65 protein-coding genes, 5 tRNA genes and 1 pseudogene (1 of these 71 running past the window's edge) are annotated in these 56,552 nt (G+C 45.2%); 5 read left to right on the top strand and 66 right to left on the bottom strand.

Annotated features, from left to right (window positions below; genetic code table 11):
• Nucleotides 1-401, top strand: partial view of a hypothetical protein gene (locus tag C510_RS16565; protein ID WP_018711806.1) — the 3' portion only. Its footprint begins 115 nt before the window's first position; the window shows 401 of its 516 coding nt (coding positions 116-516); its start codon lies off the left edge, out of view; it ends in the stop codon at nucleotides 399-401.
• A gap of 25 nt (nucleotides 402-426) precedes the next feature.
• Nucleotides 427-1,782, top strand: coding sequence for an NAD(P)/FAD-dependent oxidoreductase (locus tag C510_RS0113430; protein WP_018711805.1), 1,356 nt, complete (start codon nucleotides 427-429; stop codon nucleotides 1,780-1,782).
• Nucleotides 1,783-1,846: 64 nt separating this feature from the next.
• Here the strand turns inward: C510_RS0113430 and C510_RS0113425 are convergent, their stop codons facing one another.
• From C510_RS0113425 to rpsU, 60 genes are all read right to left on the bottom strand, one after another.
• Nucleotides 1,847-3,043 (bottom strand): hypothetical protein, encoded by a 1,197-nt coding sequence (locus C510_RS0113425; protein ID WP_018711804.1) that lies wholly within the window; start codon nucleotides 3,041-3,043, stop codon nucleotides 1,847-1,849.
• 246 nt (nucleotides 3,044-3,289) lie between these two features.
• Complete coding sequence (locus C510_RS0113420) at nucleotides 3,290-4,711, bottom strand: tetratricopeptide repeat protein (RefSeq protein ID WP_235300990.1); 1,422 nt, start codon at nucleotides 4,709-4,711, stop codon at nucleotides 3,290-3,292.
• A 20-nt stretch (nucleotides 4,712-4,731) separates the two neighbouring features.
• Nucleotides 4,732-5,676, bottom strand: coding sequence for a PstS family phosphate ABC transporter substrate-binding protein (locus C510_RS0113415; protein ID WP_025892819.1), 945 nt, complete (start codon nucleotides 5,674-5,676; stop codon nucleotides 4,732-4,734).
• 31 nt (nucleotides 5,677-5,707) lie between these two features.
• Nucleotides 5,708-6,526: an energy transducer TonB gene (locus C510_RS0113410; RefSeq protein WP_022340667.1), complete on the bottom strand. Its 819-nt coding sequence runs from the start codon at nucleotides 6,524-6,526 to the stop codon at nucleotides 5,708-5,710.
• Nucleotides 6,527-6,548: 22 nt separating this feature from the next.
• Nucleotides 6,549-7,190: an ExbD/TolR family protein gene (locus C510_RS0113405; RefSeq protein ID WP_018711800.1), complete on the bottom strand. Its 642-nt coding sequence runs from the start codon at nucleotides 7,188-7,190 to the stop codon at nucleotides 6,549-6,551.
• 14 nt (nucleotides 7,191-7,204) lie between these two features.
• Nucleotides 7,205-7,810: an ExbD/TolR family protein gene (locus C510_RS0113400; protein ID WP_018711799.1), complete on the bottom strand. Its 606-nt coding sequence runs from the start codon at nucleotides 7,808-7,810 to the stop codon at nucleotides 7,205-7,207.
• A gap of 56 nt (nucleotides 7,811-7,866) precedes the next feature.
• On the bottom strand, nucleotides 7,867-8,679 hold the full coding sequence (locus tag C510_RS0113395) for a MotA/TolQ/ExbB proton channel family protein (protein WP_018711798.1): 813 nt from the start codon (nucleotides 8,677-8,679) through the stop codon (nucleotides 7,867-7,869).
• Nucleotides 8,680-8,840: 161 nt separating this feature from the next.
• On the bottom strand, nucleotides 8,841-9,257 hold the full coding sequence (locus C510_RS16560) for a hypothetical protein (protein WP_018711797.1): 417 nt from the start codon (nucleotides 9,255-9,257) through the stop codon (nucleotides 8,841-8,843).
• A 217-nt stretch (nucleotides 9,258-9,474) separates the two neighbouring features.
• The gene (locus C510_RS0113385; protein WP_018711796.1) at nucleotides 9,475-9,930 is read right to left on the bottom strand and encodes a DoxX family protein; all 456 of its coding nucleotides are present in this window, start codon (nucleotides 9,928-9,930) and stop codon (nucleotides 9,475-9,477) included.
• A 314-nt stretch (nucleotides 9,931-10,244) separates the two neighbouring features.
• A complete protein-coding gene (gene rplQ / locus C510_RS0113380) occupies nucleotides 10,245-10,733 on the bottom strand; it encodes a 50S ribosomal protein L17 (protein ID WP_025892822.1) in 489 nt (162 codons plus the stop codon).
• Nucleotides 10,734-10,736: 3 nt separating this feature from the next.
• Complete coding sequence (locus C510_RS0113375; RefSeq protein ID WP_025892823.1) at nucleotides 10,737-11,729, bottom strand: DNA-directed RNA polymerase subunit alpha; 993 nt, start codon at nucleotides 11,727-11,729, stop codon at nucleotides 10,737-10,739.
• Between the two features lie 11 nt (nucleotides 11,730-11,740).
• Nucleotides 11,741-12,346: a 30S ribosomal protein S4 gene (gene rpsD / locus C510_RS0113370; protein WP_025892824.1), complete on the bottom strand. Its 606-nt coding sequence runs from the start codon at nucleotides 12,344-12,346 to the stop codon at nucleotides 11,741-11,743.
• A 117-nt stretch (nucleotides 12,347-12,463) separates the two neighbouring features.
• Nucleotides 12,464-12,853: a 30S ribosomal protein S11 gene (gene rpsK / locus C510_RS0113365; protein WP_007567382.1), complete on the bottom strand. Its 390-nt coding sequence runs from the start codon at nucleotides 12,851-12,853 to the stop codon at nucleotides 12,464-12,466.
• A gap of 11 nt (nucleotides 12,854-12,864) precedes the next feature.
• Nucleotides 12,865-13,245 (bottom strand): 30S ribosomal protein S13, encoded by a 381-nt coding sequence (rpsM, locus tag C510_RS0113360; protein WP_007559362.1) that lies wholly within the window; start codon nucleotides 13,243-13,245, stop codon nucleotides 12,865-12,867.
• 32 nt (nucleotides 13,246-13,277) lie between these two features.
• Nucleotides 13,278-13,394 carry a type B 50S ribosomal protein L36 gene (gene ykgO, locus C510_RS17230; RefSeq protein ID WP_013617983.1) on the bottom strand — a complete coding sequence of 39 codons (117 nt, stop codon included), beginning with the start codon at nucleotides 13,392-13,394 and terminating at the stop codon, nucleotides 13,278-13,280.
• A gap of 17 nt (nucleotides 13,395-13,411) precedes the next feature.
• Complete coding sequence (gene infA, locus C510_RS0113355) at nucleotides 13,412-13,630, bottom strand: translation initiation factor IF-1 (protein ID WP_002558052.1); 219 nt, start codon at nucleotides 13,628-13,630, stop codon at nucleotides 13,412-13,414.
• Nucleotide 13,631: 1 nt separating this feature from the next.
• Nucleotides 13,632-14,429, bottom strand: a complete 798-nt coding sequence (map, locus tag C510_RS0113350) for a type I methionyl aminopeptidase (protein WP_025892826.1) — start codon at nucleotides 14,427-14,429, stop codon at nucleotides 13,632-13,634.
• A gap of 10 nt (nucleotides 14,430-14,439) precedes the next feature.
• Nucleotides 14,440-15,786, bottom strand: coding sequence for a preprotein translocase subunit SecY (gene secY / locus C510_RS0113345; protein ID WP_018711791.1), 1,347 nt, complete (start codon nucleotides 15,784-15,786; stop codon nucleotides 14,440-14,442).
• Between the two features lie 4 nt (nucleotides 15,787-15,790).
• Nucleotides 15,791-16,237, bottom strand: coding sequence for a 50S ribosomal protein L15 (gene rplO / locus C510_RS0113340; protein ID WP_026320228.1), 447 nt, complete (start codon nucleotides 16,235-16,237; stop codon nucleotides 15,791-15,793).
• A 32-nt stretch (nucleotides 16,238-16,269) separates the two neighbouring features.
• Nucleotides 16,270-16,446, bottom strand: a complete 177-nt coding sequence (gene rpmD / locus C510_RS0113335; protein ID WP_018711789.1) for a 50S ribosomal protein L30 — start codon at nucleotides 16,444-16,446, stop codon at nucleotides 16,270-16,272.
• A 12-nt stretch (nucleotides 16,447-16,458) separates the two neighbouring features.
• Entirely contained in the window at nucleotides 16,459-16,974 is a 516-nt protein-coding gene (gene rpsE, locus C510_RS0113330; protein ID WP_018711788.1) for a 30S ribosomal protein S5, read from the bottom strand.
• 6 nt (nucleotides 16,975-16,980) lie between these two features.
• Complete coding sequence (gene rplR, locus C510_RS0113325) at nucleotides 16,981-17,322, bottom strand: 50S ribosomal protein L18 (protein ID WP_025892829.1); 342 nt, start codon at nucleotides 17,320-17,322, stop codon at nucleotides 16,981-16,983.
• A gap of 21 nt (nucleotides 17,323-17,343) precedes the next feature.
• Nucleotides 17,344-17,913 carry a 50S ribosomal protein L6 gene (gene rplF / locus C510_RS0113320; RefSeq protein WP_025892830.1) on the bottom strand — a complete coding sequence of 190 codons (570 nt, stop codon included), beginning with the start codon at nucleotides 17,911-17,913 and terminating at the stop codon, nucleotides 17,344-17,346.
• Nucleotides 17,914-17,929: 16 nt separating this feature from the next.
• Entirely contained in the window at nucleotides 17,930-18,325 is a 396-nt protein-coding gene (gene rpsH / locus C510_RS0113315; protein ID WP_025892832.1) for a 30S ribosomal protein S8, read from the bottom strand.
• A gap of 58 nt (nucleotides 18,326-18,383) precedes the next feature.
• Nucleotides 18,384-18,683: a 30S ribosomal protein S14 gene (rpsN, locus tag C510_RS0113310; RefSeq protein WP_018711784.1), complete on the bottom strand. Its 300-nt coding sequence runs from the start codon at nucleotides 18,681-18,683 to the stop codon at nucleotides 18,384-18,386.
• A gap of 6 nt (nucleotides 18,684-18,689) precedes the next feature.
• A complete protein-coding gene (gene rplE, locus C510_RS0113305) occupies nucleotides 18,690-19,247 on the bottom strand; it encodes a 50S ribosomal protein L5 (protein ID WP_018711783.1) in 558 nt (185 codons plus the stop codon).
• Complete coding sequence (gene rplX / locus C510_RS0113300; RefSeq protein ID WP_018711782.1) at nucleotides 19,247-19,570, bottom strand: 50S ribosomal protein L24; 324 nt, start codon at nucleotides 19,568-19,570, stop codon at nucleotides 19,247-19,249. Before rplX ends, rplE begins: the two co-directional genes overlap by 1 nt.
• Nucleotides 19,571-19,590: 20 nt before the next feature.
• A complete protein-coding gene (rplN, locus tag C510_RS0113295; protein ID WP_007559377.1) occupies nucleotides 19,591-19,956 on the bottom strand; it encodes a 50S ribosomal protein L14 in 366 nt (121 codons plus the stop codon).
• Nucleotides 19,957-19,958: 2 nt separating this feature from the next.
• Nucleotides 19,959-20,216, bottom strand: coding sequence for a 30S ribosomal protein S17 (rpsQ, locus tag C510_RS0113290; protein WP_025892833.1), 258 nt, complete (start codon nucleotides 20,214-20,216; stop codon nucleotides 19,959-19,961).
• Between the two features lie 11 nt (nucleotides 20,217-20,227).
• Nucleotides 20,228-20,422 (bottom strand): 50S ribosomal protein L29, encoded by a 195-nt coding sequence (rpmC, locus tag C510_RS0113285; protein WP_018711780.1) that lies wholly within the window; start codon nucleotides 20,420-20,422, stop codon nucleotides 20,228-20,230.
• A 7-nt stretch (nucleotides 20,423-20,429) separates the two neighbouring features.
• Nucleotides 20,430-20,861 carry a 50S ribosomal protein L16 gene (gene rplP, locus C510_RS0113280; protein ID WP_018711779.1) on the bottom strand — a complete coding sequence of 144 codons (432 nt, stop codon included), beginning with the start codon at nucleotides 20,859-20,861 and terminating at the stop codon, nucleotides 20,430-20,432.
• Between the two features lie 21 nt (nucleotides 20,862-20,882).
• Nucleotides 20,883-21,614 (bottom strand): 30S ribosomal protein S3, encoded by a 732-nt coding sequence (gene rpsC, locus C510_RS0113275; RefSeq protein ID WP_018711778.1) that lies wholly within the window; start codon nucleotides 21,612-21,614, stop codon nucleotides 20,883-20,885.
• A 6-nt stretch (nucleotides 21,615-21,620) separates the two neighbouring features.
• Nucleotides 21,621-22,028, bottom strand: a complete 408-nt coding sequence (rplV, locus tag C510_RS0113270) for a 50S ribosomal protein L22 (RefSeq protein WP_018711777.1) — start codon at nucleotides 22,026-22,028, stop codon at nucleotides 21,621-21,623.
• Nucleotides 22,029-22,066: 38 nt separating this feature from the next.
• Nucleotides 22,067-22,336, bottom strand: coding sequence for a 30S ribosomal protein S19 (gene rpsS / locus C510_RS0113265; protein ID WP_007559385.1), 270 nt, complete (start codon nucleotides 22,334-22,336; stop codon nucleotides 22,067-22,069).
• A 22-nt stretch (nucleotides 22,337-22,358) separates the two neighbouring features.
• Nucleotides 22,359-23,180, bottom strand: coding sequence for a 50S ribosomal protein L2 (rplB, locus tag C510_RS0113260; protein WP_018711776.1), 822 nt, complete (start codon nucleotides 23,178-23,180; stop codon nucleotides 22,359-22,361).
• Nucleotides 23,181-23,187: 7 nt separating this feature from the next.
• Nucleotides 23,188-23,478 carry a 50S ribosomal protein L23 gene (gene rplW, locus C510_RS0113255; RefSeq protein WP_018711775.1) on the bottom strand — a complete coding sequence of 97 codons (291 nt, stop codon included), beginning with the start codon at nucleotides 23,476-23,478 and terminating at the stop codon, nucleotides 23,188-23,190.
• 19 nt (nucleotides 23,479-23,497) lie between these two features.
• Nucleotides 23,498-24,127: a 50S ribosomal protein L4 gene (gene rplD, locus C510_RS0113250; protein ID WP_018711774.1), complete on the bottom strand. Its 630-nt coding sequence runs from the start codon at nucleotides 24,125-24,127 to the stop codon at nucleotides 23,498-23,500.
• Nucleotides 24,127-24,744 carry a 50S ribosomal protein L3 gene (gene rplC / locus C510_RS0113245; RefSeq protein ID WP_025892834.1) on the bottom strand — a complete coding sequence of 206 codons (618 nt, stop codon included), beginning with the start codon at nucleotides 24,742-24,744 and terminating at the stop codon, nucleotides 24,127-24,129. Before rplC ends, rplD begins: the two co-directional genes overlap by 1 nt.
• 21 nt (nucleotides 24,745-24,765) lie before the next feature.
• Nucleotides 24,766-25,071: a 30S ribosomal protein S10 gene (gene rpsJ, locus C510_RS0113240; protein ID WP_002558075.1), complete on the bottom strand. Its 306-nt coding sequence runs from the start codon at nucleotides 25,069-25,071 to the stop codon at nucleotides 24,766-24,768.
• A 110-nt stretch (nucleotides 25,072-25,181) separates the two neighbouring features.
• The gene (gene fusA / locus C510_RS0113235; protein ID WP_018711772.1) at nucleotides 25,182-27,299 is read right to left on the bottom strand and encodes an elongation factor G; all 2,118 of its coding nucleotides are present in this window, start codon (nucleotides 27,297-27,299) and stop codon (nucleotides 25,182-25,184) included.
• A 29-nt stretch (nucleotides 27,300-27,328) separates the two neighbouring features.
• Nucleotides 27,329-27,805: a 30S ribosomal protein S7 gene (gene rpsG, locus C510_RS0113230; protein WP_025892835.1), complete on the bottom strand. Its 477-nt coding sequence runs from the start codon at nucleotides 27,803-27,805 to the stop codon at nucleotides 27,329-27,331.
• 149 nt (nucleotides 27,806-27,954) lie between these two features.
• Nucleotides 27,955-28,368, bottom strand: a complete 414-nt coding sequence (rpsL, locus tag C510_RS0113225) for a 30S ribosomal protein S12 (RefSeq protein ID WP_025892837.1) — start codon at nucleotides 28,366-28,368, stop codon at nucleotides 27,955-27,957.
• 447 nt (nucleotides 28,369-28,815) lie between these two features.
• On the bottom strand, nucleotides 28,816-29,148 hold the full coding sequence (locus C510_RS0113210) for a DUF3467 domain-containing protein (RefSeq protein WP_018711767.1): 333 nt from the start codon (nucleotides 29,146-29,148) through the stop codon (nucleotides 28,816-28,818).
• 209 nt (nucleotides 29,149-29,357) lie between these two features.
• Nucleotides 29,358-33,644, bottom strand: coding sequence for a DNA-directed RNA polymerase subunit beta' (gene rpoC / locus C510_RS0113205; protein WP_018711766.1), 4,287 nt, complete (start codon nucleotides 33,642-33,644; stop codon nucleotides 29,358-29,360).
• Nucleotides 33,645-33,721: 77 nt separating this feature from the next.
• Nucleotides 33,722-37,534, bottom strand: a complete 3,813-nt coding sequence (gene rpoB, locus C510_RS0113200; RefSeq protein WP_025892838.1) for a DNA-directed RNA polymerase subunit beta — start codon at nucleotides 37,532-37,534, stop codon at nucleotides 33,722-33,724.
• A 139-nt stretch (nucleotides 37,535-37,673) separates the two neighbouring features.
• Nucleotides 37,674-38,051, bottom strand: a complete 378-nt coding sequence (gene rplL / locus C510_RS0113195; RefSeq protein WP_007564160.1) for a 50S ribosomal protein L7/L12 — start codon at nucleotides 38,049-38,051, stop codon at nucleotides 37,674-37,676.
• 78 nt (nucleotides 38,052-38,129) lie between these two features.
• Entirely contained in the window at nucleotides 38,130-38,645 is a 516-nt protein-coding gene (gene rplJ / locus C510_RS0113190) for a 50S ribosomal protein L10 (protein WP_018711764.1), read from the bottom strand.
• 15 nt (nucleotides 38,646-38,660) lie between these two features.
• Complete coding sequence (gene rplA, locus C510_RS0113185) at nucleotides 38,661-39,359, bottom strand: 50S ribosomal protein L1 (RefSeq protein ID WP_018711763.1); 699 nt, start codon at nucleotides 39,357-39,359, stop codon at nucleotides 38,661-38,663.
• Between the two features lie 16 nt (nucleotides 39,360-39,375).
• The gene (rplK, locus tag C510_RS0113180) at nucleotides 39,376-39,819 is read right to left on the bottom strand and encodes a 50S ribosomal protein L11 (protein WP_018711762.1); all 444 of its coding nucleotides are present in this window, start codon (nucleotides 39,817-39,819) and stop codon (nucleotides 39,376-39,378) included.
• A 62-nt stretch (nucleotides 39,820-39,881) separates the two neighbouring features.
• Nucleotides 39,882-40,424, bottom strand: a complete 543-nt coding sequence (gene nusG, locus C510_RS0113175) for a transcription termination/antitermination protein NusG (protein WP_018711761.1) — start codon at nucleotides 40,422-40,424, stop codon at nucleotides 39,882-39,884.
• A 14-nt stretch (nucleotides 40,425-40,438) separates the two neighbouring features.
• Entirely contained in the window at nucleotides 40,439-40,633 is a 195-nt protein-coding gene (secE, locus tag C510_RS16935; protein ID WP_018711760.1) for a preprotein translocase subunit SecE, read from the bottom strand.
• 16 nt (nucleotides 40,634-40,649) lie between these two features.
• Nucleotides 40,650-40,722, bottom strand: a tRNA-Trp gene (locus C510_RS0113165).
• A 57-nt stretch (nucleotides 40,723-40,779) separates the two neighbouring features.
• Entirely contained in the window at nucleotides 40,780-41,964 is a 1,185-nt protein-coding gene (gene tuf, locus C510_RS0113160) for an elongation factor Tu (RefSeq protein WP_018711759.1), read from the bottom strand.
• 48 nt (nucleotides 41,965-42,012) lie between these two features.
• Nucleotides 42,013-42,084: transfer RNA gene (locus C510_RS0113155), tRNA-Thr, on the bottom strand.
• Nucleotides 42,085-42,101: 17 nt separating this feature from the next.
• Nucleotides 42,102-42,174, bottom strand: a tRNA-Gly gene (locus tag C510_RS0113150).
• A 10-nt stretch (nucleotides 42,175-42,184) separates the two neighbouring features.
• Nucleotides 42,185-42,267 (bottom strand) — tRNA-Tyr (locus C510_RS0113145).
• Between the two features lie 51 nt (nucleotides 42,268-42,318).
• A tRNA-Thr gene (locus C510_RS0113140) sits at nucleotides 42,319-42,392 on the bottom strand.
• Between the two features lie 101 nt (nucleotides 42,393-42,493).
• Complete coding sequence (hpf, locus tag C510_RS0113135; RefSeq protein WP_025892840.1) at nucleotides 42,494-42,793, bottom strand: ribosome hibernation-promoting factor, HPF/YfiA family; 300 nt, start codon at nucleotides 42,791-42,793, stop codon at nucleotides 42,494-42,496.
• 16 nt (nucleotides 42,794-42,809) lie between these two features.
• Nucleotides 42,810-43,691: a tyrosine-type recombinase/integrase gene (locus C510_RS0113130; RefSeq protein WP_025892841.1), complete on the bottom strand. Its 882-nt coding sequence runs from the start codon at nucleotides 43,689-43,691 to the stop codon at nucleotides 42,810-42,812.
• Nucleotides 43,692-43,768: 77 nt separating this feature from the next.
• A complete protein-coding gene (gene rpsU, locus C510_RS0113125; protein WP_018711756.1) occupies nucleotides 43,769-43,960 on the bottom strand; it encodes a 30S ribosomal protein S21 in 192 nt (63 codons plus the stop codon).
• A gap of 178 nt (nucleotides 43,961-44,138) precedes the next feature.
• Between rpsU and C510_RS0113120 the strand changes: the two genes are divergently transcribed.
• Nucleotides 44,139-45,914: an aminopeptidase P family protein gene (locus C510_RS0113120; RefSeq protein ID WP_018711755.1), complete on the top strand. Its 1,776-nt coding sequence runs from the start codon at nucleotides 44,139-44,141 to the stop codon at nucleotides 45,912-45,914.
• Nucleotides 45,915-46,022: 108 nt separating this feature from the next.
• Nucleotides 46,023-46,544 carry a gamma carbonic anhydrase family protein gene (locus tag C510_RS0113115; RefSeq protein ID WP_018711754.1) on the top strand — a complete coding sequence of 174 codons (522 nt, stop codon included), beginning with the start codon at nucleotides 46,023-46,025 and terminating at the stop codon, nucleotides 46,542-46,544.
• A gap of 93 nt (nucleotides 46,545-46,637) precedes the next feature.
• On the opposite strand, the gene C510_RS0113110 is transcribed toward C510_RS0113115, so the two are convergent.
• The 3 genes from C510_RS0113110 to gltX are packed head-to-tail and all read right to left on the bottom strand — an operon-like array spanning nucleotide 46,638 to nucleotide 50,449.
• Nucleotides 46,638-47,663: a threonine aldolase family protein gene (locus tag C510_RS0113110; protein ID WP_018711753.1), complete on the bottom strand. Its 1,026-nt coding sequence runs from the start codon at nucleotides 47,661-47,663 to the stop codon at nucleotides 46,638-46,640.
• A 39-nt stretch (nucleotides 47,664-47,702) separates the two neighbouring features.
• On the bottom strand, nucleotides 47,703-48,923 hold the full coding sequence (locus C510_RS0113105; protein ID WP_018711752.1) for a 3-deoxy-D-manno-octulosonic acid transferase: 1,221 nt from the start codon (nucleotides 48,921-48,923) through the stop codon (nucleotides 47,703-47,705).
• 8 nt (nucleotides 48,924-48,931) lie between these two features.
• Nucleotides 48,932-50,449, bottom strand: a complete 1,518-nt coding sequence (gltX, locus tag C510_RS0113100; protein WP_018711751.1) for a glutamate--tRNA ligase — start codon at nucleotides 50,447-50,449, stop codon at nucleotides 48,932-48,934.
• Nucleotides 50,450-50,534: 85 nt separating this feature from the next.
• Here gltX and C510_RS0113095 point away from each other — a divergent pair, with 85 nt between their 5' ends.
• Nucleotides 50,535-52,592: an HD family phosphohydrolase gene (locus C510_RS0113095; protein WP_018711750.1), complete on the top strand. Its 2,058-nt coding sequence runs from the start codon at nucleotides 50,535-50,537 to the stop codon at nucleotides 52,590-52,592.
• A gap of 66 nt (nucleotides 52,593-52,658) precedes the next feature.
• On the opposite strand, the gene C510_RS0113090 is transcribed toward C510_RS0113095, so the two are convergent.
• From C510_RS0113090 to C510_RS17520, 3 genes and pseudogenes are all read right to left on the bottom strand, one after another.
• Nucleotides 52,659-53,387: a phosphatase gene (locus C510_RS0113090; RefSeq protein ID WP_018711749.1), complete on the bottom strand. Its 729-nt coding sequence runs from the start codon at nucleotides 53,385-53,387 to the stop codon at nucleotides 52,659-52,661.
• A gap of 35 nt (nucleotides 53,388-53,422) precedes the next feature.
• Nucleotides 53,423-55,885: a replication restart helicase PriA gene (priA, locus tag C510_RS0113085; RefSeq protein WP_026320227.1), complete on the bottom strand. Its 2,463-nt coding sequence runs from the start codon at nucleotides 55,883-55,885 to the stop codon at nucleotides 53,423-53,425.
• Between the two features lie 91 nt (nucleotides 55,886-55,976).
• Nucleotides 55,977-56,552, bottom strand: a pseudogene (locus tag C510_RS17520) (hypothetical protein); the annotation flags it as partial.

The raw sequence follows: 56,552 nt of genomic DNA, 5'->3' as shown, positions 1-56,552 counted from the left end.
TGGCAACCTCAACGACTGAAAAAGGTTCCAACCTGGATATTTTCCGTATCTGCTCAGGAAGTTTTTGTATTCTGGCAGCCCTCTATCAACTCGGATTCCGCAGTCTCCATTGGGTATACCTGCCCACAGGTAGCAGCATCCGCAAGAAGTCAGTCTGCTACAATCCCTATCAACAGGCCGAACTTTCCAAACGGCTGGAAGCTTATCTCCAAACGGAAAAATTTCCGGCCAATGATGAGAAGAAGCCGATGAAATTGGACTTCCTCTATACCAAAGACAAGTCGTTCGCCAGTTTCCAGTTATTCGAATATACCTCTTACCTTTATACACCTGCCTCTGAAATTTGTTATTTAAAAGACGAACAGGCCAAAGCATTTGTAGAGGCCTTCGCCCACAATTAACCCATTTCACTAACTATCAACGCTTATGAGTTTCAATATCGCTAGAACAGACAAGAAAAGAGTCGTCATCGTAGGTGGAGGATTCGGAGGGCTGAAACTGGCCAACGAACTGCACAAATCGGGATTCCAGATTATCCTGATTGACAAGAACAACTATCACCAGTTTCCACCGCTCATCTATCAGGTAGCCTCATCGGGACTGGAACCAAGTTCCATCTCCTTCCCTTTCCGCAAACTTTTCAACGGCTACAAGGATATCCATTTCCGCATGGCCGAAGCCAGACAGGTATATCCCGAAAAACATATCCTGCAGACTTCCATAGGGAAAATAGACTACGATTACCTGATACTGGCGGCAGGTACAACCTCCAATTTTTTCGGCAACCGGCGGATTGAAACGGAAGCCATGCCCATGAAGACCCTGTCGGAAGCCATGGGATTACGGAACGCGCTGCTGAGCAACCTGGAGCGGAGCGTCACCTGCGCTACCGACCAGGAACGGCGGGAACTGCTGAACATCGTCATTGTAGGCGGCGGAGCTACAGGAGTTGAGATAGCCGGTGCCATCGCCGAAATGAAACGCTATGTCATTCCGAAGGACTATCCGGAAATGGACCCGAGCAACCTGCATATCTTCCTGATAGAAGCCGGAAACCGCTTGTTGGCAGGTATGTCCACCGAAGCTTCCGCAAAATCAGAGAAGTTTCTCCGAAATATGGGTGTAAACATTTACCTCAACAAGAAAGTGACCGACTATCAGGACCACAAAGTGATACTGGAAGACGGCATGGAGATACCTACCCGCTCGTTCATCTGGGTAAGCGGTGTCCGTGCAAACGCCATCGGTAACCTGCCTGAAGAAGTCATAGGTCGAGGCGGACGTATCCGAGTGGATGCCTATAACCAAGTAACAGGAGTCGAGGACATCTTCTGCATCGGCGACCAATGCCTGATGACCGAAGACAAGAACTATCCGAACGGACATCCGCAACTGGCCCAGGTGGCTATCCAGCAAGGACGGTTACTGGCCAAGAACCTGAAAAGACTGAATCAGGGCAAAGCCATGCGCCCTTTCCGATATAAAAACCTAGGTACCATGGCGACGGTAGGACGGAACAAGGCTGTTGCCGAGTTCAAAACCGTCAAGACACAAGGCTGGCTGGCCTGGATATTGTGGTTGGTGGTCCACTTACGCTCTATCCTGGGTGTCCGCAACAAAATCAACGTCCTGCTCAACTGGATATGGAGCTACTTCACCTACGACCAGTCACTACGTATGATAGTCTATGCCCGGAAAGCCAAAGAGGTGAAAGACCGGGAAGAACGTGAAAGCAAAGTTCACTGGGGAGAAGAACCTCCTACAACCGACAACATTCTCTAAATTCCATCATTTTTTTCATCACTCCCTGTCCGACCGCCGGTGACGGTAGCGGGCAGGGAGTTCTTTATTCAGCAAACGCTCCCAAACAACATACCCCGGCAGAAAGGAATGCATCTTTTCCACCGGGGTATATCAGGTTTCTGTCAGTAGTTTCCATTTCCTGCTGGTCGGCTGTGCGACGGACCACCAGTTTGGCAGACTGTTTACGGCCATCCGCTTTCGGATCGTTCGGTTTCCATCCAGCAAGTACACGATACGTATTCGCTGCATCGGCTACCTGTTCCACTTTCACCCATTTATCCTCTTCGGGAAATTCAGCGACGAGTTCCAAACCTTCAGGCAAGGTGAAACGTCCCATCTCATTATCAATGTATCGGCCGAAATCGCAGGTATAATCCTGTAAATCGAATGTAAAGCCCTCCAGACGAATCGGATTTTCCTGCAGAATCAGTTTGACACAATCTTCTTCATACGATTCATTCAACCCTTTCCGACGGAAGAATACCTTCACTTCCTCTTCCGGATATCCGGGAGGGAACAAAGCTTTATGGACCACAAACTTATTTTCACCAACGACTCCCGATGAAACGGCTTCAACGGTAACACAAGGATTCTCTGAAGACACAAACTCCAGTTCATCGTCACAATCCAACGCCAATGTGAAATCCAACGCACGGCTGGGAACCGTTACAGTATTATTTGCCGTCATCTGTACCCCGTCTGGGAGTGAAGACAAATTCTTATCAATTGTTATCTGACTATCCAAGTCGGGTTGTAGCTGTGTATTTCCTCCATCTTCCCAAGCAAGTACATCCAGACTGACTTCACTCGATAAAGTATCCTTCCGGAGCGTCAAGGTATAGATGGAGTTCCGCTTCAGAACTTTTTCCTCCAGCGTTTTGGTCAATACTTTTGACTGACCGTCTACCATCGCTTCTACACTGACTTCCAATCCTTCATTCTCTTGCTCATAGACATAAAGGACACCTGGAGTAGAGGTTGTCAGTACCTCATCAAAATGAACTGTCACATCTTTGCGGACAACTCCGGCTGGCGACTTGACCCCCTCAGCCTGAGGAAACAAATAGACGGATTGTGCCGCATTTTTCAACGTCAGGCTGTTTACCGCAATATTTCCGGACAAAGTCAAATCAAAACGTGCTACTCCACGCTTCAGTACCAGGGTTTGTCCTGACTGCGCACGCGTAGCCAAATCCATCTTTCCGGTCAGAAAACCAACAGCCTTGCCGTCTCTGTGCAAAGTTTTTTAAGCCTCACCTCCAGCAGTTAATCATAAACCGCTCATTGTAAGTATATTACAAAGCATCAAGAGTTCAGGAGAAGTACTTCAAAAAACGAACGTTCGTTCCATTCAAGATGTCCGTTCGTTTAAACCCAAACAAACGTTCGTTTTCATCAAAACATGAGTTCGTTTTCATCTGCCTGCAAATGGCATGATACAATAACAAAATCAGTAGAGCCATCCAGCCCTACTGATTCCTGACTATCATTTCATTCCTTCCAAAGCCTGCTTGGCCGCAGCATGTTCAGGGTCAAGTTTCAGAATGTTACGCCAGTGTTCTTTCGACTGTTCGTAATCTTTCTGCAGGAAATAATAATACCCCAGATAACTTTCGCATTCAATCATCAGTGACTGTGAAGCTTGCGGCTGTTGGCTAAGCAGAGCCAGTGCCGCTTCATAATACGGTTTCGCCAACCCTTGTGACGTTTCGGGGTCCAGCAGAGAATTGACACGCGCCCGCCAGAAATTCCCCAGATAGTTGGTTGGAACCCGCTGGGCTACCTGAGCAAAAATCTCATCGGCCTTGGTTAAAGCGGCAGTCTTCTGTGCCATATCCTCGGTAGCCGATGCTGACAGATAATACAACCTGCCCAGCAGGAACAAATCAGAGACCTCCATCTTGCCGTTCAGGCAATCCGCATAATGTTGAAAAGCTTCTACAGCCTGCGGATAGTTTTGTGCCGACTCATAGGCCCCGGACATTTCCTTCCAGATTTCAGGATGTTCCCCCTGAGTATCGGCCGCCAAAGCCTGCTTGAACGCCGCGACAGCCGGTTCGGTCTGTTTCAGTGCTTCGCAGATTCTTCCCTGATACACATAATCCAGGTATACGAAACTCCCCTCTTTCTGATCCAAGAATTCCTGCGAAGCCTTCAAGGCCTCCTCATACGCCTTCAGTTCATACAGGTCGTACATCTTCAGACGTTTCAGCAGGTGGTACTGGGCATCCATCGACAGGCCTTTTTCTACCATATCCATTGACTCCCGGTAATCCTTGTTCAAATAAAGCAGCATGGCATAGCGACCATAATCCTGTACTTCCGGTTTGCCGGCCTGCATGAATGTATCGAAAGCAGTCTTGGCACGGCTGTAGTCGCCCATCTGATAATAGACATTGGCCAATTCGCGGTCCGTCTGCAACTCCTCTGGAAATCTGGCCTTCAGTTTCAGCAACATATCTACCGAAAGCTGAGGATTGACCCCTGCATAAGCATGGGCATATTTGTAATAGGCTTCCTTACAATCTTCATCGAAGAGGATGGCCTGTTCGTAATTACCGCAGGCTGTACCCGGATCGTTCTCTGCCAAAGCAATATCTCCCTGAAGCAGGTAGACCTGTGGAGCTTTATTGTCCACATCGGCAGCCCGTTGGGCATAACGTCCGGCTTCCTGTATATTTCCGGCAGTGAGGTAAGCATCGCCGATAGCCACCAGCAGCGAGACATTCTTCTTGTTCTTCCCCTTCAACAGGTTATCGAACCCCTCGGCAGCTGTCTGCGGATGTTCCTTGATTGAAGCGGCAATAGCCTCCACCTGTTCTGTCAATCCGGCTTCCAAGGGCTCCTGTGCCCATAAAGAAAGCGCAAAGAACGGTATTCCTAAAAAATATATACGTTTATTCATCATTCTTCCATCATTTTACGCGGTTAAAAATCATCTTTTACATCCACCAGGCGGACCGGTTGGGTAGCAGGTACAAGCCCCGACTTAAGAATGATACGCTGTCCCCTGTCGCCTGTCAGAAACGTCATCAACCCTGTAGGCAAAGCTCCCCTTGGGTCATTAATCAGAATATACACATCGTGTGTCAATGGATACTTCCGCAAGGCCAGATAGGCCTGATAAGGACGGCAGGCATCACCGGTGGTCTCCGCTGTGTCCGCACTGACAGCCATCACACGGACCGACTGGTTGAAAGACAGACGGGTAGAATCCGCATCATTGCCTATCCAGTTGACCCCAATCACTCCGATGGCTCCCGGAGTTTCGGATACATAACGGATGACCGCCTCGTTGGTGCGCTGCGCCTTGACAGCAGAAGCTATCGGTTGTCCCTTACAGATGGAATCTATCGCAAAACGGACAGTTCCCGAATTCGGATTATCAAAAACCAGCTGCAGTTCTCCTAACCGTGAATCCGGATTCAACTGTTCCCAACGCGTCACTTCCCCAAGCAACACCCGACGGAACTGGTCGACGGTCAGCAGAGAGTCCGGATTCTGCCGGTTGACGATAAGGGCCAGGCCGCTTACCGCCATCCGGACCGACTCCGGAAAAAACTTACGCGTATGAAAAGACTGCAGTTCCCGCTCTGTCAACGCACGGTTAGTCACTGCCAGACGGACACTGTCCTTCATCAGCAGATTCACCGCTTCCACTTCACTGCAATAAACCGGTGTCACTACGGCCTCCGGATTCAGCGCCGTATACACCTGAAGTTCTTCTTCCATGATAGGGCGTAACGATTCGTCTACCGCTATCCGGATGTTTCCTGAGTAAAGCGTCTGGGCGTCATCCTCGCTTTTATGCGAAGAGCAGGCTGCCAACACACACAAACTTATCCATAAACCAACGAACATAACTCTCTTCATACACGTATGCAATGCTTTTGATTTCCGTAAATTATTGTAATTTGAATGTAATAGGTACCGTATAATACACCGGTACATTTCTTCCGTTCTGTTTACCGGGTATCCACTTGGGCAACGACTGTACCACACGGACAGCTTCCTTATCGCAGTTCGGATCGAGCGAACGCATGACCTGTACCTGCTCTACTGTACCTGTAGCCGTCACGACGAAACGGACAATGACACGTCCCTGAATACCGTTCTCCTGGGCAATGACCGGATAACGCAGGTTCTTGGCAATGTATTTCAACAGTTCCGTAATTCCACCCGGGTACTGAGGCATCTGCTCCACCATGGTATAGGGCTGTTCCTTCACTTCCTCCGGAGCCTGTGTAATGACTTCCTTCAAATCTGCAATATCCTTACCGTTCAGTTCATCGTTTCCTTTCACATCGGCAATGGATATCTGTACCTTGGTTTCTGTCAGTTCCTGCTGACTTTTCAGTTCGTCCTCATCGGATACCTCTTCGTCCTTCTTCACCACCGGAGCGGTAAACTTGATGGTACTCTTTAGCGCCGGAGGAGGAGCTATCGGCTCTACCTTACGGACAATATTCTCGTCCTTCACTTCCGGTTCCTCCAACATGGACAACTGGGTCACCTCCACCATTTCTTCCTTCTGTTCCGGCATCGCCATCCGGATGAGTCTCGGCAACGTCAGTGCGGCAACTGCCGCACAAGTGACGATTACCAAAGCTGCCAGTTGACGCCGGCCCAGGTCCTGACGCATCTTGTATGCGCCATAGTTCTTGTTCTTGTCCTTGAAAATCAGCTCACACCATTCCAAGGACGTTAAATCTATTCTTGACATACGTTATTCCTGTTTTGAAGGGTTAGACATGAGCCGCATCACTACCCTGGTGATAATGATCCAACAATACCTGGTCACCTTCCGCCACATCGACTATCACATACTTGCCGATGCTGCAAATCTGCATCTCATCGAGCGCATCCACCAGATTCTTATAAGTTGACCGGTCGGTTGCCTTAATGATGACAGTCGGTGTATTCTTCCCGGATTTTACCTCGGCTATCTGCTTCTTACATTCCTCTTCGGTGATTTCGAGACGTGCCTTCTTCTCTTTCAGTTCACGCACCTTCTTCACCGCGTCCGCATTTTTACGGAGCAGGATTTTCCGCAGACCGTCGGCTTCGTAAGTCGTTTCCTTCAACGAAGCATAATTATCGTAATCCGGTTCCCCTTCATAATAGTACAACTTGTTATCAGCATCCAACAGCAGGGTCAGTGCCTGCGAAGCCTTCACCTTGTTCTGCTGTTCCTCGGTAATGTTCTTATCGTTGGAAGGCATACTGATTTCCATAGTCTGAGGCTTGCTGAGCGAAGTACACAGCATGAAGAACGTAATCAGCAGCATGTTCATATCCACCATCGGTGTAAAGTCCACCCGGATAGACATCTTTTTCTGCTTGCTGCCCTTCCCCTTCTTATCTCCACTTTCTTGAATTTCTGCCATAGTCTTTTCGGTTTTTAATCTTCAGCACTGGTCTTCAGAGAAGTAATCAGATTGTATCTGTTCTCTTTCAGGTCCTGAAGCGAATTCATCACTTTTTTGATTACCATGTATGGAGTCTGCTGGTCAGCCTTGATAGCTATACGCAAGTCAGGATTCGCAATCCGTGCATGACGCACCCACGCCTTAAACTGGTTATCGATGCTGTCGCACGGAATTCCCTGATTCTTCAGAACCTTGTCCTGCTCTTCGCCCGAAAGCGCCAGGAACGACTTCAGATTCTTCATCGGAACTCCAAAAGTCTGGAACAGTGAAAACTTCTTGACTTCCTGCGGAGTGAAGGTGACACCATATTCCTCACCCATCGCCTCCAATGTAGTCGCCATATCGTCTTGTTTGTCAAGGCTCATGAAAATCTTTCCGTTCGTATCCACCAGAATGGACAGCAGGTTGGTCTCCGGTATCTTGATTTCGGAGACAGACGATGGAGTAACCACCTGTACCGGCTCTTTCTTGACGAAGCTTGCCGTCAACATAAAGAACGTAAGCAACAATACAGTTACATCACTCATGGCTGTCATATCGATGAACGTAGCCTTTTTCTGTATTTTTGCCCTACTCATAGTTGTTTCGTTTATTGGATTCCACAGAATGTAACTCCCCCGATTTCCGGGAAAAATCAATGAGTAGACGCATAAGTCTGTACGATAGAGAAACCTACTTCATCCAGGCTATAAGTCAGTTTGTCAATCTTGTTGGTATAGTAGTTATAAGCGATGACAGCCAATGCACCGGTCAAGATACCGAAAGCAGTATTAATCAACGCTTCAGAGATACCGGTAGAAAGGGCTACTGAATCTGTTCCACCTCCGGCAGACAAAGCAGCAAACGACTTGATCATACCGATTACGGTTCCGAGCAATCCCATCAACGTACCTAAAGTAGTGATAGTAGCGATAATCGGCAGATTCTGCTGCATCATCGGAAGTTCCAAAGCGGTAGCCTCTTCCAGTTCTTTCTGGATAGCCAGGATTTTCTGGTCCTTGGTCAGATCAGTAGCCTGTTCCATCTCACGGTATTTGCGCAAGGTAGAACCCACTACATTGGCAACAGAACCGCGCTGCTTGTCACACAAAGCTTGCGCAGCATCCAAATCACCGCGAGTTAAGGCTTCCTTAATCTGCGCCACGAATTTCACCAGTTTGCCACGTCCGAAAGCCGCACGGATGGTAAAGAATCGTTCTACACTTAAAGCCAGTACGGTAAGCAAAAGAGTCTGGATAACCGGCACAATGATACCGCCTTTATAAATGGTACCTAAAAGATTACCGGGAAGCGGATGATTATTCGGATCATTGTTCATGAAATTAGCCGGATTACCGAACACAAAATGGTAGATACAGATGGCCACAACAAAACATCCGATAATTACTAAACCGGCAGCTTCAATTCCTTTAAAAGATTTCTTGGTTACATTATTATTCGTTTTCATAGAATCAATCGTTTTTAAAAATATTTGTTTGTTAATGAATAGTATCAAATGGGCATACAGGATGCCGGAAACACCTGTTGTCGTACAAGTATTTCTTCTTTACTCCGGCCCAATCACTTGTGCCGGAGTACGGAAAACAACTAAATTTAAAAACGATTTAATTAAATGATTATTTTTCTCAAGGCGAACACGAAGTATTCGCAGGAAGGCTCCACACAATGAAAACTGACGGATGGAAACAACCTCTCTTTCTCACACAGCAATGTTCTTTCACGCATCGCATAGGAAGCAATGAAATTGCGGAGAAAATGGTCATTCAATTCATTCAGATATCGAGCATAACGTTCGGCTAAATTACAACGAACAAATGTACGCGAAACGGTTTCGCATAACATGTCCTTTACCCGCTCTGGAGCGGCATGGAAATGTTTCTTGGCGGATTCAGGGGAAGATGAAGGAACGTCAGCAACCGAATACGACGGCAAAGCTTCCGGGCAATCATTGCCGGTAGCATGAGCTTCTGTCAATCCTATAAACAGGAACAGGAAGACCATCGTTATGTTGAACATCCACTTCATAGGAAAAAGATTGTTTAATTCACTTATTCTACTTATTGTCATTCATGAGAAAGTCAGGAAAAGTCAGTTTTCGAAAATAGCTTCTCGCTTTCTCATCCCCTTTGCATAAATAACAACCAACAGTAGAAAAGGTTCAGAAGAGATGTGTTAAACGATGTAAAATTTCAATCAAGCGTCAAAAGGATAAGCACAAACAGTGTATTCTCCATGCAACACATTAATGAAGATAACGGGAGTAACGCGGCCTTTCCTTTTGTCCGAACAACAATTTATCGATAGAAAACAATCCTGGGCCGCTTATCCACAACAAAATAAAAACAACCAGAAAGACAAATGCCAGTTCTCCGCCTGAGATACTTCCACCATGTACCCCCCAAAAAGCCACTGCCATGGTAGTAATCATCGGAAGCAAAGACAAACGGAACAACAGACCTAGAATAAAGGCACACGAACAGGCTGCTTCGGCAAAAATAGCCAATGCCAGCGAATAGGTGCTACCGATACCCAACGGGTCCGGAAACGAGACAGACAATACATAGAAATCGATGATTTTCATGATGCCGTGCATCAGGAGCAAACCACCGAACAGCAAACGCAAAGCCAACAGAAACCAGGAGAAACAAATCTCTTCGGCCACCCGTTGTGTAAAAAAGAAAGCATTTTTCATACGCATAACCTGTCATTCATTTTAAAACAACTGCAAGATAACAGAAAAAAAGAAGGAAACAAAATAAATAGATAACATTTTAACAGGAGTACGTAAGGGTATGAAAACAACAAAGAGGGTGTGTCAAAACTCATTTTTTGAAAATGTGAACTTATAATTTGAAATTTGAGCATCCTAAAAGACTAAAGAAAGGGCCGTATCATTACTCTATACAGAGTTTGATACGACCCTTTTAAATATTATAGTTACAATCTGTAACTTTGAGGAGTAGTCATTTTAGTTTTGACACACCCTCTTCAAAGTATATGGTGTATACAGAATTATTCAGCTTTAGGGGCTTCCTCTGCAACAGTTTCAGTAGCTTCTGCAACAGGTTCTTCGGCAGTTGCAGCAGACTTCTTAGAACGACGAGTACGAGTAGCTTTCTTAGCAACAGTCTTGGCCATATTCTCGTTGTAGTCAACCAATTCGATGAAACACATTTCTGCGTTATCACCCAAACGGTGACCAGTCTTGATGATACGAGTATATCCACCCGGACGGTCAGCCACCTTTACAGAGATTTCTTTGAACAGTTCAGTAACAGCGAACTTATCCTGCAAGTTGCTGAATACAACGCGTCGTGAATTAGTAGTATCTTCTTTAGATCTAGTAATCAGCGGTTCAACGAACTTCTTCAAAGCTTTAGCCTTCGCAACAGTCGTAGTGATTCTTTTGTGCTTGATCAAAGAACATGCCATGTTTGACAACATTGCACTTCTGTGAGAAGCAGTACGACCTAAATGGTTGAATTTTTTATTATGTCTCATTTTTTATTCTTTATCTAATTTATACTTAGAAATATCCGTTCCAAACGACAGATTCAGACTCTCGAGCAAATCATCAAGCTCAGTGAGCGATTTCTTACCGAAGTTTCTGAACTTCAGCAGGTCAGTCTTGTTGAATTGAACCAAGTCACCCAATGTTTCTACATCGGCAGCCTTCAAACAGTTCAAGGCGCGTACTGACAGGTCCATATCCACCAACTTAGTTTTAAGTAACTGACGCATGTGCAGAACTTCTTCATCAAATTCTTCGTTGCCATCAACATCTGATGTTTCAAGTGTAATCTTTTCATCAGAGAAGAGCATGAAATGATAAATCAGAATCTTTGCAGCTTCTTTCAGGGCTTCCTTCGGGTGAATGGAACCGTCCGTCGTAATCTCGAGCACCAACTTTTCATAGTCAGTCTTCTGTTCTACACGGTAGTTTTCAACCGCATATTTTACATTACGAATCGGAGTGTAAATAGAATCGATAGGAATTACATTCACATCGGTGCAGAATTCGCGGTTTTCGTCAGCCGGAACATAACCACGACCTTTGTTGATTGTAATGTCTATCTGCATAGTTGCTTTTGAATCTAAATGGCAAATAACTAATTCAGGATTTAACACTTCAAATCCGGTCAAATACTTACCAATATCACCTGCCTTAAATTCAGTAGAATTCTCAACGGTAATGCTTACCTTTTCACTATCGAATTCCTCAACTATTTGCTTGAATCGAACTTGTTTCAGATTCAAGATAATGTTAGTAACATCTTCTTTGACACCTGGTACAGTTGCAAATTCGTGTTCAACACCTTCAATATGAATAGTATTGATCGCATAGCCTTCCAGTGAGGAGAGAAGAATACGGCGTAAAGCATTACCTACGGTAATACCGAAACCGGGTTCAAGCGGACGGAATTCGAATTTTCCGAATTTGGAATCCGCTTCCAACATTAATACTTTATCAGGTTTTTGAAATGCTAATATCGCCATGAAATCAATTATTATTTAGAGTACAATTCAACGATCAAGTGTTCTTTAATGTTTTCAGGAATGTCAGCTCTTTCCGGTTTATGCAACAATTTTCCAGTCTTAGAGTTTTCATCCCATTCCAACCAAGGATATTTGCTGTGATTGAATCCAGCCAATGAGTTAGCGATAACTTCCAATGATTTAGATCTTTCACGAACACCGATCAACTGACCCGGTTTTACAGCGAATGAAGGGATATTTACGACCTTGCCATCAACTGTAATGTGCTTGTGACCTACCAACTGACGAGCAGCTGCGCGTGTAGGAGCAATACCCAAACGGAACACTACGTTGTCCAGACGACATTCAAGACTCTGCAGCAAGATTTCACCGGTAATACCGTTCATACTTGCAGCTTTCTCAAACAGGTTACGGAACTGTTTTTCCAGTACCCCGTAAGTATATTTAGCTTTCTGCTTTTCAGCCAACATGACACCGTATTCAGAAGTTTTTCTGCGACGGTTGTTACCATGCTGTCCGGGAGGATAGTTTTTCTTAGACAAAACTTTATCTGCTCCGAAGATTGCTTCACCGAATTTACGTGCAATTCTAGTTTTTGGTCCAGTATATCTAGCCATTTTATTTTCTGATTTAATTGTTATAATGTACTCAATTTGTTGCAGCCGCGATTACAGAAAGGAATTGCAATCCAATTATTTAACAAATTCAAGTGACATCGAAATAGGTTATCTGTATTATACTCTTCTTCTTTTCGGAGGACGACAACCGTTGTGCGGCAATGGAGTTACGTCGATGATTTCAGTAACTTCGATTCCAGCTCCGTGTACTGTTCTGATAGCAGATTCACGTCCGTTTCCAGGACCCTTCACGTAAGCTTTCACCTTTCTCAGGCCCAGGTCATACGCTACTTTAGCGCAATCCTGTGCAGCCATCTGTGCTGCATAAGGAGTGTTCTTCTTAGAACCTCTAAATCCCATCTTACCTGCAGAAGACCAAGAAATAATCTGGCCTTCGCTATTTGCCAAAGAAACGATAATGTTGTTGAATGAAGAATGAACGTGCAACTGTCCATTAGCATCAACTTTCACATTTCTTTTTTTAGCTGCGACTGTTTTTTTTGCCATATCAACAATTATTATTTAGTAGCTTTTTTCTTATTTGCAACTGTTTTCTTTCTACCCTTACGTGTACGGGCGTTGTTCTTAGTGCTCTGACCTCTAACCGGCAGACCCAGACGGTGACGAACACCACGGTAGCAACCAATATCCATTAATCGCTTAATGTTCAACTGGATTTCAGAACGAAGATCACCTTCTACTTTATATTCAGCACCAATGATTTCACGAATCTTAGCAGCCTGATCATCAGTCCAATCCTTAACTTTCAAGTCACGATCAACACCTGCTTTATCCAAAATTTTTGCTGAACTGCTGCGTCCGATACCATATACGTATGTCAACGCAATCTCACCTCTCTTATTCTGAGGCAAATCTACACCAACTATTCTTATAGCCATATACTAATTATTTTTTTTGCAAAAATAATAAATTATCCTTGACGTTGTTTATACTTAGGATTTTTCTTGTTAATAACATACAAACGGCCATTACGTCTAACGATTTTGCAATCCGGCGTACGTTTCTTTAATGATGCTCTTACTTTCATATCTCTTATATATCTTTTTATTTATATCTAAAAACGATTCTACCTTTGGACAAGTCGTAGGGTGACATCTCAACCCTTACTTTATCGCCGGGAAGTATTTTGATGTAATGCATTCTCATCTTTCCGGAAATATGGGCTGTAATTTCATGCCCGTTTTCCAATTCCACGCGAAACATTGCATTTGACAATGCTTCAACGATTACTCCATCTTGTTCTATTGCAGATTGCTTTGCCATATCAAATTGCTTTATCTCCTAATACTTGTTCTATAAATTCAAATGATGATAATATATCAGCTTTACCTAAACCTACCGCAACGGTATGTTCGAAATGTGCCGCCATCTTCCGGTCGCGTGTACGTACCGTCCAACGGTCAGCTTCCATCACAATATTGCGATCACCTTGGGTTATCATAGGCTCTATAGCTATGCACATACCTTTCTTCAGCTGTACACCCGAACCTCTTCGACCGTAATTGGGTACCGCCGGTTCTTCATGCATCTCTTTACCGATACCATGACCGACAAATTCCCGAACCACGCCATAAGACTGGGCTTCACAATGCTCCTGAATAGCATAGCCGATATCACCCAAACGTTTACCATGAACAGCTTGTTCTATACCTTTGTAAAGTGCCTCTTTCGTTGTTCGCAAAAGTTTCTTTACTTCTTCATCGACCTCGCCTACACAAAAAGTATATGCGGAATCGCCACAAAAACCATTCATGTATGTTCCGCAATCCACAGAAACGATATCGCCTTCCTTCAACGGGATATCATTAGGGATTCCGTGTACCACCTGTTCGTTGACCGAAGTACAGAGTGTAGCGGGGAACGGTCCACCGTACGGATTCGGAAATCCTTTGAAGGTCGGTGTAGCGCCATGATCCCGGATAAACTCTTCGGCCACCCTATCCAGCTGGCGGGTTGTAACTCCAGGTTTTATCAGTTTAGCGACTTCAGCCAGAGTCATCCCCACCAGGAGATTACTCTGACGAAGCAGCTCTATTTCATCATCTGTCTTAAGAAATATCATTCGAGACATTTTAATAAGCAGCTACATTTGCGGAACGTCCCTTGATGCGTCCGGTACTCAACAAGCCATCGTAATGGCGCATCAGCAAGTGACTTTCAATCTGCTGCAGCGTGTCGAGCACGACACCTACCAAAATCAGCAGTGAAGTACCGCCAAAGAATTGAGCAAACGCATCCTGAACACCGAATATGCCGGCAAAAGCCGGTAAGATAGCAATAATTGCCAAGAAGATTGAACCAGGCAGAGTAATACGAGACATAACTGTATCGATATAATCTGCTGTCGGTTTACCCGGCTTGATACCCGGAATAAAACCGTTGTTTCTCTTCATATCTTCCGCCATCTGATTCGGATTGATCGTTATCGCTGTATAGAAATACGTAAATAAAAGAATCAGGATTGCAAATATTACGTTATACAGGAAACTGGTGTGATCAATCAAAGCACGTGTAATTCCCCCCGCCTCTTCGGCATTGGAGAATCCTACAATAGTAATAGGAATAAACATGATTGCCTGCGCAAAGATGATAGGCATCACGTTGGCAGCATTCACCTTCAACGGGATATACTGTCTGGCACCACCATACTGTTTGTTCCCCACAATACGTTTGGCATATTGTACAGGTATCTTGCGGACGCCCTGCACCAGCATGATTGCTGCTGCAATGACAGCCAACAGGCACACCAGCTCGATGAGGAACATGATGATACCTCCTGCTCCAGGTGAAGCGAGTCGAGATACGAACTCACCGGAGAAAGCCTGCGGAAGACGGGCAATGATACCCACCATGATGATGAGCGAAATACCGTTACCGATACCTTTATCCGTGATTCTTTCACCCAGCCACAGGACAAACATACTACCCGCAGCCAAAATAATGGTAGAAGTAATAATAAAGAAAGTCCAATCTAATGAAGCATTAAGGGCCGGGCCTGCCTGCATTTTCAGGTTAATCAGGTAAGAAGGAGCCTGGAACACCAAAATGATGATAGTCAATATACGTGTATACTGATTGATCTTTCTACGTCCGCTCTCCCCTTCCCGTTGAAGTTTCTGGAAATATGGTACCGCAATTGCCAACAGCTGAATCACGATGGATGCAGAGATGTATGGCATGATACCCAATGCGAAGATTGAAGCATTGGAGAAGGCACCACCAGAGAACATGTTCAACAACGCAAGAAGACCTTCACTAGTCTGTTCATGCAATTTAGACAGCATATCCGGATTGATACCTGGCAACACCACGTATGATCCGAAGCGATAAATTGCAACAAACAATATAGTAATGAGGATCCGTTTTCTCAGATCCTCAATATTCCATATATTCTTTAATGTTTCAATAGATTTAATCATTGAATCAGAGTTTTACTGCATTACCACCAACGGCTTCGATTGCAGCTACCGCACTCTTAGAGAAAGCATTTGCTTCTACGTCGAGTTTGATAGTCAAACCACCGTTGCCTAGAACTTTCACTAATTGGTTAGAAGAGATGAAACCAGCTTCAATCAAGTCATTAACACCTACCTTAGACAGACTCTTGGCTTCAGCCAACTTCTGGATAGTATCCAAGTTAATAGCTTTATATTCTACACGGTTGATATTCTTGAAACCAAATTTCGGAACACGACGCTGGAGAGGCATCTGACCACCTTCGAAACCGATCTTCTTAGAGTAACCAGATCTCTGCTTTGCTCCTTTATGTCCTCTTGTTGAAGTACCACCTAAACCTGAACCGGCACCACGACCAACTCTTTTTCTAGTTTTGACAGAACCTTCTGCAGGACGCAAATTATTCAAATTCATATTGTAAAAAATCTTTAGTATTAACCAACAAATTACTTAACAATCTCAACCAGGTGTTTTACCTTGCTGATCATACCCAGAATCGAAGGAGTTTCTTCGTGTTCAACCACACGATTCAATTTGCGAAGGCCCAGTGCGTCCAACGTTCTCTTCTGGTCAGCCGGAGCGCCGATTCTACTCTTTACTTGTTTGATCTTAATAGTTGACATATTGATTCCTCCTTATCCTCTAAATACTTTTTCCAAACTTACACCTCTATTCTGAGCCACCATGCGAGCATCTCTCATTTCGCTCAGAGCCAGGATTGTAGCCTTAACCAGGTTGTGAGGGTTAGATGAACCCTTAGACTTAGCCAGAACGTCAGTAATACCAACACTTTCCAATACGGCACGCATTGCACCACCGGCTACTACTCCGGTACCGGTTGAAGCCGGTTTGATGAATACTTCAGCGCCACCGAATTTAGCAGACTGTTCGTGAGGAACAGTACCTTTCAATACAGGAACGCGGGTCAGGTTCTTCTTAGCAGCTTCTACACCTTTGGCGATTGCTGCAGTCACTTCACCTGCTTTACCCAGTCCCCAACCGATGATACCATCTTCGTTACCAACAACAACGATTGCAGCGAAGCTGAAAGTTCTACCACCTTTGGTAACTTTAGTAACGCGGTTGATTGCAACCAGTCTATCTTTTAATTCTATATCGTTAGTGATCTTAACTCTATTATTAACTGCCATAATTCATTAAAATTTAAGTCCACCGTTACGAGCAGCATCAGCCACTTCTTTTACTCTCCCATGATACAAGTAACCATTACGGTCGAATACGACAGTCGTAATACCAGCTTCCTGAGCTTTCTTAGCGATCAGTTCACCAACCTTAGCAGCCTGTTCTTTCTTAGGCATAGTTTCCATACCCAGTGAAGAAGCAGCAGCCAATGTTCTACCGCTCAAATCGTCGATAACCTGAACATAAATCTGCTTGTTACTTCTAAACACACTCATACGCGGACGTTCAGCGGTACCTGAAATCTTGTTGCGTACTCTATATTTGATCTTAATTCGTCTTTCAATTTTTGTTGTCATAATTGTACGATTTTATGTGAATTACTTAGCGCCAGCTGATTTACCAGACTTTCTACGAATTTCTTCACCAACAAACTTAATACCTTTTCCTTTGTAAGGTTCAGGCTTACGGAAAGAACGTATTTTTGAACAAACCTGACCGAGCAGCTGTTTGTCACAAGATTCCAATATGATAAGAGGGTTCTTATTTCTTTCTGATTTAGTTTCAACCTTGATTTCAGGAGGCAACTGCATAAAGATATTATGCGTATAACCCAATGCGAAATCAATGATGTTACCATTGTTAGAAGCACGGTAACCAACACCGACAAGTTCCAACTCTTTCTTGTAACCTTCAGAAACACCTACAACCATGTTGTGGATCAAAGCACGATACAAACCATGGAATGCATGACGCTGTTTCAGGTTATCAAGCATAGCATTCTCATTTTCCTTCAACACCACGTGTCCGTCTGCAATCTCTACATCGATAGCAGGATTTACATACTGACTCAACTCACCTTTCGGGCCTTTTACGTTTACTACGTTATCCTTGTGAGTAACTGTTACTCCAGCAGGGATACTAACGGGCAATTTACCTATTCTTGACATAGTTTATCCTCCTACATTAATATACATAGCAAAGAACTTCACCACCGATCTTCAAAGCGGCAGCTTCTTTGTCTGTCATCACACCCTTGGATGTAGATATGATAGCAATACCTAATCCGTTAATTACTCTCGGCATGTCTTTGTAGCCGGTATACTTACGCATACCCGGAGTTGATACTCTGATAAGCTTCTTGATAGCGTTTACCTTATTTACGGCATCGTACTTCAAAGCTACCTTGATAGTACCCTGAGGACCATCTTCAACGAACTTGTAGTTCAGGATGTAACCTTTGTCAAACAGGATTTTTGTAATTTCCTTTTTCAAGTTTGAAGCAGGTACTTCCACCACTCTGTGCTTAGCACTAATTGCATTTCTCAATCTTGTGAGAAAATCTGCGATTGGATCTGTCATATAAATGAATTGTTAAATTAATCAGGACTACCCTGACAATATTTAATAATAAAAGAATTTACCAGCTTGCTTTCTTAACGCCCGGAATCAAACCGTTAGAAGCCATTTCACGGAACTGGATACGTGAGATACCGAACTGACGCATATAACCTTTTGGACGGCCAGTCAGCTTGCAACGGTTATGCAAACGAATCGGATTTGAATTCTTCGGCAGGTCCTGCAGTTTCTGAGCAGCTTCGAAAGCTTCAGCAGGGTCACCGGTATTTACAATCTTCTTCAATGCAGCACGCTTCTCAGCATATTTAGCAACGAGTTTGGCTCTTCTAACTTCACGAGCCTTCATTGATTCTTTTGCCATAACTTATCAATCTTTTTTAGCGTTTTTAAACGGTAAACCGAATTCCTTCAACAGGGCGTAACCTTCTTCGTCAGTCTGAGCAGTAGTCACGAAAGTGATGTTCATACCCAGAATCTTTGTGATAGAATCGATGTTGATTTCAGGGAAGATGATCTGTTCCTGGATACCCAAGGTATAGTTACCTCTACCATCGAACTTGCTTTCGATACCCTTGAAGTCACGGATACGAGGCAGAGCCACACGTACCAGTTTTTCCAGGAATTCGTACATTCTTTCACGACGCAAAGTCACCATTACACCGATCGGCATTTTCTTACGCAACTTGAAGTTAGCGATATCTTTGCGAGATACAGTAGCAACGGCCTTCTGACCTGTGATAGCTGTCAACTCGTTGATGGCTACATCGATGATTTTCTTATCAGCTACAGCCATACCCAAGCCCTGATTGATAACAATCTTCTTGAGTACTGGAATCTGCATAGATGAAGAGTACTGGAACTGATTCTTCAACGCAGGAGCAATGCGCTCTGCATATTCTTTCTTAAGGCTTGCAGTATTACTCATTATTTAATCTCCTCTCCTGATTTTTTAGCATAACGAACAAATGTTCTTCCATCAGCACTTTCTCTTCTACCTACACGGGTCGGTTTTCCTGTCTTCGGGTCTACCGGATTCAGGTTTGAAATGTGAATCGGAGCTTCCTGCTTCACGATACCACCCTGAGGGTTCTTAGCGCTCGGTTTGGTACTCTTAGATACCATGTTGATACCTTCTACCAATGCACGTCCTTCTTTAACAAGAACTTTCAATACGCGGCCAGTCTTACCTTTGTCCTCGCCTGAGTTTACGTAAACTGTATCGCCTTTCTTAATATGTAATTTACTCATTACTTAAATCTTTTACAAAATTAAAGTACTTCAGGTGCCAGTGAAACGACCTTCATGTTAGCGTTACGCAATTCACGAGCAACCGGGCCAAAGATACGACTTCCTCTAATTTCACCTGCATTGTTCAGCAACACGCAAGCATTGTCATCAAAACGAATGTAAGAGCCGTCAGCACGACGGATTTCTTTCTTAGTACGTACAATCAAGGCCTTTGATACTGCACCTTTTTTAATATCACTTGAGGGGATAACACTCTTTATTGAAACTACAATAACATCCCCAACAGAGGCATAGCGTCTCTTTGTACCGCCTAAAACGCGAATACAAAGAGCCTCTTTTGCACCACTGTTGTCACATACTGTAAGTCTGGATTCTGCTTGTATCATAATTACTTAGCTCTTTCAACAATTTCAATCAATCTCCATCTCTTGGTTTTGCTCAAAGGACGAGTTTCCATGATACGTACAGTATCGCCGACCTGGCATTCGTTCTTTTCGTCATGAGCATGGTACTTTTTCGTTTTAGAAACGAACTTACCATAAATAGGGTGTTTTTCCTTGAACTTAGCAGCAACAGTAATGGTCTTATCCATCTTGTTGCTTACTACAACACCTGTTCTTTCTTTTCTTAAATTTCTAGCTTCCATCAGGACCATTATTATTTGTTAAGTTCTCTCTGACGCAATTCAGTCTTCATTCGTGCAATAGTTCTGCGCAGGTTCTTAATCTGAGCAGGATTCTCCAGCGGAGAAATCGAATGATTCAACACCATCTGATTGTAATTGGCTTCCTCAGTCTGGATTCTTTCAGCCAATTCGTTGGTAGCTATTTCTCTAATTTCTGCAATCTTCATATCTCAATCAAGCGTTTTGACTTGCGTCGTAATCACGTCTAACAATAAACTTAGTTGTAACAGGAAGTTTCTGTGCGGCCAAGCGCAAAGCTTCCTTTGCAATATCGAAAGATACACCTTCAACTTCGATCAGAATACGACCCGGAGTTACAGGAGCTACGAAACCTTCCGGACTACCTTTACCTTTACCCATACGTACATCAGCAGGCTTGCGAGTAATCGGTTTATCCGGGAAAATGCGAATCCAAATCTGTCCCTGACGCTGCATATATCTTGTTACAGCAATACGAGCTGCCTCAATCTGACGACCGGTGATCCATTTAGTCTGTAAAGACTTGATACCGAATGAACCGAAGGCCAACTGATGACCTCTCTGGGCGTTTCCTTTAGCGCTACCTTTCTGCTGTCTTCTGAATTTTGTCTTTTTCGGTTGTAACATAATTCCTAAAATTCAAATTCGTTAGCGATTGTTGTTTTTCTTTCTGCGGAAATTCTTTCCACCGTTGTTGTTATTGCCGTTGCGGCCGCTTTCCTTCGTCTGAACGAAGTTCGGAGCCAGTTCACGTTTGCCGTAAACTTCACCGCGGCAGATCCATACCTTGATACCCAGCAGACCAACCTTAGTCAGCGCTTCGGTATGACAGTAGTCGATATCAGCACGGAATGTGTGCAGCGGAGTACGTCCTTCCTTATACATTTCAGAGCGAGCCATTTCAGCACCGTTCAGACGGCCTGAAATCAGCACCTTGATACCTTCAGCACCCATACGCATCGTGTTTGCGATGGCCATCTTGATAGCACGGCGGTAAGCAATCTTGCCTTCTACCTGGCGAGCGATGTTGTTCGCTACGATGACAGCATCAAGTTCCGGTCTCTTCACTTCGAAGATGTTGATCTGGATGTCTTTGTCGGTGATCTTCTTCAACTCTTCCTTCAACTTGTCAACTTCCTGACCACCTTTACCAATGATAATACCCGGGCGAGCAGTACATACTGTAATGGTCACCAATTTCAGAGTACGTTCAATTACAATTCGTGAAACGCTGGCTTTTGCAAGTCTGGCATTCAGATATTTACGGATTTTGCTGTCTTCTACCAAAGCATCACCATAGTTCTTGCCACCGTACCAGTTAGAATCCCATCCTCTGATAATTCCTAAACGGTTGCTTATCGGATTAACTTTCTGTCCCATCTAGTCTTAAATTTTATCATTAGTATTCTTAGAATCTACGAACAAAGTCACATGGTTTGAGCGCTTGCGAATTCTGTAACCTCTACCCTGTGGAGCCGGTCTCATTCTTTTCAAGGTTGCTCCCCCGTCAACATAAATCTTTGTTACAAACAGTTCGCCGTCTTCAGCTTTGCGTTCGTTCTTCTGTTCCCAGTTAGCAATAGCAGAGCGTAACAGTTTTTCCACTCTTGCAGAAGCTTCCTTAGAAGAAAACTTCAGTACACCAAGTGCTCTGTTCACTTCCATACCGCGAATCATGTCAGCCACGAGACGCATCTTACGCGGAGAAGTAGGCACATTTTGCAATTTTGCAAAATACATGGTTTTAAGGGCTTCTTTTCTCTTTTCAGCCGATATTTTTTTTCTTGCTCCCATTATTTATTACTTTATTATTTCAAATAGGTTTCCTGTCATTATTTTTTCTTGTTACCTGCATGGCCGCGGAATGTACGGGTCGGGGCAAATTCACCCAACTTGTGTCCTACCATGTTTTCTGTAACATAAACAGGAATAAATTTGTTACCGTTGTGAACTGCAATTGTATGCCCTACGAAGTCAGGCGAAATCATTGAAGCTCGAGCCCAAGTCTTAACAACTGATTTCTTGCCGCTTTCATTCATAGCCAGCACCTTATTTTCCAGTTTTACATTAATATATGGACCTTTTTTTAATGAACGACTCATAATTTACTCAATTAATCAGTTATTACTTTCTTCTCTCGATAATATATTTAGAAGACTGTTTCTTAGGTGCTCTTGTCTTCAAGCCCTTAGCATACAAACCTGTACGTGATCTCGGGTGTCCTCCAGACTGACGACCTTCACCACCACCCATCGGGTGATCAACTGGGTTCATTACGACACCACGGTTGTGAGGACGACGTCCTAACCAGCGAGAGCGACCTGCTTTACCTGATGCTTCCAGAGCGTGGTCTGAGTTACCTACGCTACCGATTGTAGCTTTACAAGCACTTAAAATCTGTCTTACTTCACCTGAAGGCAATTTGATGACACAATACTTACCTTCGCGAGAGGTCAACTGAGCAAAGTTACCAGCCGATCTAACCAAAGCAGCACCCTGGCCCGGACGCAATTCGATGTTGTGAATTACAGTACCGACCGGAATGTTTTCAAGCGGAAGTGCGTTACCAATCTCAGGCGCCGCATTCGCTCCAGACATCAATGTGCTGCCTACCTGCAGTCCATTAGGAGCAATGATATATCTCTTTTCACCATCAGCGTAGAACAACAGAGCGATACGAGCCGAACGGTTCGGATCGTATTCGATTGTCTTAACCACTGCTGGAACACCGTCTTTATTTCTCTTGAAATCGATCATACGGAATTTTCTCTTGTGACCACCGCCGATATAGCGCATTGTCATCTTACCTACATGGTTACGACCACCTGTAGAACGCTTTCCATATACAAGAGATTTTTCTGGTACCGATGCAGTAATTTCTTCAAAAGTACCAATAATTTTGTGTCTCTGCCCCGGTGTTGTGGGCTTAAATTTACGTACTGCCATCTTCTATTTAAATATTGCTATAAAAATCAATAGTATCGCCTTCCTTCAATGTTACGATTGCTTTCTTGTAAGCGTTTGTACGACCATTGATCAGGCCAGATTTAGTATAACGGCTCTTGTTCTTGCCAGCGTAACGCATGGTGTTCACTTCAAGAACTGTCACGTTATACAAAGCTTCGATTTCACTCTTAATTTCTAATTTGTTAGCGTTAGGACGAACAACGAATCCGAAACGGTTTGATTTTTCAGAGATTCCTGTCATCTTTTCGGTAACTAACGGTTTGATTATGATTCCCATATTACTTCGCCTCCTTTAATCATTTAACTAAGGTTTCCTCGATAGCTTTCAATGCGTTCTCTGTAACAACAAGAGTTTCTGCGTTCAATACAGCATATGTATTCAGCGCAGAAGCAATGGTAACATTTGTACGCTCTAAGTTACGAGCAGACAAATATACGTTTTTATTAGCTTCCGGCAAAACCATAAGCAGCTTTTTACCAGCTACTTTAAGATTATTCACAACATTTACGAAATCTTTAGTCTTAGGAGCTTCGAAAGTGAAGTCTTCTACTACTACGATGCTGTTTGCCTGAGCTTTGTAAGACAAAGCAGACTTACGTGCCAACGCTTTTACCTTCTTGTTCAATTTGAACCAATAGTCACGTGGTTTAGGACCGAAAACACGGGCACCACCTACCAATACCGGTGAGTTGATGTCACCACGACGTGCACCACCTCCACCTTTCTGGCGGCCTAATTTACGAGTAGAACCACTGATTTCGCTTCTTTCCTTTGACTTGTGAGTTCCCTGGCGCTGATTAGCCATAAACTGCTTTACAGCCAGATAGATAGCGTGGTCATTCGGTTCGATTCCGAAGATAGCTTCATTCAAAGAAACCTTTCTTCCAGTATCCTCACCTTTGATATTTAATACGTTAACTTCCATTATTTCTCAATTATTACGATTGAACCTTTGCAACCCGGAACAGAACCCTTGATCAACAGCAGGTTGTGTTCAGGAATTACTTTTAATACCTGTAAGTTATGAGTAGTCACTCTGTCACCACCCATCTGGCCGCCCATGCGCATTCCCTTGAATACTTTGGCCGGATAAGAACAAGCACCGATAGAACCCGGCTTACGGGCACGGTTGTGCTGACCGTGAGTAGTCTGACCTACACCACCGAAACCATGGCGTTTTACAACACCCTGGAAACCTTTACCCTTAGAAGTTCCGATAACGTCTACATAAGCAGCATCGTTGAACAGTTCTACAGTGATGGTATCACCTAAATTCAATTCTTCTGAGAAATCTTTGAACTCGGCCAAGTGTCTCTTTGGAGTTACTCCGGCTTTCTTAAAGTGTCCCATCAACGGTTTGGTAGTATGCTTTTCCTTCTTGTCCTGGAAACCTACCTGAACTGCAGCATAACCATCCTTTTCTACACTCTTGATCTGAGTAACTACACAAGGACCAGCTTCGATAACAGTGCATGGTACATTCTTACCATCAGCACTGAAAACGGATGTCATTCCGATTTTCTTTCCTAATAATCCTGGCATTTCAGTTAATTTTTAAATTCATTAAACTTTAATTTCTACTTCTACTCCACTCGGCAATTCCAATTTCATCAAAGCATCTACTGTCTTGGCAGTTGAGCTATAGATGTCAATCAGACGCTTGTAAGAAGACAATTCGAACTGTTCACGAGACTTCTTGTTTACGAAAGTTGAACGGTTCACTGTGAAAATACGCTTGTGAGTTGGCAATGGAATCGGGCCGCTCACGATAGCACCTGTAGCCTTCACGGTTCTTACAATCTTTTCTGCTGACTTGTCTACCAAGTTGTGATCGTAAGATTTCAGTTTAATTCTGATTTTCTGACTCATTCTTTGTTTTTATTTATATTGATGATTAAATATAGAAGAGGAAGAAGCATGAGGGCTAAGAGTCATTCGCTAGCCCTCATCAGCTTCTGCCTGTATGTTTTAAAAGTGGGTTAGACCAAGTCTACACGTCCCTTCACTTCTTCAAGCACAGTCTTGGCGATAGAAGAAGATACCTGAGCGTGGTGATCGTATGTCATAGAAGAAGTAGCACGACCAGAAGTGATGGTACGCAATGCAGTTACGTAACCGAACATTTCTGCCAGCGGAACCATTGCCTTCACGATGCGGGCACCTGAACGGCTTGATTCCATACCTTCAACCTGACCACGACGCTTGTTCAAGTCACCGATAACGTCACCCATGTTTTCTTCCGGAGTAACAACTTCCAGCTTCATGATAGGTTCCATCAAAACAGGTCCTGCCTTGGCACAAGCGTTCTTGTAAGCCTGGATAGCACAGATTTCGAATGACAACTGGTCAGAGTCTACCGGGTGGAATGAACCATCCTTCAACACAACCTTCAGTGAATCGAGCGGGAAGCCGGCCAATACACCGTTCTTCATAGCTGTCTGGAAACCTTTCTGTACAGAAGGAATGAATTCCTTAGGTACGTTACCACCCTTCACTTCGTCAATGAACTGCAGACCACCCTGCTTGAAGTCATCGTCAACCGGGCCGATGGTTACGATGATGTCGGCGAACTTACCGCGACCACCAGACTGTTTCTTGTAAACTTCACGCAATTCAACGGTCTTCGTGATAGCTTCCTTGTAGTTAACCTGCGGACGACCCTGGTTACATTCAACCTTGAACTCACGTTTCAGACGGTCGATGATGATATCCAAGTGAAGCTCACCCATACCAGAGATGACTGTCTGACCAGTCTGTTCGTCAGTCTTCACAGTAAATGTCGGGTCTTCTTCAGCCAGCTTAGCCAAACCGTTAGACAGCTTGTCCAAGTCTTTCTGAGTCTTCGGCTCTACTGCGATACCGATAACCGGTTCCGGGAAGTCCATAGATTCCAATACGATCGGAGCTGTTTCGTCACACAGTGTATCACCTGTACGGATATCCTTGAAACCAACACCTGCACCGATATCACCTGCACTGATTACTTCAACCGGGTTCTGTTTGTTAGAATGCATCTGGAACAAACGAGATACACGTTCTTTCTTACCAGAACGAGAGTTGTAGATATATGAACCGGCTTCTACCTTACCAGAGTAAACACGGAAGAAAGTCAGACGGCCTACATACGGGTCAGTAGCAATCTTGAACGCCAAAGCAGAAGTCTTTTCGTCTTCATCCGGTTTACGGTCTTCTTCAGCACCTGTTGTCGGGTTGGTACCGATGATGTTCGGAGTATCCAGCGGAGAAGGCAAGAAAGCACATACATAGTCCAACAGAGTCTGTACACCTTTGTTCTTGAATGAAGAACCGCACAACATCGGAACGATTTCCATCTTCAGTGTACCGGCACGCAATGCACGCATCACTTCTTCTTCAGTGATAGTAGAAGGATCGTCGAAGTATTTCTCCATCAGAGCTTCGTCGAACTCAGCTACCTTTTCCAGCATCTTGTCTCTCCATTCGTTGGCTTCGTCTACCAGATTAGCCGGGATTTCTTCAACATCGTAGTCAGCACCCATGGTTTCATCGTGCCACAGGATAGCTTTCATCTTGATCAGGTCAACTACACCCTTGAAGTTTTCTTCAGCACCGATAGGAATAACAACCGGACATGGGTTAGCGCCCAGAACGTCTTTCATCTGACGTACTACTTCGAAGAAGTCAGCACCTGAACGGTCCATTTTGTTTACGTAACCGATACGAGGTACATTGTACTTGTCAGCCTGACGCCATACAGTTTCTGACTGCGGTTCTACACCACCTACTGCACAGTAAGTAGCGACAGCACCGTCCAATACACGCAGTGAACGTTCTACCTCAGCGGTAAAGTCAACGTGTCCCGGAGTGTCAATCAAGTTAATTTTATACTTGTTACCCGCATAGTTCCAGTAAGTAGTGGTAGCAGCTGAAGTAATAGTGATACCACGTTCCTGCTCCTGTTCCATCCAGTCCATAGTAGCAGCACCATCGTGTACCTCACCGATTTTGTGAGTCAGACCGGTGTAAAACAAGATACGTTCAGAAGTAGTTGTCTTACCAGCATCGATGTGCGCCATGATACCGATGTTACGGGTCAAATGCAAATCATGTTTAGCCATTTTATTTCCTAGTTAAAATTAATACTTGATTAGAATCTGAAGTGAGCGAAAGCACGGTTAGCTTCAGCCATACGGTGCATATCTTCCTTACGTTTGAAAGCACCACCCTGTTCGTTGTATGCATCAAGGATTTCAGCAGCCAGCTTGTCAGCCATTGACTTGCCGCCACGTTTGCGGGCGAAAGCGATCAAGTTCTTCATTGAAATTGACTCTTTACGGTCCGGACGAATTTCAGTAGGAACCTGGAAAGTAGCACCACCGATACGGCGAGATTTTACTTCCAGCTGCGGAGTTACGTTATCTAAGGCTTTTTTCCAAACTTCCAAAGCTGATTTTTCTTCAGCCGGCAACTTGGTTTCAACTGTTTTCAGCGCGTTGTAGAAGATTTCGTAAGAAGTGTTCTTCTTTCCATCATACATCAGATGGTTAACGAATTTAGAAACCTTCTGATCGTTGAATACTGGATCCGGAAGGATCACACGTTTTTTTGGTTTTGCTTTTCTCATTTTGTTTGATAATAATGTTTAGTTTGGGGCTGCATTTCTGTTTTCTTCAACACCTCCTCTGAGGTATTTACTCAACCTTTAAGCTTTTTCCAACAAACCAAAACGAATTAATAAAAGTCTTTGTCTTAAGGATTGTACTCAGCTAGGATTTATTTCTTTCCTTTACCTTTTGCTGCAGGAGCTGCCTGTCCTGGTTTCGGGCGCTTAGCACCGTATTTAGAACGTCTCTGTGTACGACCTGCTACACCGGCTGTATCCAATGTACCGCGTACGATGTGATAACGTACACCCGGAAGGTCTTTCACACGACCACCACGTACCAATACGATTGAGTGTTCCTGCAAGTTGTGGCCTTCTCCCGGGATGTATGAGTTCACTTCCTTAGAGTTTGTCAGACGCACACGAGCAACTTTACGCATTGCTGAGTTCGGTTTCTTCGGAGTTGTAGTGTAAACACGTACGCAAACGCCACGTCTCTGAGGACATGAATCCAGCGCCGGAGATTTACTCTTCTCAACCAAAACCGTTCTTCCTTTTCTTACTAATTGTTGAATAGTAGGCATTTTGTTTGATTTTTAATTATTATATATATTGTTTATTGTTTTTCCAATCCTAGCTGAAAACTACACTTTTCGGGCTGCAAAATTACAAATAACTTTTTAATAAACAAATTGTTTATACAATAAAAAATTTCGGCTTTCAGTTTTTTTGTAGAAAAGACATTCACATAGCCTCTTCTGTCTCATGGGATATTACAAAACCGACTTCCGGCTGCCGGTTACAGCCCATTCTTCGGCCTCGCTGACAACTTTCGTGACCTCTGCCGAAGAAACTCACATTTAAAAAAACGAACGGACGTCTTTCCATGAACGAACGTTCGTTTTCATCCATACGTCCGGTCGTTTGGCATCAGACATCCGTTCGTTTTTGATGGCCAGCCAGCAATAACAGAAACGTCCCGACAGAATACATCTGCCGGGACGCCTGTTCCGTTTATCTTCAATCATCAATTAAGCTTCACCTTTGAAATCGCTCAACGGCGGAACAAAAGTCTTGCTGCCGTTCTGCTGCTGCATTTCTTCCGGCATACGGATAGTACCCATTGCCTGTTCGTAACGGTTTACATTATCCTGCAACGCATACATCAAGCGTTTTGCGTGCTCCGGAGTCATGACGATACGAGACTGTACACCTGCCTTCGGTAATCCCGGCATGATACGTACAAAATCGATAATGAATTCTGATGTAGAATGAGTGATGATTGCCAAGTTAGCATAAGTACCCTGTGCTACCTCATCCTTCAGCTCAATCTGAAGCTGGTTATTGTTGTTTTCGTTTTCCATGATAAGTTTAATTATTTAAATGAATACATTATTGTTTGTGGAAGCAAAAGTAAAGAAAAAAATGAATCTACCGAACAGAATCCTGAAAAAGTGTCCACAAATTCTTTTTCGGCATCGGACAAAAAAATTGCCTCCATCCCCTCCTCCACCGGAGAACCGGAAGAAAGACGGATGAAGGCAATCTTATCGGGAGACCCGAAGCAGACGGATTATTCTACTTCACTATAGTCTAATACATTCTTCTTATTGGCCAGAATGCGGTCGTATTCTTCTTTCGAACCTACCACAATCTTTTCGTATTCACGCTGTCCGGTACCGGCAGGAATCAAGTGACCACAGATCACATTTTCCTTCATACCTTCCAACTTATCGACCTTACCGTTGATAGCGGCTTCGTTCAATACCTTGGTAGTTTCCTGGAAGGATGCAGCCGACATGAAGCTGGATGTCTGCAATGCGGCACGGGTAATACCTTGCAGAATCTGAGTAGAAGTAGCCGGAACGGCGTCACGTACCTCTACCAGTTTCATGTCACGACGTTTCAACATACTGTTTTCGTCGCGCAGCTTACGGGCAGTAACAATCTGACCCGGCTGCAGATTCTGTGAATCACCGGCATCGACTACCACCTTCTTACCCCAGATACGGTCGTTCTCTTCGTTGAATTCCAGACGGTCTACTACCTGCTGTTCCAGGAAGCGAGTATCACCCGGTTCATCAATCTGAACTTTACGCATCATCTGACGTACGATGATTTCAAAGTGCTTGTCGTTGATCTTCACACCCTGCAGACGGTATACGTCCTGAATTTCGTTCACGATGTATTCCTGTACGGCAGTAGGACCCTTGATGGCCAGGATATCGGCCGGAGTGATGGCACCGTCGGACAACGGAGTACCGGCACGTACATAGTCGTTCTCCTGAACCAGGATCTGCTTAGACAACGCTACCAGATACTTACGCACCTCACCGGTCTTCGAAGTAACGATGATTTCACGGTTACCGCGTTTAATCTTACCCATGATGACTTCACCATCGATTTCGGAAACCACTGCCGGGTTAGACGGGTTACGGGCTTCGAACAGCTCGGTTACACGCGGAAGACCACCGGTGATATCGCCCGCCTTACCTACGGCACGCGGAATCTTCACCAGGATGTCACCGGCCTTCACTGTCTGCTTGTCTTCTACCACTACGTGACCACCTACCGGCAAGTTATACGTACGGATGATACCGCCGTTCTCGTCGAGGATGTGCAGTGACGGAATCTTGTTCTTATCCTTCGATTCAGTGATGATGATTTCACGCAGACCGGTTGCTTCATCGGATTCTACCTTATAGGTAACGTTCTCGATTACCGATTCGAAATCAATCTTACCAGATGCTTCAGTAACGATAACGGCATTGAACGGGTCCCATTTAGCAATCAGCTTACCCTTTTCTACCACTTCACCGTCTGAGGCATACAACTTAGAACCGTAAGGTACGTTGTGTGTAGAAAGGATGATACCTGTATTCACATCAACGAAACGGACTTCGGCCAAACGACCTACCACAACCTTAACCGGTTCGCCTGTTTCTTCGATGGCATCAACGGTACGGAGTTCTTCAAATTCCAGACGGGCATCGTTCTTGGCAACAATGCTGGCATTGGCAGCCATGTTACCCGCGATACCACCGGCGTGGAATGTACGCAGTGTCAACTGAGTACCCGGTTCACCGATAGACTGGGCAGCGATTACGCCGACAGCCTCACCTTTCTGAACCATCCGGCTGGTAGCCAGGTTACGTCCGTAACACTTGGCACATACACCCTTCTTCGATTCACAAGTCAATACCGAACGGATTTCTACGCTTTCAATCGGAGATTTTTCGATTTCCTCGGCAATGCTTTCAGTAATTTCTTCACCGGCTGCAACAATCAGCTTGCCTGTAGTCGGATGAATAATATCATGTACGGATACACGTCCCAAAATACGTTCGTACAGTGTAGCAATGACTTCATCGTTATTCTTCAGAGCTGTACAAACCAGACCACGCAATGTACCGCAGTCTTCTTCGTTGATGATGACATCGTGTGAAACGTCTACCAATCGACGAGTCAAGTATCCGGCATCGGCAGTCTTCAACGCGGTATCGGCCAAACCTTTACGGGCACCGTGGGTAGAGATAAAGTACTCCAACACAGACAGACCTTCCTTAAAGTTAGAAAGAATCGGGTTTTCAATGATCTGTGCACCTTCGGCACCGGCTTTCTGCGGCTTCGCCATCAAACCACGCATACCAGACAACTGACGGATCTGTTCCTTAGAACCACGGGCTCCGGAATCCAGCATCATGAATACTGAGTTGAATCCCTGGTCGTCATTCTTGATGGTCTTATACAGAATATCAGACAAGTCACTGTTGACGTGTGTCCATGTATCAATAACCTGGTTGTAACGTTCGTTGTCGGTGATGAAACCCATGTTATAGTTCATCATAATCTGTTCGATTTCCTCGTTACCACGTTTTACCAGTTCTTCCTTTTCCTTCGGGATGATGATATCGCCCAAGTTGAATGACAGACCACCTTCGAATGCTTTCTTGTAACCCAAGTTCTTGATACCATCCAGGAACTCGCAAGCACGAGCCACACCGACTGTCTTGATAACGTCGCTGATGATATCGCGCAGAGATTTCTTAGAAATAATGGTATTCAGATAACCGCATTCATCCGGAACCAGCTCGTTCACGATGATACGACCTACAGAAGTCTCTTTAATCATCTTCTTGACGATGTTACCGTTTTCATCCAGATCGTTTGTCAAGACACTGATGATGGCATGGATATCTACCTTACCTTCGTTGTAGGCAATCAGCGCTTCTTCCGGTCCGTAGAAAATCAAGCCTTCACCTTTGGCACCCTTACGGAGTTTGGTGATGTAATACAATCCCAATACCATATCCTGTGCAGGCACTGTAATAGGAGCACCGTTGGCAGGGTTCAAAATATTATGTGACTGAAGCATCAGCATCTGAGCTTCAAGAACAGCTTCATTACTCAAAGGCAAGTGAACCGCCATCTGGTCACCGTCGAAGTCGGCATTGAACGCCGTACATGCCAACGGGTGCAGCTGGATAGCCTTACCTTCAATCATCTTCGGCTGGAAAGCCTGGATACCCAGACGGTGCAGTGTCGGAGCACGGTTCAACAATACCGGATGACCTTTCATCACGTGTTCCAGGATATCCCAGATAACAGCTTCCTTACGGTCTACAATCTTCTTGGCTGACTTAACGGTCTTCACGATACCACGTTCAATCAGCTTACGGATGATGAACGGTTTGTAAAGTTCGGCAGCCATGAGTTTCGGAATACCGCATTCGCCCATCTTCAGTTCCGGACCAACGACGATAACCGAACGTGCAGAATAGTCGACACGCTTACCCAACAGGTTCTGACGGAAACGTCCTTGCTTACCTTTCAAACTGTCTGAAAGAGATTTCAACGGACGATTGGCATCAGTCTTCACTGCGCTTGACTTACGTGAGTTATCGAACAGTGAATCGACTGCTTCCTGAAGCATACGCTTTTCGTTACGCAGAATCACTTCCGGAGCCTTGATTTCAATCAGTCGTTTCAGACGGTTGTTACGGATAATCACACGACGGTAAAGGTCATTCAAGTCGGAAGTCGCGAAACGGCCACCATCCAGCGGAACCAACGGACGAAGTTCAGGCGGAATAACCGGTACAATACGCACAATCATCCACTCCGGTTTATTACGTCCACGTGAAGCACGGAAAGATTCCACTACCTGCAGACGCTTCAGCGCTTCATTCTTACGCTGCTGAGAAGAATCGTTGTTTGCCTTGTGACGGAGTTCATAAGACAGGGCATCCAGATCCAGACCTACCAGCAGGTCATAGATAGCTTCTGCTCCCATCTTGGCAATAAACTTGTTCGGATCAGAATCCTCCAGGAACTGATTGTCTTTCGGCAATGACTCCAATGCATCGAGGTATTCTTCTTCCGACAACAAATCGTATTTCTTCAAGCCATCTTCAGCCTTTACACCCGGCTGGATGACTACATAACGTTCATAATAGATAATTGCATCAAGTTTCTTTGTCGGCAAGCCCAGCAGATAACCGATCTTGTTCGGCAAAGAACGGAAATACCAGATATGCGCTACCGGCACTACCAGCTGGATATGACCGCTACGTTCACGACGTACTTTCTTTTCAGTCACTTCCACACCGCATCGGTCGCAGACGATACCTTTGTAACGGATACGTTTGTACTTACCGCAGTGGCACTCGTAGTCTTTTACCGGTCCGAAGATACGTTCACAGAACAAACCGTCACGTTCCGGTTTATAAGTACGGTAGTTGATGGTTTCCGGTTTCAACACTTCACCGTAGGAGTTCTCCAGAATCTCTTCAGGCGATGCCAGACCGATCGTAATCTTCGAGAAATTACTCTTTATCTTAGTATCTTTTCTAAAAGCCATACTTTATATTGATATGTAATAGTTGATGTTGACTGTCGGTAACAGGCGGTACCAGCCCGCCTGTACCTAAAATTATGTTATTCCAGTGTAATGCTCAAGCAGAGACCTCTCAACTCATGCAGCAATACATTCAGAGATTCCGGAATACCCGGTGTCGGCATCGGCTCGCCCTTCACAATGGCTTCATAAGCCTTAGAACGTCCGACTACATCATCAGACTTGATGGTCAGGATTTCCTGAAGGACATGAGCGGCACCGAAAGCTTCGATAGCCCAAACCTCCATTTCTCCGAAACGCTGACCACCGAACTGTGCCTTACCACCAAGCGGCTGCTGGGTAATCAGTGAGTACGGACCGATAGAACGTGCATGCATCTTGTCTTCTACCATGTGACCCAGTTTCAACATGTAAGTCACACCTACCGTAGCAGGCTGGTCGAACTGTTCACCGGTACCACCATCGTAAACTACAGTCTTACAATAACGCGGCAGACCGGCCTTATCAGTCCACTTATCCAAATCGTCCATGGTAGCACCATCAAAGATCGGTGTTGCAAACTTCACGCCCAGTTCCTTACCGGCACGACCCAATACGGCTTCGAAAATCTGACCGATGTTCATACGAGAAGGCACACCCAACGGATTCAATACGATATCTACCGGAGTACCATCGGCCAAGAACGGCATATCTTCCTGACGTACGATACGTGAAACGATACCCTTGTTACCGTGACGACCGGCCATCTTATCACCGACACCGATCTTACGTTTCTTGGCAACATAAACCTTCGCCATCTGGATGATACCTGAAGGAAGTTCATCACCGATGGTCAACGCAAACTTCTTACGTTTCAGTTCAGCATCAAGTTCCTTATACTTCTTCAGATAATTCATGATCAGGTCACGAATCATTTCATTCTTATGGGCATCAGCAGTCCATTTGCTCAACTGGATAATGGTATAATCCAATGAAGACAGGTCATGACGGTTAAATTTAGCACCCTTCGGAACTACTTCAGTTCCCAAGTAGTCCTTCACGCCCTGAGAAACCTTGTCGGCAGTCAATACCATCAACTTATCAAGCATGATTTCCTTCAACGCAGCTGCCTTTTCTTCGAATTCCTCATTCAGTTTCGGCAGGATTGCCTTATCGGCATTCTTTTCGCTACGGGTCTTGATGACACGTGAATACAGCTTCTTATCGATAACTACACCACGCAAAGAAGGAGAAGCCTTCAACGAAGCGTCCTTCACATCGCCGGCCTTGTCACCAAAGATAGCACGCAACAGTTTTTCTTCTGGCGACGGATCTGACTCTCCCTTCGGAGTAATCTTACCGATCAGGATATCACCCGGTTCGATGCGGGCACCGACACGTACGATACCGTTTTCATCCAAATCCTTGGTTGCTTCCTCGCTTACGTTCGGGATATCGGAAGTCAATTCCTCCATACCGCGCTTCGTTTCACGAACCTCCAGGATATATTCGTCTACGTGTACAGAAGTCAGCAAGTCTTCACGGACTACACGTTCGTTCAACACGATAGCATCCTCATAGTTATATCCCTTCCAAGGCATGTATGCCACCAACAGGTTCTTACCCAAAGCCAACTCACCGTTTGCAGTAGAATAACCTTCAGTCAGGATATCACCCTTCTTCACACGCTGTCCTTTATTACAGATCGGGCGCAAGTCGATGGTCATGCTCTGGTTCGTCTTACGGAATTTCGGAATACGATATTCCTTCAAAGCCGGTTCAAAGCTTACGAATTCCTCGTCTTCAGTACGGTCATATAAGATTCGAATGGTAGTAGCGTCTACAAATTCGATGACACCGTCACCTTCTGCAGCAATCTGTGTACGGGAATCCTCACACAACTGCTTTTCAATACCAGTACCAACAATCGGAGCTTCAGTACGTAACAATGGAACTGCCTGGCGCATCATGTTTGATCCCATCAATGCACGGTTAGCGTCATCATGTTCCAGGAACGGAATCAAAGAAGCAGCGATAGAAGCAATCTGCTGCGGAGCCACATCCATCAGTTCAACCTGATCCGGAGTCACTACCGGATAATCAGCATCACGACGGGCCTTTACTTTATCACGTACGAAAGTACCGTCATCGTTCAACGGTGCATTACCCTGTGCGATGATCTTGTCTTCTTCCTCTTCGGCCGACAAGTATTCGATACCTTCCGGTGACAAATCGACTACGCTGTCCTTCACCTTACGGTACGGAGTAACAATGAATCCGAGGTCATTGATCTTTGCATAAACACACAGAGAAGAAATCAAACCGATGTTCGGACCTTCAGGAGTTTCAATCGGACACAAACGACCGTAGTGAGTATAGTGAACGTCACGTACCTCGAATCCGGCACGGTCACGAGACAAACCACCGGGACCCAACGCAGACAAACGACGCTTGTGTGTGATTTCAGCCAGCGGGTTAGTCTGGTCCATGAACTGTGACAGGGCGTTTGTTCCGAAGAATGAATTGATGACTGAAGAGATAGTCTTCGCATTAATCAAATCAATCGGAGTAAACACTTCGTTGTCGCGTACATTCATACGTTCACGGATAGTACGTGACATACGGGCCAGACCGATGGCAAACTGGTTTGACAACTGTTCTCCTACAGTACGCACACGACGGTTACTCAAGTGGTCGATATCATCCACATCTGCCTTCGAGTTAATCAGCTCAATCAGATACTTGATGATTTCGATAATATCTTGTTTCGTCAATACTCTGACATCCATCGGCGTATCAAGATTCAACTTCTTGTTGATACGATAACGGCCAACATCACCCAAATCATAACGTTTCTCAGAGAAGAACAGGTTATTGATAACCTCACGGGCACTTACATCATCGGCAGGGTCTGCATTACGCAGCTGACGGTAGATATACAGTACAGCTTCCTTTTCCGAGTTACTCGGGTCTTTCTGCAAAGTATTGAAGATGATAGAAAAATCAGAACTATTCGCTTCTTCATTATGAACGAGGATGTTCTGTACACCTGATTCGATAATCATATCGATATGTTCAGGCTCGATGACAGTTTCACGGTCGATGATTACCTCGTTACGTTCGATAGATACAACTTCACCGGTATCTTCATCAACAAAGTCTTCAGTCCAGGTCTTCAGCACACGTGCTGCCAATTTCCGACCGATAATCTTTTTCAGATTAGCCTTATTGACCTTCACGTCCTCTGCCAGATTGAAGATTTCGAGAATATCCTTATCATTCTCAAATCCTACAGCTCTCAACAAAGTAGTTACAGGGAGTTTCTTCTTACGGTCGATGTAAGCATACATCACATTGTTGATATCCGTAGCGAACTCAATCCATGAACCTTTAAATGGGATGATACGTGCAGAATACAGCTTAGTACCATTGGCATGGATGCTCTGACCGAAGAATACACCCGGGGAACGGTGCAACTGAGAAACGACAACGCGTTCAGCACCGTTGATGACGAAAGTACCTTTCGGAGTCATGTAAGGGATAGGACCCAAGAACACATCCTGAATCACTGTATCAAAGTCTTCGTGATCGGGGTCGGTACAATAAAGCTTCAGTTTGGCTTTCAAGGGAACACTATAGGTCAAGCCGCGCTCCAGACAGTCGTCAATCGTATAGTGAGGCGGATCGATATAGTAGTCAAGGAACTCGAGCACGAAGTTGTTGCGGGTATCTGCAATCGGGAAATTCTCGGCAAACACCTTATACAATCCGTCGTTCTTTCGTTTTTCGGGTGGGGTATCTAACTGTAAAAAGTCTTGGAATGACTTCAATTGCACTTCCAAGAAATCCGGATACTTCATCGGATTCTTTACGGAAGCAAAGCTAATTCGTTGATTTTCTGTATTTGAAGACATCTGTATGATATATTAGTTGAAAGTTGATAGTCGACAGCGAATGGCGTCAGTAAAGAGTCAATTTACTATAGACGCAAAAAGGTTAAGAATCCTCGATAATGAGGACTCTTAACCGAACTTCCTGATTTACAGGATAATCTTATTTAAGTTCAACTTCAGCTCCAGCTTCTTCCAAAGTTTTCTTCAAAGATTCAGCTTCGTCTTTAGCCAAACCTTCTTTTACTGTGCTAGGAGCACCGTCAACCAAGTCTTTTGCTTCTTTCAAGCCAAGACCACAAGCTTCTTTAACGGCCTTAACAACCTGCAATTTAGCAGCACCTGCGCTCTTCAAAACTACATCGAATGAAGTTTTTTCTTCAGCAGCAGCTGCACCAGCAGCAGCAGGACCAGCAGCAACAGCTACAGCTGCAGCAGCAGGTTCAATACCGTATTCTTCTTTAAGGATAGTTGCAAGTTCATTAACTTCTTTTACTGTCAAGTTAACTAATTGTTCTGCAAAAGCTTTCAAATCTGCCATTTTTGTATGATTTTAATTGTTTGTTACTAATTGAATAATATTAAAGTTGTTTGGTTTTCATTCAGACAGCCGTGCGGATTATTCTCCACGTTCTGCCAATGTCTGAAGAACTCCGTGAATGGTGTTGCCACCAGACTGCAGAGCTGAGATAACGTTCTTCGCAGGAGATTGCAGCAATGCAATGATGTCTGCGATAACTTCGTTCTTGCTCTTGATTGTTGCAAGAGCTTCGAGCTGATCTGCTCCTACATAGAATCCTTCTTCTGCATAAGCAGCTTTCAGAGTAGGAACACCTTCTTTGTATTCTTTCAGCAATTTAGCCGGAGCGTTAGCAACTTCGCTAAACATTACGGCAGTAGTACCTTTCAAAGAATCAAACAACGGTGAGTAATCAACATCCAAGCTCATGAGAGCCTTGTGAAGCAAAGAATTCTTCACAACTACCAACTTGATACCAGCTTTGAAACACTTTCTACGAAGATCACTTGTAGCAGCAGCATCCATAGCTGTTGTATCAATGATATAGAAATGACCGTATTCTTTAACGGTGTCAGCCAGCTGACCTATGATAACGCCTTTATCTTCCTTTCTCATGATTCCTCCTTGTTATTAGATTTCTTCTACAGATTTCGGGTCGATTTTAATACCCTTACTCATAGTACTTGAAAGATAAATACTCTTAATATAGGTACCTTTAGCTGTGCTCGGTTTCAGTTTAATGATAGTAGCGATAAATTCTTTCGCATTTTCGCGGATCTGGTCAGCAGTGAAAGATACTTTACCGATTGAAGTGTGAACGATACCGCTCTTGTCAACCTTAAAGTCAATCTTACCTTGCTTAACTTCCTTAACAGCTTTAGCTACATCCATAGTCACAGTACCACTCTTCGGGTTCGGCATCAATCCACGCGGACCGAGTACACGACCCAGAGCACCGATCTTACCCATGATAGACGGCATAGTGATGATCACATCAATATCAGTCCATCCACCTTTGATCTTTTCGATATATTCATCAAGACCAACATAGTCAGCGCCAGCTTCTTTTGCAGCAGCTTCAGCATCCGGTGTACACAGAACAAGCACGCGAACCTGCTTACCTGTACCATGAGGCAGAGATACAACACCTCTTACCATCTGGTTAGCCTTACGAGGGTCTACACCTAAACGTACATCAATATCTAATGAAGCATCAAACTTAGTGAAGGTGATATCCTTTACCAGCTGTGCAGCTTCTTTCAGTGAGTATGCTTTCCCTGCTTCAATTTTTTCTGCAGCCAACTTTTGATTTTTTGTCAGTTTACCCATTATCAATTGAAGTTAATTAGTTATTACCCGGGAAGTCACCTTTTACAGCGATACCCATACTTCTAGCTGTTCCTGCTACCATTGTCATAGCAGCCTCGATAGTAAAGCAGTTCAAGTCAACCAATTTGTCCTGAGCGATGGTGCGAATCTGATCCCAAGTAAGTTCAGCAACTTTCTTACGGTTCGGTTCAGCAGAACCACCTTTAATCTTAGCAGCCTCGAGCAACTGAATAGCTACAGGAGGAGTCTTGATTACGAAATCGAAAGACTTGTCTGTGTAGTAGGTAATGATTACAGGTAATACCTTACCTGCCTTGTCCTGGGTTCTGGCGTTGAATTGCTTGCAAAATTCCATGATATTGATACCCTTAGAACCCAAAGCAGGTCCAACGGGAGGTGATGGATTTGCAGCGCCTCCTTTAATCTGTAATTTGATTAGTCCAGCAACTTCTTTAGCCATTTTTGATTGTAATTTTTATATAAACATTTAACGAATAAAACAACGACACGTAACAAAATGCGTTATTCCTTTTCCACATCCGTAAAGCCTAACTCGAGCGGAGTTTTCCGACCGAATATCTTGACCATTACTTTCAGTTTACGCTTTTCGCCATTCACTTCTTCAATCAAACCACTGAAACCGGTAAATGGACCAACGCTAACTTTCACTGTTTCTCCAACGGTATAAGGAACATTCAATTCCTCACCTACCTCCTGAAGTTCGTCTACCGTACCCAGAATACGATTCACTTCCGATTGTCTCAAAGGGACCGGATGATCCTGTCCACCCAAAAAGCCAATCACATTCGGCGTGTTTCTCAAATGATGAGCAACCTCACCTACCAGCGCGGCCTCTACCAAGACATACCCAGGGAGATAAGTTCTCTCCTTCACAATCTTTTTTCCATTGCGAACCTGGTAAACTTTTTCGGTAGGAATCAACACCTGAGATACATAGTCACCAAGGTTTCCGTGTCTGATGTCAGCATCAAGATACTCCTTCACCTTGCTTTCTTTTCCACTTACGGCACGCAGTACGTACCATTTCTTTTCAATCTCAGACATTTTATATTACTTAATTAGTGCGGATAGATAACATCTTCCATGATAAACTGGAAGGCAGAATCCATAAGAAAAACAACGAGTGCAATGAGCAGGGAAGCAGTTAAAACAGCCACTGCACTACCTGAAAGTTCTGAACGATTAGGCCATGTCACTTTATGGACTAGTTCGTCATAAGATTCCTTACAATAATTCGTTATCTTTTTAAACATATTCTATTCAATTTTGCACGGGAAGAGAGGCTCGAACTCCCGACACTCGGTTTTGGAGACCGATGCTCTACCAACTGAGCTATTCCCGTAAAAATAGTTCCCGAAGAAGTTTTCGGGAACTATAATCATTTATCTTTAACTTTGGATTAGTCAAGGATTTCAGTAATCTGACCAGCACCTACTGTACGACCACCTTCACGGATAGCGAAGCGCAGACCTACGTTCAATGCAACCGGATAAATCAACTCAACGTTGATAGTTACGTTATCACCCGGCATTACCATGTCTGTTCCTTCCGGCAAAGTGATTTCACCTGTACAGTCCATAGTACGCAGATAGAACTGAGGACGATATTTGTTGTGGAACGGAGTGTGACGACCACCTTCTTCTTTCTTCAGGATATAAACCTCAGCTTTGAACTTAGAGTGAGCCTTAACCTGACCCGGGTGACACAGAATCATACCACGTTTGATTTCGTTCTTGTCGATACCACGAAGCAACAAACCTACGTTATCACCAGCTTCACCCTGATCCAGCAACTTACGGAACATTTCTACACCAGTTACAACTGATTTCTTGTCTTCACCAAGACCCAGGATTTCTACTTCATCACCAACTTTGATAACACCAGCTTCGATACGACCAGTAGCAACTGTACCACGACCAGTGATTGAGAATACGTCTTCAACCGGCATCAAGAATGGTTTATCAACATCACGCGGAGGCAGCGGAATCCAAGTATCAACAGCATCCATCAACTCCATAATCTTATCTTCCCACTGAGGAACACCGTTCAATGCGCCCAGAGCAGAACCACGGATAATCGGAGTATTGTCACCGTCGAAGTTGTAGAATGACAGCAATTCACGCATTTCCATTTCTACCAATTCCAACATTTCTTCGTCGTCAACCATGTCGCACTTGTTCAAGAATACAACCAGACGAGGAACGTTTACCTGACGAGCCAACAGAATGTGTTCACGAGTCTGAGGCATCGGACCATCAGTAGCAGCAACTACGATGATAGCACCATCCATCTGAGCAGCACCAGTTACCATGTTCTTAACGTAGTCGGCGTGTCCCGGACAGTCTACGTGAGCATAGTGACGATTTGCAGTCTGATATTCTACGTGAGAAGTATTGATAGTAATACCTCTTTCCTTTTCTTCAGGAGCGTTATCGATAGAATCGAAAGAACGCATTTCTGACAGACCTTTCTTTGCCAATACTGTAGTGATAGCAGCAGTCAAAGTGGTTTTACCGTGGTCAACGTGACCGATAGTACCAATGTTAACGTGCGGTTTCGAACGTTCAAATTTCTCTTTAGCCATAGCTTTATTTTATTTATTTGATTAATAATCAGCTTTTACACATTCACGAGCTGTTACCGGGACTTGAACCCGGGACCTCTTCCTTACCAAGGAAGTGCTCTACCGCTGAGCTATAACAGCAAAAGAAGAAAAAAGAGAGCGGAAGACGGGACTCAAACCCGCGACCCTCAGCTTGGAAGGCTAATGCTCTATCAACTGAGCTACTTCCGCTTGTTTGAAGTGGGCAAAGATGGATTCGAACCACCGAAGGCGTAAGCCAGCAGATTTACAGTCTGCCCCATTTGGCCACTCTGGTATTTGCCCAACTTTCTTTTTTCAAAGATCAGAAGATTAACGCTAGCGCCTTTCTTCTTGAGCCTCTTGTCGGATTCGAACCAACGACCCCGAGATTACAAATCACGTGCTCTGGCCAACTGAGCTAAAGAGGCATTTCCATCATTCAGAAATTTGCAGCCGCTATGTTTCTTACGGCTTAGCGGCTGCAAATTTAGCTATTATTTTTTAATCACAAAACTTTTTCGTGATTTTTTTACTTGCTTTGTTGTTTTTCCTTTGTTTTCAGCAACTGTTTGGAGAGTGCTTCCATACAAACATCGATAGACTCCTCAAACGTATCGCTTACTTTTTCTGCGTAAAACTCTGTATTCAACGCCAAGACACGGACACCCGCTTCCTTATTCATTGCCGTTTCAGGTTTTACTACTTTTAAAGACACCTCTACTTTCTTTATATTATCGCAAAACTTCTCGAGCTTCTCTGCTTTCTTCTGAATGAAAGCTTCCAATTTTTCGGATGCGTCGAAATGAATGGATTGAATTCTTACTTCCATAAATACCTCCTTTTTTTTACGCTCTGGGGTGAGCTTGTTCATAAACTTTTTTTAGTTCCTCAAAAGTCGTATGGGTATATACCTGCGTCGTCGTCAGACTCTCATGCCCCAGCAACTCCTTCACAGCTTCCAGCTCCGCCTGATGGTTAAGCATAGAAGTCGCAAACGAATGCCTCAACACATGAGGACTCTTCTTCTTCAGCGTCACGACTTTCGACAAATTGCGCTTCACGATTCGATAAACCAACTCCGGATATAACCGTTCTCCATCCTTTCGGACAAAAAATGCGGGACACACCCGGGGGCAATTTTCATTTCGTTCTGAAAGATAAGCCTGCATATCCGCCTCCAGTTCATCACCGAACGGAACCAGACGCTGCTTGTTTCTTTTTCCAGTCACTTTAATCACCCGTGCAGAGAAGTCCACATCAGCATCATCCAGACCGATTAACTCGGAAAGACGAATACCTGTTGTATAAAAGACTTCCAGCACCGTACGATCCCGTACGCTTTCAAAACCTTTTCCGAAATCCGTATCATCAAGCAGACAATTCATATCAGCTTCTTTCACGAACACCGGCAAGGGCTTCTTTTTCTTCGGACCGTTAATCTTTGCCATCGGATCCACTGACACCAGTTGCTTCCGAAGCAGGAAGTGATAAAACGACCGGAGCGAACTAAGCTTCCGATTTACAGATGTAGCTGTATACCCTTCATCCATCAGTGAGATTACCCACCCACGAATCAGATCGGCATCTATATCCGTATAATCTAAATCTTGGCCCACCCCTCTAAAGTAACTTTCAAACTGCGTAAGATCGATTCCGTAACTGCGAACAGTCTTAGACGAATAGTTACGCTCCAAAGAAAGATACCCCAAAAAAGATTCTTTCAGCATAAGAAACATCGCCTTATTGATTCAACGACGAATTTATGAAAAAGAATTCAATAATTCAAGAAATCCTGCAGAATTTATTATTCTTCTGTCTGCTGCATTTTCTGAACGTAAATAGCACGTTCCATCTTAAGTCTCTTCAGTACAGACGGTTTGTCATACTGCTGTCTGCTTCTCAGTTCTTTTACAACACCTGTTTTTTCAAATTTTCTTTTGAACTTCTTCAGCGCTTTTTCAATGTTTTCGCCTTCTTTTACTGGAACTACAATCATGTTTTTTAAATTAAATGTATGTTGTTACTAAAATATTTATGCATTTTATTTGCGGCGCAAAATTACACATACTTTCTTTATTCACAAAACTTTCCGACATATTTTCTTTGGAATTTCCTAGAATTTATAACTTTGTGACTTCAGAAAATCAAGTTAACACCAAATCAATCAACCTACCATGAAGCAGATTACAGACAGAATAGAAGCTCTCCGCGCCTTTATGAAACAAAAAGGAATAGCAGCTTTCATCACTCCCAGTACTGATCCGCATTCCGGAGAATATGTACCGGCACATTGGGAATCGCGCAAGTGGATTTCAGGATTCACCGGTTCAGCCGGGACCGTAGTCATCACGACCAGCCAAGGAGGATTATGGACCGACTCCCGTTATTTCCTTCAGGCTGCCGAGCAACTGCAAGGAAGCGGACTGACCCTATTCAAAGACAGATTGCCCGAGACTCCAGATATACCGTCGTGGTTAGGACAAGTACTGACCCCAGGAGATAAAGTGGGAATCGACGGATGGGTAACCACTACAGCCGAGGCACAATCATTAAAGACAGCATTGGCCCAGAACGGCCTTGAACTGATTTCAGTTGAAGATCCTTACGAAAGTTTGTGGAAAGACCGCCCTGCCCTACCGATGAATGCTCCGTTCATTTTGCCATTGACCTATTGTGGAACAGACAGTACAACCAAGATTGAAAAAATTCGTCAACAAATCCGGGCCAACCAAGCAGATGGCATGCTGGTTTCTGCGCTCGATGAGATTGCCTGGACATTAAATATGCGGGGAAATGACGTACATTGCAATCCGGTATTTGTCAGTTACCTGCTCATCACCGAACAACGTACCGTCCTCTACATCTTACCGGAAAAACTGACTCTGGAAATCCAAGAATATTTGAACAAGCTACAGGTGGAAATCCAAGACTACCGGAATGTGGAAAAAGGATTACGGGAATATGCCGGAAAGGCTATTCTGCTTCCCCCAAGCACCAACTACAGCCTCTACCAGGCTGCCGCCTCAGCAACGACAGTCGTCACAGCCCCCTCACCGGTACTTTACCTGAAGGCCATCAAGAACGATACAGAGATTGCTGGCTTTCATGCCGCGATGAAGCGCGATGGAGTTGCAATGGTACACTTCCTGAAATGGCTGAAGGAAACCGTCAAGCAACTACCGGTCACCGAAGTGACACTCGATGAAGCGCTCTACCGCTTCCGGGCTGCACAGGAAAATTTCAGAGGTATCAGTTTCGACACCATTGCCGGATATGCCGCCCACGGAGCCATTGTCCATTATGAAGCGACACCGGAAACAGCCGCCACCCTCCATCCGAAAGGAATGTTACTGCTAGACAGTGGTGCCCAATATTTGGACGGGACTACCGACATTACCCGTACCATCGTACTGGGACCTGTCACCGAAGAAGAGAAGCGTGACTACACATTGGTTCTGAAAGGAATGATCCAACTTTCCATGGCCGAATTTCCTCACGGTACCTGTGGCACACAACTGGATGTACTGGCCCGTCAGTTCATGTGGAAAGCCGGTATCAATTACGGACACGGTACAGGACACGGAGTCGGTCATTTTCTCAATGTACACGAAGGCCCCCATCAGTTCCGAATGAACCACATGCCGGCTTTACTGCTACCAGGAATGACTGTCACCAACGAACCGGGTATCTACAAAGAAGGCCGCCATGGCGTACGGATCGAAAATACCATGCTGATAGTGAACAGTAAGCAGACAGAATTCGGTTCTTTCTATAAATTCGAGGCACTCACCTGCTGCCCGATTGATAAAGAGGCAATTCTCACAGAGATGTTGAGTCCGGAAGAAACAGCCTGGCTGAACGATTATCATGCATGGGTCTACCGTGAGTTAAGCCCATCGTTGAACGAAGATGAAAAAGCATGGCTGGCCGAAGCTACCGCTGCCCTCTGATTTCAAGAATTGCTTTTAACCGCAACAAATAGTCCCCTCCTGATTTACATGGAGCACTCAACAAAACGATTTTCAAACCTTATCCGTACAATAAAAAATCGATAAAATATGGCACTCATCAAATCTGTCCGCGGCTTTACTCCTGTCATCGGGGAAAACTGCTACCTGGCCGACAACGCCACCATCATAGGCGATGTAATCATGGGACACGACTGCAGTATCTGGTTCAATACCGTATTGCGGGGCGATGTCAATTCCATCCGCATCGGCGACCGGGTAAACATCCAGGACGGTAGCGTTCTGCACACGCTGTATGAAAAATCGACCGTCGAAATCGGCAACGACGTATCGATAGGACACAATGTCACCCTACATGGAGCAACTGTGAAAGACAATGCGCTGATTGGTATGGGCTCTACCCTACTCGACCATGCAGTGGTCGGTGAAGGCGCCATCGTTGCAGCCGGAGCCCTGGTACTGGCCAACACTGTCATCGAGCCCCATACCTTATGGGGAGGCGTTCCGGCTAAATTCATCAAGCATGTCGACCCGAAACAAAGCAAAGAATTGAACCAGAAGATAGCTAATGGATACCTGATGTATGCATCCTGGTTCAAGAATGAAGACTAACCGGACTCTTACAGGAAAGATACCGATATTATAAACGGGAGGCTTGAAACCCGATGTTCCAAGCCTCCCGTTATTCCTATAAAGGACCGTACTTTATAATTGTCCGATTAACACGGCTACATCTTCTTCGCGGGTCGCCCAACTGGTAGCAATACGTACGGCAGTATGATCTTCATCCACCTTCTCCCAAACTTCCACACCAACTGTCTTGGAGAGTTCTTCCAGACGTCTGTTCTCCATAATAACAAACAACTGGTTGGTTTCCGGCTCTATCAGGAACCGATAGCCTTTCTCACGTAAAGCAGAGACAATGCGGTCGGCCATATCAATGGCATGACGGGCTATCCGGACATACAGGTCATCAGTGAACAAGGTATCGAACTGTAACCCGAGCAACCGGCCTTTAGCCAACAGAACGCCGCGCTGCTTTACGATGGTATCAAACTGTTTCACCAGTCCAGGGTGAGTAAAGACGACTGCTTCACCGAACAAAGCACCGACCTTAGTACCTCCAATATAAAAGATGTCACACAAAGCGGCAATATCCTTCAATGTCACATCAGTTCCATGAGCAGCCAGTCCATACCCCAGACGTGCACCATCCAGGAACAACGGAATCTGATGTTTACGGCAGACTGCCGATAAAGCCTTCAGTTCCTCCAGTGTATAGAGTGTCCCGTATTCAGTAGGATGAGAGATATAAACCATGGCCGGTGCCACCATGTGGTCCCAACTGGGACCGGCATAAAATTCAGTAATGTATCTGTCTACATCTTTCGCCGCCAATTTACCGTTACAGTGAGGCAGTCCTAGCACCTTATGTCCTCCGGCCTCAACCGCACCGGCCTCGTGCTGGTTGATATGACCGCTTTCGGCAGCTATCACTCCTTCATAAGGACGAAGGACAGAAGTGATGACCGTCGCATTGGTCTGCGTACCACCTACCAGGAAGTGTACCGAAGCTTCCGGACAACCGCAAGCCTGTCGGATTTTTTCACGCGCATCCGCACAATAATGATCAGTTCCATACCCAGGAGTTTTCTCCATGTTTGTCTGCGTCAGGCGTTCCAGGATTAACGGATGAGCGCCTTCCATGTAATCACTCAAAAAATACTGCATAGACATTTTAAATTAATACTTGAATCGTCTTCCGGACATTCAAAGTTTTACTTCTTTCATGATTTTATCCAAAGCTCCGGCATTATTCCGGACATAATTTCCGGCCTTCTTCCCTGCTTTGTCCAGGAATCCGTAATCGGTACGGAACTTGTCCATCAGTCCGTTGAAATCAGCTGCTCCATGGATTTCAAACCCACCTTTTGCTTCCTTAAGTCCTTGAGCTTCCATAAATTTCTGATTATTCGGCCCAAAGAAGACTGGCATACCGTATACGGCCGCTTCCAGCGTATTGTGTATGCCAACTCCGAAACCACCTCCGATGTAAGCAATCTCACCGTAGCGGTAAATGGAAGAAAGCAGGCCGAAGCAATCGATAATCAGGCAGTCAGCCTGACGGGCTTTTTCTTCGGTAATCTGCGAATAACGCACTACCGGTCTTTCCAGCTTCCGGATGATTTCTACAATATGGCTTTCATTGATGACATGAGGAGCGATAATCAGTTTCATGTCCCGGTGAGCATTGAAATAAGGAATGAAGATATCCTCATCCGGCGCCCAGGAGCTTCCGGCCACCAAGGTCAAAGTCTCTCCCCGGAACAGTTCTACCATCGGCAGTTCTTTTGCCTGCCGGCAGATTTCCAGAACCCGGTCGAAACGGGTATCCCCCACCACGGTCGTGTTGGTTATTCCTATTTTTTTCAGAAGTTCCACCGATTCCTGATTCTGCACAAAAAGATGAGCAAAGCATTTCAGGATAGACCGATATTCTCCTCCGTACCAACGGAAGAACAGTTGCCCCGGACGGAAGATGGAAGAAACACTATAAACTGGTACGTCCCGACGGTTCAGTTCCGTCAGGTAGTTTTTCCAGAACTCGTATTTTACAAAGAAAGCCATACACGGACGGGCCAGTTCCACAAAGCGACGGGCATTGGACGGTGTATCCAAAGGCAGGTAACATACCACATCGGCCCCCTTATAATCCTTCCGCACCTCGTATCCCGAAGGAGAGAAAAAAGTCTGCAGAATCTTATAGTCCGGATAACGTTTCCGGATTTCTTCAATCAACGGCCTGCCCTGTTCGAATTCTCCCAGGGATGCCGCGTGAAACCAGATGTATTTCGCCTGCCGGTCAATACGCTGCTGTAACACAGTGAAGGCGTCTTTCTCACCTTTCACCATGACCGATACCTTCTTACTGAAAAGTGCAGCCAATTTGACTGCACCCACATAAAGATATATAATCAGATTATAAATCATCTCTATCCTTATTTTAACACTTCGATAGCCCGACGCATACGACGTACTGTTTCTTCTTTTCCCAATACAGCAGTAATATCAAACATGTGCGGTCCTTTGCCTTCACCCACCAATGTCAAGCGGAAAGCGTTCATGATGTTACCCATATGGTAACCCTTGTCTTCAATCCACTTCATTACCACCTGTTCCTGATGTTCCAGTGAGAAGTCATCCAATGATTCCAACAGGTCTGCCAATTCAGCCATACAGACAGCCGAATCTTCTTTCCAGCGCTTCTTCACTGTCTTTTCATCATATTCAGTCGGGGCTACGAAGAAGAACTTGCAGGTATCCCACAATTCCTTGATGAAGCTTACACGGCCTTTCATCAGTCCCATCACTGTAGCTACCGTATCCATCGGAGCTTCAATTCCATGCTCCTTCAAGATAGGCATGAACAATTCAGCCAGTTTCCGGTCATCCATGTGGATGATATATTCATGATTGAACCATTTTCCTTTTTCGTAATCGAACTTGGCACCCGCCTTGCTGCAGCGATGCAGGTCAAAAAGCTTGATCAGTTCGTCCATCGACATCAATTCCTGGTCATTCCCCGGATTCCAGCCCAACAATGCCAGGAAGTTGATGACAGCCTCAGGCAAATATCCGGATTCACGGTAACCGGAAGAAACTTCACCAGTCTTCGGGTCATGCCACTCCAGCGGGAATACCGGGAAACCCAGACGATCTCCGTCACGTTTGCTCAACTTACCGTTTCCGTCCGGTTTCAACAGCAAAGGCAGGTGAGCGAATTCCGGCATGGTGTCTTCCCAACCGAATGCACGGTACAGCAGGACATGCAGCGGAGCAGAAGGCAACCATTCTTCACCACGGATAACATGCGAAACTTCCATCAAATGGTCATCCACAATATTTGCCAGGTGATAAGTAGGCAGTTCGTCAGCCGATTTATACAGGACTTTATCATCCAGAATAGAAGAGTTGATGACTACTTCTCCACGGATAATGTCATGTACATGCACATCTTCGTTCGGTTCAATCTTGAAACGGACTACATACTGCTGTCCTTCTGCTATCAGACGGTCTACCTCCTCTTTCGGAAGTGTCAGCGAATTACGCATAGACAGACGGGTAGTAGCGTCGTACTGGAAATTCGGAATCTCTTTCCGCTTAGCATCCAGTTCCTCCGGAGTATCGAAAGCGATGTAAGCTTTTTCGTTATTCAACAGAACCTGTACATATTTTTTATAGATATCACGACGTTCCGACTGACGGTACGGCCCGTAATTACCACCGAAGCTGACACCTTCGTCAAACTTGATACCTAACCAGTTGAACGATTCGATAATGTATTCCTCCGCTCCGGGAACGAAACGGTTTGAATCCGTATCCTCGATACGGAAAATCAGATCTCCCCCATGCTGACGGGCAAACAGATAGTTATATAAGGCAGTGCGCACACCACCGATATGCAATGCACCTGTCGGACTCGGTGCAAAACGAACTCTTACTTTTCTTTCTGACATAGTGGTTTCTATCTAAAAATACGCTGCAAAAATAAGCTAAATTTCCCGTTTTTTTCTTATTTTGCGCCCAAAATCACAGTATCACATGAAAAGTTTCCAGACAGAAAGAAAGTTCTCTTACCGGGATCTGTTTTATAAGCTCATTCTTTTCGTCGCAACGGTGACGATTATCGTCTATTTTTTGCCGAAGGAAGGACAGTTCAACTATCAGTTTGAAATCAACAAACCCTGGAAATACGGGCTTCTGCAGGCTTCATTCGATTTTCCTATTTACAAAGACGAAAGCCAGATCAAAAAAGAACAGGACAGTATTCTGGCCAGTTACCGCCCGTATTACATCCGTAACAAGGATATCGGAGAACAGATGATACACAAGTTCCAGAACGACTACAATGTCTCACTCCGGAAAATCCTGCCCTCCGTTTCCTATTACTATTATATCGAGAAACAGTTGAAAGACTTTTATAAGAAAGGAATCATCTCGTCCTCCGACCTGTCACAACTGCACAAAGATAGTCTGGCATACATTCAGGAAATCGACCAGAACACTTCCCACGAGTTGGCCGTACAATCCATATACACGACCAAACAGGCCTACGAAAGCCTCATCTGCTCAGATACGCTCCATTTTCAGAAGAACTTGTTACAGCAGTGCAATCTGAACAATTATCTGACACCGAACCTTACTTACGACGCCAAACGTTCGGAAGCCCTACGGAACGACCTGCTGGAAGACATCTCCTGGGCCAACGGCTTTGTCATGAACGGACAAAAGATTGTCGACCGTGGAGAAATCATCGACAAACGGACATTCATCATTCTGAACTCCCTTCAGCAGGAATGGGACAAACGGAGTGAAACCACTACCGAAAAAAGATTGGCATTGGTCGGACAGGTACTGTTCGTCTCCCTGCTCATCGCCACATTCTTCATCTATCTGGAACTGTTCCGCAGTGATTACTACCAAAACCGCAGAAGCTGGTACCTGCTGTTCAGCCTCATCATCTTTTTCAGCGTGATAAGCTCCATTACAGTGGAACATCTTCTGACCAGTGTCTATGTCATTCCCTTTGCCATGGGACCTATCATCATACGTATTTTTCTCGATTCACGAACGGCCTTCATGGCACACATCATCCTGGTTCTGCTATGCTCCATCTCCCTGCGCACACCGCATGAATTCATTCTGTTGCAGTCCATGGCAGGCATGGTAGGAATCTATAGTCTGAGAGAACTTTCACAACGCTCCCAATTGCTGCGGAGCGCTTTGCTAGTCACGTGTACGTATGCCATCCTGTACTTGTCGCTCGATCTGATGCACGCCAATGACGTCAGTCAGCTAAGCACGCACATCTATATCAATTTCATCATCAACGGCATCCTGCTGCTGTTCACCTATCCGTTGCTGTTCATCCTGGAAAAGACTTTCGGATTCACGTCCAATGTAACCCTTGTAGAGTTATCCAACATCAATACCAAACTGATGCGTGAAATGTCTGAAATTGCTCCGGGGACCTTCCAGCATTCACTACAGCTGGCTAACCTGACAGCCGCTGCCGCCAACCGTATCGGCGCCAACAGCCAGCTGGTACGTACCGGGGCCATGTATCATGACATCGGCAAGATGCTGAATCCGGCTTTCTTTACCGAGAACCAGACTGGAGTGAACCCTCACGACCAACTGAGTTACAAACAAAGTGCCCAGGTAGTTATCAGCCACATCACCGACGGTCTCCGACTGGCTGACAAATATGATTTGCCACAAGTTATCAAAGATTTTATCCGCACTCATCACGGAGCCGGTGTAACCAAATATTTCTATATCTCCTATCAGAACGAGCACCCGGATGAAGAAGTAGACAAGAGCTTCTTCCAGTACCCGGGTCCGAATCCGTTCACCAAAGAACAAGCCATTCTGATGATGGCAGATGCAGTAGAAGCAGCCTCCCGAAGTTTACCGGAATACACGGAAGAAAGCATTTCCAACCTGGTAGACCGGATTATCGATTCACAGGTACAGGACGGATGCTTCAAGGAATGCCCGATAACTTTCAAGGACATCGCGACCGTCAAATCAGTATTCAAGGAAAAACTGAAGACGATGTATCACACCCGCATCAGTTATCCGGAACTGAAGAAATGACTTTAGGCATGTATCATTCTCCCTCCCGCGTCTTGTTTTGTTATAAATTGTCCGGCTATACCGGATTCATTCCTTATCATTCATCGGAATACCCAGGTATTGTTTGAACTGTCTCACATCCGTATTCATAATCAGCGCCTCCGGGAATTCCGTTTCACCCACCAACTCCAAAGCCCGGTCATATACGGCGATATCAAAAGAGATATGCGCATCACTTCCCAGAATGACGGGGACTTCGTATTGTTTACACAACCGCAGAATCTCCAGATTATTGGGTCGTGCCGTCGGTTTGTTACGGACCGGATTCAAGGAACTGTTATTGATTTCCAACAGTGTATGATGTTCTTTTGCAGCCAGGACTATCGGTTCGAAATTCAGTTCGGCCGTCCCGTCACCGGGATGACTGATGATGTGGATGTATGGATTGGAAATGGCCTGCACCATTCCGTGCGTATTCTCCTCCATCGTGCCCCAGTGATAGCAGAGCGAATGGATACCGGCAATGCGCAGGTCCAGCCGCTGCAGATAATACTCATCCAAATCCAGATTTCCTTCTCCGTCCAAAATATTGATTTCAGCTCCCAGCAGCAGTTCGATACCGTACATCCGGCGGGGAACCACATGCAGGTTACGGAAATAAATCAGGTCACAGCTTCCCGGAATTCCCGGTGAATGTTCCGTAATTCCCAATAATTCAAGCCCTTTGTCGGCAGCAGCCCGGGCCATCTCCTGTAACGTACTGAATGCATGCCCGCTAGCTAACGTATGGGTATGCACATCCAAGGCTATCTTCATAATTTTGCTATTTTTATAGTCAGTTTATCGGTTTATCACATCGGATCGACATCATAATATACCACCAACGAGCGGAACCGTTCGTCTTCCACCAGTGCATGCTGTAGCTGCAACAGATAGCTACGCACTTTAGTCATGGAAGTTCCTTGGGCTATCTTCACCACTATTTTTTTGATGAACAACTGCTGTATTCGCCCTACAGGAGGTTTATCTGGGCCTAATATCCACTCTCCCATTCCGCTGCGCAGCCAGCCGGCCAGTACCGAAGCAGCCTGGTCCACCACCTCTTCTTTCCGGTGTTTCAAGTAGACATACACCAGCCGGTCGAACGGTGGATAGTTGAACAACCGGCGTTCCTCCAACTGTTCGGTATACATCTGTCGGTAATCGTTGGTCACGACCTGATGAATCAACGGCAGGTCAGGCGACTTTGTCTGGAGAATGACCAGTCCCTGCCGGTTCTTCCGTCCGGCACGCCCGGCCACTTGCGCCATCAGCTGAAATGCCCGTTCGTATGAGCGGAAGTCCGGATAATTCAACAGCGAATCGGCATTCAGGATACCCACTACACTCACACGGTCGAAATCCAGTCCTTTCGACACCATCTGCGTACCTATCAGCACATCGGTCCTGCCTGCCTGAAAATCCGCGATAATGGTCTCATAAGCTGTCCGCGTACGGGTCGTATCCAAATCCATCCGGGCTACCCGGACTTCTGGGAAAATACGCTTCACATCATCTTCCACCTTTTCTGTTCCGAACCCCCTGTCCTTCAACTCCACTCCTCCACAAGCCGGACACGACCGCGGTACCTGATAAGTGTATCCACAATAATGGCAAGTCAGTTGGTTCAACCCCTTATGGTAAGTCAGGCTCACATCACAGTTCTTGCAACGAGGCACCCAACCGCAGGTATGGCATTCTATCATCGGAGCAAATCCCCGTCGGTTCTGAAAAAGGATGACCTGCTCTTTCCGTTCCAAAGCCTCCCGCATCTGCTGCAACAGCATCGGCGAGAAAGGACCCGTCATCCGCTTTTTACGGGCCAGTTCCTTAATGTCCACCACTTCGATACGGGGCAGACATATCTGACGGTGGCGCTCTGTCAGCTCCACCAACCCGTATTTCCCTTGAAGGGCATTATAATAAGTTTCAATACTTGGAGTGGCCGTTCCCAACAGGGTTTTCGCCCCGAACAGGGAGGCCAGTACGATGGCGGCATTCCGCGCATGATAGCGCGGAGCAGGATCCTGTTGTTTATAGGTTTGTTCGTGTTCCTCATCCACGATGACCAGCCCTAATCGCCGGAAAGGCAGGAATACAGATGAACGGACACCGAGAATTACATCATAATCATGTTCGGACAACTGTTTCCGCCAGATTTCCACCCGTTCCGCATCCGGGAACTTGGAATGATAGATACCTAAATTATCCCCGAAGACCCGTTTCAGCCGTTCGGTAATCTGAGTTGTCAGAGCGATTTCAGGCAGCAGATAAAGCACCTGTTTACCTACGCTCAGGACCTGCTGAATCAAATGAATATAAATTTCCGTCTTTCCACTGGCAGTCACCCCGTGCAACAGACAGACATTTTTCGTATGAAAAGTTGTAAGAATTTGTCGGAAAGCAACTTCCTGTGCTTCACTCAGCGTATGTAGCGCCTGCAAGTCCCGGTCCTCGCGAATCAAACGTCCTACTTCGGCCGTATAGGTTTCAAGCACCCGCTTCTCTACCAGTCCATTCACTACCGCAGCCGAGACGCCGGCCGTCTCCAACAACTGCTTACGCGTAACTTCTTTCGGCAGATTACCGGGAGCAGACCAGGCCGAAAGCTCCAGGTATTTCATCAGCACGGCCAACTGTTTCGGTGCCCGTGCCAACAGGTCCAACTGCTTCCGGAGCATTTCTTCAGAACGCATCCCTTCTGTCAACCGGATACGGGTCTCCACTTTAGGCTTATAGCTGCGTTTCAGTTCCTCTTTTACGCAAATGGCTCCTTTCTCCAGCAAGGACTGGATGACTGGCAGCAACTGACGGATACCACTATTCTTTTCCAGTTGGGTAATACACTGTTCCGTGTCAAGACTCAACACATCCAATATCCGCTGCTCTTTTTCCGGTAACGGCCCGGTGGCCACAAACTCCGGATTATACACCACCAGCGTTTCACTCTCCAGTTTCATCCCCGAAGGCAATGCCGCTTTATAGACATCACCCAATGTACACAAGTAGTACTCCGACAGCCACTTCCAGAACCGGTACTGTCGTTCGAACAGAATCGGATGTTCATCCAGCAGTTCAGCGACTTCTTTGGTTTCATAACCTTCCGGAGCGTCCTCATGTATCCGTGTCACCAATCCCGTATAATATTTCTTCCGACCGAACGGAACGACCACCCGGCATCCGACTAGGACCCGGCCGACCATCTCATCCGGCAATGAATAAGTATATTGTCCGGCAATGGGTAAAGGTACGATGACATCTACATAACACTTCATGCTGCAAAGGTACAAAATAGGAGCCATCACCGGTGGAAACGGATATGATTTTTATAAAGTAAAGATACATTTGCCACATAAAGGCATGAAACTATTTTTTAGTACCAGATGCAATTCTCTCTTTCTGCTTCCAGGCAACAGGCCTCAACCCCAAACTGGCGGCCAGTTCCGGTTCATGCTTGCGTAAATAACTCCGGAACACCTCCGGATGATGACCGAATTCTCTAGCCACATACGAAACCGGACGCGGGTGCTGCCGCAGACTCTCGATAGCCTCAGCATATTTGGCCGCCACTGTCTTCATACGCTGACGCGAACGGGCAATGTTCAGTTCCGCATCCTCGGCTGCAACGATACCCGAACGCTCCAGGACCAGCGCACGGTGCCATTTGTGCAAATAGAACCGGAATCCTTCTGCCGGTACCCCCGTCCGCCGTACGATTTCCTTCATCGTAAGAGCTGTATCACGGAACATGGCCAACGCTTCAGCATATTTCTGTACTGTAGCAGGTAAAGGTTCATACTTCCGGCCATTTCCCAACAACGCTCCCCGCTTCTTCTTGCCGGCCAGCTTGGCCTGCCGGCGGGTTTCCTTCTTCTCCTTCAGCAAAGGCTGATGGTAGAACCGCAAGTGTTGCAAAAAACCGCCTTCTGATACCTTGCATTG

Source organism: Phocaeicola barnesiae DSM 18169 = JCM 13652 (assembly GCF_000374585.1).
Taxonomy (GTDB): domain Bacteria; phylum Bacteroidota; class Bacteroidia; order Bacteroidales; family Bacteroidaceae; genus Phocaeicola; species Phocaeicola barnesiae.
The sequence above is the reverse complement of the archived record's forward strand: the minus strand, read 5'-3'. Positions and strand labels throughout refer to the sequence as shown.

Coding starts and splice junctions, on each gene's coding strand:
- rpsU (WP_018711756.1), bottom strand. CDS start 43,960: ATGATTGTAGTTCCAGTAAAAGAAGGCGAAAACATTGAAAAAGCGCTG.
- C510_RS0113210 (WP_018711767.1), bottom strand. CDS start 29,148: ATGGAAAACGAAAACAACAATAACCAGCTTCAGATTGAGCTGAAGGAT.
- rpsG (WP_025892835.1), bottom strand. CDS start 27,805: ATGAGAAAAGCAAAACCAAAAAAACGTGTGATCCTTCCGGATCCAGTA.
- rpsN (WP_018711784.1), bottom strand. CDS start 18,683: ATGGCAAAAGAATCAATGAAGGCTCGTGAAGTTAGAAGAGCCAAACTC.
- rplC (WP_025892834.1), bottom strand. CDS start 24,744: ATGCCAGGATTATTAGGAAAGAAAATCGGAATGACATCCGTTTTCAGT.
- C510_RS16560 (WP_018711797.1), bottom strand. CDS start 9,257: ATGAAGTGGATGTTCAACATAACGATGGTCTTCCTGTTCCTGTTTATA.
- rplL (WP_007564160.1), bottom strand. CDS start 38,051: ATGGCAGATTTGAAAGCTTTTGCAGAACAATTAGTTAACTTGACAGTA.
- rplF (WP_025892830.1), bottom strand. CDS start 17,913: ATGTCAAGAATAGGTAAATTGCCCGTTAGTATCCCTGCTGGAGTAACA.
- rplD (WP_018711774.1), bottom strand. CDS start 24,127: ATGGAAGTTAACGTATTAAATATCAAAGGTGAGGATACTGGAAGAAAG.
- tuf (WP_018711759.1), bottom strand. CDS start 41,964: ATGGCTAAAGAGAAATTTGAACGTTCGAAACCGCACGTTAACATTGGT.
- rplK (WP_018711762.1), bottom strand. CDS start 39,819: ATGGCTAAAGAAGTTGCTGGACTAATCAAATTACAGATTAAAGGAGGC.
- secY (WP_018711791.1), bottom strand. CDS start 15,786: ATGATTAAATCTATTGAAACATTAAAGAATATATGGAATATTGAGGAT.
- rpmD (WP_018711789.1), bottom strand. CDS start 16,446: ATGTCAACTATTAAGATCAAACAAGTAAAGAGTAGAATCGGCGCTCCG.
- rpsJ (WP_002558075.1), bottom strand. CDS start 25,071: ATGAGTCAGAAAATCAGAATTAAACTGAAATCTTACGATCACAACTTG.
- rplN (WP_007559377.1), bottom strand. CDS start 19,956: ATGATACAAGCAGAATCCAGACTTACAGTATGTGACAACAGTGGTGCA.
- C510_RS0113130 (WP_025892841.1), bottom strand. CDS start 43,691: ATGCTGAAAGAATCTTTTTTGGGGTATCTTTCTTTGGAGCGTAACTAT.
- secE (WP_018711760.1), bottom strand. CDS start 40,633: ATGTTTAAAAAGATAACGAATTATTGTAAGGAATCTTATGACGAACTA.
- rpsQ (WP_025892833.1), bottom strand. CDS start 20,216: ATGGAAGCTAGAAATTTAAGAAAAGAAAGAACAGGTGTTGTAGTAAGC.
- rpsC (WP_018711778.1), bottom strand. CDS start 21,614: ATGGGACAGAAAGTTAATCCGATAAGCAACCGTTTAGGAATTATCAGA.
- rplE (WP_018711783.1), bottom strand. CDS start 19,247: ATGAGTAATACTGCAAGCCTTAAGAAAGAATATGCAGAGCGCATTGCT.
- hpf (WP_025892840.1), bottom strand. CDS start 42,793: ATGGAAGTAAGAATTCAATCCATTCATTTCGACGCATCCGAAAAATTG.
- C510_RS0113385 (WP_018711796.1), bottom strand. CDS start 9,930: ATGCGTATGAAAAATGCTTTCTTTTTTACACAACGGGTGGCCGAAGAG.
- rpoB (WP_025892838.1), bottom strand. CDS start 37,534: ATGTCTTCAAATACAGAAAATCAACGAATTAGCTTTGCTTCCGTAAAG.
- C510_RS0113110 (WP_018711753.1), bottom strand. CDS start 47,663: ATGCAGTATTTTTTGAGTGATTACATGGAAGGCGCTCATCCGTTAATC.
- C510_RS0113410 (WP_022340667.1), bottom strand. CDS start 6,526: ATGTCAAGAATAGATTTAACGTCCTTGGAATGGTGTGAGCTGATTTTC.
- C510_RS0113395 (WP_018711798.1), bottom strand. CDS start 8,679: ATGAAAACGAATAATAATGTAACCAAGAAATCTTTTAAAGGAATTGAA.
- rplR (WP_025892829.1), bottom strand. CDS start 17,322: ATGACAACAAAAATTGAAAGACGAATTAAGATCAAATATAGAGTACGC.
- rpsL (WP_025892837.1), bottom strand. CDS start 28,368: ATGCCTACTATTCAACAATTAGTAAGAAAAGGAAGAACGGTTTTGGTT.
- ykgO (WP_013617983.1), bottom strand. CDS start 13,394: ATGAAAGTAAGAGCATCATTAAAGAAACGTACGCCGGATTGCAAAATC.
- rpmC (WP_018711780.1), bottom strand. CDS start 20,422: ATGAAGATTGCAGAAATTAGAGAAATAGCTACCAACGAATTGGCTGAA.
- rpoC (WP_018711766.1), bottom strand. CDS start 33,644: ATGGCTTTTAGAAAAGATACTAAGATAAAGAGTAATTTCTCGAAGATT.
- nusG (WP_018711761.1), bottom strand. CDS start 40,424: ATGTCTGAGATTGAAAAGAAATGGTACGTACTGCGTGCCGTAAGTGGA.
- rplP (WP_018711779.1), bottom strand. CDS start 20,861: ATGTTACAACCGAAAAAGACAAAATTCAGAAGACAGCAGAAAGGTAGC.
- rplQ (WP_025892822.1), bottom strand. CDS start 10,733: ATGAGACATAATAAAAAATTCAACCATTTAGGTCGTACTGCTTCTCAC.
- C510_RS0113105 (WP_018711752.1), bottom strand. CDS start 48,923: ATGATTTATAATCTGATTATATATCTTTATGTGGGTGCAGTCAAATTG.
- rplV (WP_018711777.1), bottom strand. CDS start 22,028: ATGGGAGCAAGAAAAAAAATATCGGCTGAAAAGAGAAAAGAAGCCCTT.
- C510_RS0113420 (WP_235300990.1), bottom strand. CDS start 4,711: ATGATGAATAAACGTATATATTTTTTAGGAATACCGTTCTTTGCGCTT.
- rplO (WP_026320228.1), bottom strand. CDS start 16,237: ATGAATTTGAATAATTTGCGTCCTGCAGAAGGTTCTGTCAAAACTAGA.
- rpsK (WP_007567382.1), bottom strand. CDS start 12,853: ATGGCAAAAAAAACAGTCGCAGCTAAAAAAAGAAATGTGAAAGTTGAT.
- C510_RS0113090 (WP_018711749.1), bottom strand. CDS start 53,387: ATGAAGATAGCCTTGGATGTGCATACCCATACGTTAGCTAGCGGGCAT.
- C510_RS0113095 (WP_018711750.1), top strand. CDS start 50,535: ATGAAAAGTTTCCAGACAGAAAGAAAGTTCTCTTACCGGGATCTGTTT.
- gltX (WP_018711751.1), bottom strand. CDS start 50,449: ATGTCAGAAAGAAAAGTAAGAGTTCGTTTTGCACCGAGTCCGACAGGT.
- C510_RS0113405 (WP_018711800.1), bottom strand. CDS start 7,190: ATGGCAGAAATTCAAGAAAGTGGAGATAAGAAGGGGAAGGGCAGCAAG.
- infA (WP_002558052.1), bottom strand. CDS start 13,630: ATGGCAAAGCAATCTGCAATAGAACAAGATGGAGTAATCGTTGAAGCA.
- C510_RS0113430 (WP_018711805.1), top strand. CDS start 427: ATGAGTTTCAATATCGCTAGAACAGACAAGAAAAGAGTCGTCATCGTA.
- C510_RS0113375 (WP_025892823.1), bottom strand. CDS start 11,729: ATGGCGATATTAGCATTTCAAAAACCTGATAAAGTATTAATGTTGGAA.
- rpsH (WP_025892832.1), bottom strand. CDS start 18,325: ATGACAGATCCAATCGCAGATTTTCTCACAAGATTGAGAAATGCAATT.
- priA (WP_026320227.1), bottom strand. CDS start 55,885: ATGAAGTGTTATGTAGATGTCATCGTACCTTTACCCATTGCCGGACAA.
- fusA (WP_018711772.1), bottom strand. CDS start 27,299: ATGGCTAAACATGATTTGCATTTGACCCGTAACATCGGTATCATGGCG.
- rpsM (WP_007559362.1), bottom strand. CDS start 13,245: ATGGCTATAAGAATAGTTGGTGTAGATTTGCCTCAGAATAAGAGAGGT.
- rpsE (WP_018711788.1), bottom strand. CDS start 16,974: ATGGCAGTTAATAATAGAGTTAAGATCACTAACGATATAGAATTAAAA.
- rplB (WP_018711776.1), bottom strand. CDS start 23,180: ATGGCAGTACGTAAATTTAAGCCCACAACACCGGGGCAGAGACACAAA.
- C510_RS0113415 (WP_025892819.1), bottom strand. CDS start 5,676: ATGAAGAGAGTTATGTTCGTTGGTTTATGGATAAGTTTGTGTGTGTTG.
- C510_RS0113115 (WP_018711754.1), top strand. CDS start 46,023: ATGGCACTCATCAAATCTGTCCGCGGCTTTACTCCTGTCATCGGGGAA.
- C510_RS0113120 (WP_018711755.1), top strand. CDS start 44,139: ATGAAGCAGATTACAGACAGAATAGAAGCTCTCCGCGCCTTTATGAAA.
- rplJ (WP_018711764.1), bottom strand. CDS start 38,645: ATGAGAAAGGAAGATAAAGGCGTTATCATAGGTCAGCTGGCTGACACC.
- C510_RS0113400 (WP_018711799.1), bottom strand. CDS start 7,810: ATGAGTAGGGCAAAAATACAGAAAAAGGCTACGTTCATCGATATGACA.
- map (WP_025892826.1), bottom strand. CDS start 14,429: ATGATATTTCTTAAGACAGATGATGAAATAGAGCTGCTTCGTCAGAGT.
- rplW (WP_018711775.1), bottom strand. CDS start 23,478: ATGGGAATCATAATCAAACCGTTAGTTACCGAAAAGATGACAGGAATC.
- rplA (WP_018711763.1), bottom strand. CDS start 39,359: ATGGGTAAACTGACAAAAAATCAAAAGTTGGCTGCAGAAAAAATTGAA.
- rpsD (WP_025892824.1), bottom strand. CDS start 12,346: ATGGCTAGATATACTGGACCAAAAACTAGAATTGCACGTAAATTCGGT.
- rplX (WP_018711782.1), bottom strand. CDS start 19,570: ATGAGTAAATTACATATTAAGAAAGGCGATACAGTTTACGTAAACTCA.
- rpsS (WP_007559385.1), bottom strand. CDS start 22,336: ATGAGTCGTTCATTAAAAAAAGGTCCATATATTAATGTAAAACTGGAA.